This is a genomic window from Enhydrobacter aerosaccus (genome assembly GCF_900167455.1).
Taxonomy (GTDB): Bacteria; Pseudomonadota; Alphaproteobacteria; order Reyranellales; family Reyranellaceae; genus Reyranella; species Reyranella aerosaccus.
This window is the reverse complement of sequence record NZ_FUWJ01000001.1, coordinates 1,530,012-1,584,308: the sequence shown is the minus strand read 5'-3', so window position 1 is coordinate 1,584,308 and position 54,297 is coordinate 1,530,012. Positions and strand designations below refer to the sequence as shown.

62 protein-coding genes and 1 tRNA gene (2 of these 63 running past the window's edge) are annotated in these 54,297 nt (G+C 63.3%); 41 read left to right on the top strand and 22 right to left on the bottom strand.

Annotated features, from left to right (window positions below; genetic code table 11):
- Both hemB and B5D62_RS07545 read right to left on the bottom strand, forming a co-directional pair.
- Positions 1-477, bottom strand: the start of a protein-coding gene (hemB, locus tag B5D62_RS07550) for a porphobilinogen synthase (RefSeq protein WP_085933144.1). The gene continues 534 nt to the left of window position 1, outside the view; only the first 477 of its 1,011 coding nucleotides appear in the window; the start codon lies at positions 475-477; the stop codon falls past the left edge of the window.
- An 18-nt stretch (positions 478-495) separates the two neighbouring features.
- Complete coding sequence (locus B5D62_RS07545; protein ID WP_085933143.1) at positions 496-933, bottom strand: hypothetical protein; 438 nt, start codon at positions 931-933, stop codon at positions 496-498.
- 66 nt (positions 934-999) lie between these two features.
- On the opposite strand from B5D62_RS07545, the gene B5D62_RS07540 reads away from it, so the two are divergent.
- From B5D62_RS07540 to B5D62_RS07505, 8 genes are read left to right on the top strand one after another with little or no spacing between them, the layout of a single operon-like run.
- Positions 1,000-2,139 (top strand): isobutyryl-CoA dehydrogenase, encoded by a 1,140-nt coding sequence (locus tag B5D62_RS07540; protein WP_085933142.1) that lies wholly within the window; start codon positions 1,000-1,002, stop codon positions 2,137-2,139.
- Between the two features lie 7 nt (positions 2,140-2,146).
- Positions 2,147-3,214 (top strand): enoyl-CoA hydratase/isomerase family protein, encoded by a 1,068-nt coding sequence (locus B5D62_RS07535; RefSeq protein WP_085933141.1) that lies wholly within the window; start codon positions 2,147-2,149, stop codon positions 3,212-3,214.
- Between the two features lie 19 nt (positions 3,215-3,233).
- Positions 3,234-4,115, top strand: a complete 882-nt coding sequence (gene mmsB / locus B5D62_RS07530; protein WP_085933140.1) for a 3-hydroxyisobutyrate dehydrogenase — start codon at positions 3,234-3,236, stop codon at positions 4,113-4,115.
- Between the two features lie 8 nt (positions 4,116-4,123).
- The gene (locus tag B5D62_RS07525; protein WP_085933139.1) at positions 4,124-4,810 is read left to right on the top strand and encodes a glutathione S-transferase N-terminal domain-containing protein; all 687 of its coding nucleotides are present in this window, start codon (positions 4,124-4,126) and stop codon (positions 4,808-4,810) included.
- 2 nt (positions 4,811-4,812) lie between these two features.
- Positions 4,813-5,304 carry a MaoC family dehydratase gene (locus tag B5D62_RS07520; RefSeq protein ID WP_139373750.1) on the top strand — a complete coding sequence of 164 codons (492 nt, stop codon included), beginning with the start codon at positions 4,813-4,815 and terminating at the stop codon, positions 5,302-5,304.
- A gap of 10 nt (positions 5,305-5,314) precedes the next feature.
- Entirely contained in the window at positions 5,315-5,599 is a 285-nt protein-coding gene (locus B5D62_RS07515; protein ID WP_085933137.1) for a putative quinol monooxygenase, read from the top strand.
- 17 nt (positions 5,600-5,616) lie between these two features.
- Entirely contained in the window at positions 5,617-6,684 is a 1,068-nt protein-coding gene (corA, locus tag B5D62_RS07510) for a magnesium/cobalt transporter CorA (protein WP_085933136.1), read from the top strand.
- A 2-nt stretch (positions 6,685-6,686) separates the two neighbouring features.
- Positions 6,687-7,682 carry a glutathione S-transferase family protein gene (locus B5D62_RS07505; RefSeq protein WP_085933135.1) on the top strand — a complete coding sequence of 332 codons (996 nt, stop codon included), beginning with the start codon at positions 6,687-6,689 and terminating at the stop codon, positions 7,680-7,682.
- Between the two features lie 31 nt (positions 7,683-7,713).
- Here B5D62_RS07505 and B5D62_RS07500 read toward each other — a convergent pair whose 3' ends face one another.
- Both B5D62_RS07500 and B5D62_RS07495 read right to left on the bottom strand, forming a co-directional pair.
- Positions 7,714-8,457: a sulfite exporter TauE/SafE family protein gene (locus B5D62_RS07500; RefSeq protein WP_085933134.1), complete on the bottom strand. Its 744-nt coding sequence runs from the start codon at positions 8,455-8,457 to the stop codon at positions 7,714-7,716.
- A 3-nt stretch (positions 8,458-8,460) separates the two neighbouring features.
- The gene (locus B5D62_RS07495; RefSeq protein WP_085933133.1) at positions 8,461-9,693 is read right to left on the bottom strand and encodes an acyl-CoA dehydrogenase; all 1,233 of its coding nucleotides are present in this window, start codon (positions 9,691-9,693) and stop codon (positions 8,461-8,463) included.
- Between the two features lie 90 nt (positions 9,694-9,783).
- Between B5D62_RS07495 and B5D62_RS07490 the strand changes: the two genes are divergently transcribed.
- Both B5D62_RS07490 and B5D62_RS07485 read left to right on the top strand, forming a co-directional pair.
- The gene (locus B5D62_RS07490; protein WP_085933132.1) at positions 9,784-10,221 is read left to right on the top strand and encodes a GNAT family N-acetyltransferase; all 438 of its coding nucleotides are present in this window, start codon (positions 9,784-9,786) and stop codon (positions 10,219-10,221) included.
- A gap of 34 nt (positions 10,222-10,255) precedes the next feature.
- Positions 10,256-11,089, top strand: coding sequence for an amidohydrolase family protein (locus B5D62_RS07485; RefSeq protein WP_085933131.1), 834 nt, complete (start codon positions 10,256-10,258; stop codon positions 11,087-11,089).
- Here the strand turns inward: B5D62_RS07485 and B5D62_RS07480 are convergent.
- The 5 genes from B5D62_RS07480 to B5D62_RS07455 are packed head-to-tail and all read right to left on the bottom strand — an operon-like array spanning position 11,086 to position 15,408.
- Positions 11,086-12,057 (bottom strand): hypothetical protein, encoded by a 972-nt coding sequence (locus tag B5D62_RS07480; RefSeq protein ID WP_085933130.1) that lies wholly within the window; start codon positions 12,055-12,057, stop codon positions 11,086-11,088. The two genes, B5D62_RS07485 and B5D62_RS07480, sit on opposite strands and share 4 nt — an antisense overlap.
- Positions 12,057-13,091: a hypothetical protein gene (locus B5D62_RS07475; protein WP_085933129.1), complete on the bottom strand. Its 1,035-nt coding sequence runs from the start codon at positions 13,089-13,091 to the stop codon at positions 12,057-12,059. The genes B5D62_RS07480 and B5D62_RS07475 overlap by 1 nt, the downstream gene beginning before the upstream one ends.
- Positions 13,088-13,606 (bottom strand): UGSC family (seleno)protein, encoded by a 519-nt coding sequence (locus B5D62_RS34335; RefSeq protein ID WP_419188771.1) that lies wholly within the window; start codon positions 13,604-13,606, stop codon positions 13,088-13,090. Before B5D62_RS34335 ends, B5D62_RS07475 begins: the two co-directional genes overlap by 4 nt.
- A 13-nt stretch (positions 13,607-13,619) precedes the next feature.
- Entirely contained in the window at positions 13,620-14,492 is an 873-nt protein-coding gene (locus B5D62_RS07460; RefSeq protein ID WP_085933126.1) for an NAD(P)/FAD-dependent oxidoreductase, read from the bottom strand.
- Positions 14,493-14,508: 16 nt separating this feature from the next.
- Positions 14,509-15,408: an enoyl-CoA hydratase/isomerase family protein gene (locus B5D62_RS07455; protein ID WP_231714775.1), complete on the bottom strand. Its 900-nt coding sequence runs from the start codon at positions 15,406-15,408 to the stop codon at positions 14,509-14,511.
- Between B5D62_RS07455 and B5D62_RS07450 the strand changes: the two genes are divergently transcribed.
- The 17 genes from B5D62_RS07450 (at position 15,374) to B5D62_RS07370 (ending at position 31,575) form a co-directional block, all read left to right on the top strand.
- Positions 15,374-16,288, top strand: coding sequence for an ABC transporter permease subunit (locus B5D62_RS07450; RefSeq protein ID WP_085933124.1), 915 nt, complete (start codon positions 15,374-15,376; stop codon positions 16,286-16,288). The two genes, B5D62_RS07455 and B5D62_RS07450, sit on opposite strands and share 35 nt — an antisense overlap.
- Before the next feature lie 2 nt (positions 16,289-16,290).
- On the top strand, positions 16,291-17,709 hold the full coding sequence (livM, locus tag B5D62_RS07445) for a high-affinity branched-chain amino acid ABC transporter permease LivM (protein WP_085933123.1): 1,419 nt from the start codon (positions 16,291-16,293) through the stop codon (positions 17,707-17,709).
- Between the two features lie 11 nt (positions 17,710-17,720).
- Complete coding sequence (locus B5D62_RS07440; protein ID WP_231714736.1) at positions 17,721-18,521, top strand: ABC transporter ATP-binding protein; 801 nt, start codon at positions 17,721-17,723, stop codon at positions 18,519-18,521.
- Positions 18,514-19,245, top strand: a complete 732-nt coding sequence (locus B5D62_RS07435) for an ABC transporter ATP-binding protein (RefSeq protein ID WP_085933121.1) — start codon at positions 18,514-18,516, stop codon at positions 19,243-19,245. The genes B5D62_RS07440 and B5D62_RS07435 overlap by 8 nt, the downstream gene beginning before the upstream one ends.
- Positions 19,242-19,604 carry a DUF6867 family protein gene (locus B5D62_RS07430; RefSeq protein ID WP_085933120.1) on the top strand — a complete coding sequence of 121 codons (363 nt, stop codon included), beginning with the start codon at positions 19,242-19,244 and terminating at the stop codon, positions 19,602-19,604. The genes B5D62_RS07435 and B5D62_RS07430 overlap by 4 nt, the downstream gene beginning before the upstream one ends.
- A gap of 51 nt (positions 19,605-19,655) precedes the next feature.
- The gene (locus B5D62_RS07425) at positions 19,656-20,768 is read left to right on the top strand and encodes a branched-chain amino acid ABC transporter substrate-binding protein (RefSeq protein ID WP_085933119.1); all 1,113 of its coding nucleotides are present in this window, start codon (positions 19,656-19,658) and stop codon (positions 20,766-20,768) included.
- Between the two features lie 159 nt (positions 20,769-20,927).
- On the top strand, positions 20,928-21,371 hold the full coding sequence (gene rpiB / locus B5D62_RS07420) for a ribose 5-phosphate isomerase B (protein WP_085933118.1): 444 nt from the start codon (positions 20,928-20,930) through the stop codon (positions 21,369-21,371).
- 1 nt (position 21,372) lies between these two features.
- Positions 21,373-22,680, top strand: a complete 1,308-nt coding sequence (glyA, locus tag B5D62_RS07415; RefSeq protein ID WP_085933117.1) for a serine hydroxymethyltransferase — start codon at positions 21,373-21,375, stop codon at positions 22,678-22,680.
- A 33-nt stretch (positions 22,681-22,713) separates the two neighbouring features.
- Positions 22,714-23,178, top strand: a complete 465-nt coding sequence (gene nrdR, locus B5D62_RS07410; RefSeq protein WP_085933116.1) for a transcriptional regulator NrdR — start codon at positions 22,714-22,716, stop codon at positions 23,176-23,178.
- Between the two features lie 4 nt (positions 23,179-23,182).
- Complete coding sequence (gene ribD / locus B5D62_RS07405) at positions 23,183-24,265, top strand: bifunctional diaminohydroxyphosphoribosylaminopyrimidine deaminase/5-amino-6-(5-phosphoribosylamino)uracil reductase RibD (protein ID WP_231714735.1); 1,083 nt, start codon at positions 23,183-23,185, stop codon at positions 24,263-24,265.
- Positions 24,266-24,274: 9 nt separating this feature from the next.
- Positions 24,275-24,877: a riboflavin synthase gene (locus B5D62_RS07400; protein WP_085933115.1), complete on the top strand. Its 603-nt coding sequence runs from the start codon at positions 24,275-24,277 to the stop codon at positions 24,875-24,877.
- On the top strand, positions 24,874-26,025 hold the full coding sequence (ribB, locus tag B5D62_RS07395; protein WP_085933114.1) for a 3,4-dihydroxy-2-butanone-4-phosphate synthase: 1,152 nt from the start codon (positions 24,874-24,876) through the stop codon (positions 26,023-26,025). Before B5D62_RS07400 ends, ribB begins: the two co-directional genes overlap by 4 nt.
- Positions 26,026-26,027: 2 nt before the next feature.
- Positions 26,028-26,504 carry a 6,7-dimethyl-8-ribityllumazine synthase gene (locus B5D62_RS07390; RefSeq protein WP_085933113.1) on the top strand — a complete coding sequence of 159 codons (477 nt, stop codon included), beginning with the start codon at positions 26,028-26,030 and terminating at the stop codon, positions 26,502-26,504.
- On the top strand, positions 26,501-26,968 hold the full coding sequence (gene nusB / locus B5D62_RS07385) for a transcription antitermination factor NusB (RefSeq protein ID WP_218190969.1): 468 nt from the start codon (positions 26,501-26,503) through the stop codon (positions 26,966-26,968). Before B5D62_RS07390 ends, nusB begins: the two co-directional genes overlap by 4 nt.
- Positions 26,969-26,973: 5 nt before the next feature.
- The gene (gene thiL / locus B5D62_RS07380; protein ID WP_085933111.1) at positions 26,974-27,939 is read left to right on the top strand and encodes a thiamine-phosphate kinase; all 966 of its coding nucleotides are present in this window, start codon (positions 26,974-26,976) and stop codon (positions 27,937-27,939) included.
- A gap of 135 nt (positions 27,940-28,074) precedes the next feature.
- Positions 28,075-29,313, top strand: a complete 1,239-nt coding sequence (locus tag B5D62_RS07375; RefSeq protein WP_218190968.1) for an MFS transporter — start codon at positions 28,075-28,077, stop codon at positions 29,311-29,313.
- Between the two features lie 156 nt (positions 29,314-29,469).
- The gene (locus B5D62_RS07370; protein ID WP_085933109.1) at positions 29,470-31,575 is read left to right on the top strand and encodes a sodium-translocating pyrophosphatase; all 2,106 of its coding nucleotides are present in this window, start codon (positions 29,470-29,472) and stop codon (positions 31,573-31,575) included.
- A 68-nt stretch (positions 31,576-31,643) separates the two neighbouring features.
- On the opposite strand, the gene B5D62_RS07365 is transcribed toward B5D62_RS07370, so the two are convergent.
- Positions 31,644-32,129: an outer membrane protein assembly factor BamE gene (locus B5D62_RS07365; protein WP_085933108.1), complete on the bottom strand. Its 486-nt coding sequence runs from the start codon at positions 32,127-32,129 to the stop codon at positions 31,644-31,646.
- Between the two features lie 95 nt (positions 32,130-32,224).
- On the opposite strand from B5D62_RS07365, the gene B5D62_RS07360 reads away from it, so the two are divergent.
- The 8 genes from B5D62_RS07360 to B5D62_RS07325 all read left to right on the top strand — a co-directional run bounded on the left by B5D62_RS07360 (position 32,225) and on the right by B5D62_RS07325 (position 37,222).
- Positions 32,225-32,719, top strand: a complete 495-nt coding sequence (locus B5D62_RS07360; protein WP_139373749.1) for a ubiquinol-cytochrome C chaperone family protein — start codon at positions 32,225-32,227, stop codon at positions 32,717-32,719.
- A 10-nt stretch (positions 32,720-32,729) separates the two neighbouring features.
- The gene (locus tag B5D62_RS07355) at positions 32,730-33,314 is read left to right on the top strand and encodes a YceD family protein (RefSeq protein ID WP_170920815.1); all 585 of its coding nucleotides are present in this window, start codon (positions 32,730-32,732) and stop codon (positions 33,312-33,314) included.
- Between the two features lie 129 nt (positions 33,315-33,443).
- Positions 33,444-33,638 (top strand): 50S ribosomal protein L32, encoded by a 195-nt coding sequence (gene rpmF, locus B5D62_RS07350; RefSeq protein WP_085933105.1) that lies wholly within the window; start codon positions 33,444-33,446, stop codon positions 33,636-33,638.
- Between the two features lie 52 nt (positions 33,639-33,690).
- Complete coding sequence (gene plsX / locus B5D62_RS07345; RefSeq protein WP_085933104.1) at positions 33,691-34,767, top strand: phosphate acyltransferase PlsX; 1,077 nt, start codon at positions 33,691-33,693, stop codon at positions 34,765-34,767.
- Positions 34,764-35,735, top strand: a complete 972-nt coding sequence (locus tag B5D62_RS07340) for a beta-ketoacyl-ACP synthase III (RefSeq protein ID WP_218190967.1) — start codon at positions 34,764-34,766, stop codon at positions 35,733-35,735. Before plsX ends, B5D62_RS07340 begins: the two co-directional genes overlap by 4 nt.
- Before the next feature lie 130 nt (positions 35,736-35,865).
- Entirely contained in the window at positions 35,866-36,189 is a 324-nt protein-coding gene (locus B5D62_RS07335) for an integration host factor subunit alpha (RefSeq protein ID WP_085933103.1), read from the top strand.
- Between the two features lie 15 nt (positions 36,190-36,204).
- A complete protein-coding gene (locus tag B5D62_RS07330; RefSeq protein ID WP_085933102.1) occupies positions 36,205-36,732 on the top strand; it encodes a MerR family transcriptional regulator in 528 nt (175 codons plus the stop codon).
- Positions 36,733-36,913: 181 nt separating this feature from the next.
- Positions 36,914-37,222, top strand: coding sequence for a hypothetical protein (locus tag B5D62_RS07325; protein WP_231714734.1), 309 nt, complete (start codon positions 36,914-36,916; stop codon positions 37,220-37,222).
- Between the two features lie 301 nt (positions 37,223-37,523).
- On the opposite strand, the gene B5D62_RS07320 is transcribed toward B5D62_RS07325, so the two are convergent.
- From B5D62_RS07320 to B5D62_RS07285, 8 genes are all read right to left on the bottom strand, one after another.
- A tRNA-Pro gene (locus B5D62_RS07320) sits at positions 37,524-37,600 on the bottom strand.
- A gap of 96 nt (positions 37,601-37,696) precedes the next feature.
- Positions 37,697-38,305: a glutathione S-transferase family protein gene (locus B5D62_RS07315; RefSeq protein WP_085933101.1), complete on the bottom strand. Its 609-nt coding sequence runs from the start codon at positions 38,303-38,305 to the stop codon at positions 37,697-37,699.
- Between the two features lie 60 nt (positions 38,306-38,365).
- Positions 38,366-39,700 (bottom strand): Rieske 2Fe-2S domain-containing protein, encoded by a 1,335-nt coding sequence (locus B5D62_RS07310; RefSeq protein ID WP_085933100.1) that lies wholly within the window; start codon positions 39,698-39,700, stop codon positions 38,366-38,368.
- The gene (locus B5D62_RS07305) at positions 39,700-41,034 is read right to left on the bottom strand and encodes a Rieske 2Fe-2S domain-containing protein (RefSeq protein ID WP_085933099.1); all 1,335 of its coding nucleotides are present in this window, start codon (positions 41,032-41,034) and stop codon (positions 39,700-39,702) included. The genes B5D62_RS07310 and B5D62_RS07305 overlap by 1 nt, the downstream gene beginning before the upstream one ends.
- Before the next feature lie 19 nt (positions 41,035-41,053).
- Complete coding sequence (locus tag B5D62_RS07300; protein ID WP_085933098.1) at positions 41,054-42,343, bottom strand: O-acetylhomoserine aminocarboxypropyltransferase; 1,290 nt, start codon at positions 42,341-42,343, stop codon at positions 41,054-41,056.
- On the bottom strand, positions 42,340-43,404 hold the full coding sequence (locus B5D62_RS07295) for a lactonase family protein (protein ID WP_085933097.1): 1,065 nt from the start codon (positions 43,402-43,404) through the stop codon (positions 42,340-42,342). Before B5D62_RS07295 ends, B5D62_RS07300 begins: the two co-directional genes overlap by 4 nt.
- A gap of 82 nt (positions 43,405-43,486) precedes the next feature.
- Entirely contained in the window at positions 43,487-44,863 is a 1,377-nt protein-coding gene (locus tag B5D62_RS07290) for a sensor histidine kinase (protein ID WP_085933096.1), read from the bottom strand.
- A complete protein-coding gene (locus tag B5D62_RS07285; RefSeq protein WP_085933095.1) occupies positions 44,844-45,515 on the bottom strand; it encodes a winged helix-turn-helix domain-containing protein in 672 nt (223 codons plus the stop codon). Before B5D62_RS07285 ends, B5D62_RS07290 begins: the two co-directional genes overlap by 20 nt.
- A gap of 149 nt (positions 45,516-45,664) precedes the next feature.
- Here B5D62_RS07285 and B5D62_RS07280 point away from each other — a divergent pair, with 149 nt between their 5' ends.
- Positions 45,665-47,152 carry a DegQ family serine endoprotease gene (locus B5D62_RS07280; RefSeq protein ID WP_085933094.1) on the top strand — a complete coding sequence of 496 codons (1,488 nt, stop codon included), beginning with the start codon at positions 45,665-45,667 and terminating at the stop codon, positions 47,150-47,152.
- Positions 47,153-47,211: 59 nt separating this feature from the next.
- On the opposite strand, the gene B5D62_RS07275 is transcribed toward B5D62_RS07280, so the two are convergent.
- The 3 genes from B5D62_RS07275 to B5D62_RS07265 all read right to left on the bottom strand — a co-directional run bounded on the left by B5D62_RS07275 (position 47,212) and on the right by B5D62_RS07265 (position 50,214).
- On the bottom strand, positions 47,212-48,336 hold the full coding sequence (locus B5D62_RS07275) for an LLM class flavin-dependent oxidoreductase (RefSeq protein ID WP_085933093.1): 1,125 nt from the start codon (positions 48,334-48,336) through the stop codon (positions 47,212-47,214).
- Positions 48,337-48,662: 326 nt separating this feature from the next.
- A complete protein-coding gene (locus B5D62_RS07270; RefSeq protein WP_085933092.1) occupies positions 48,663-49,670 on the bottom strand; it encodes an LLM class flavin-dependent oxidoreductase in 1,008 nt (335 codons plus the stop codon).
- Between the two features lie 64 nt (positions 49,671-49,734).
- Positions 49,735-50,214: a CoA-binding protein gene (locus B5D62_RS07265; RefSeq protein WP_231714774.1), complete on the bottom strand. Its 480-nt coding sequence runs from the start codon at positions 50,212-50,214 to the stop codon at positions 49,735-49,737.
- 22 nt (positions 50,215-50,236) lie between these two features.
- Here B5D62_RS07265 and B5D62_RS07260 point away from each other — a divergent pair, with 22 nt between their 5' ends.
- From B5D62_RS07260 to B5D62_RS07240, 5 genes are all read left to right on the top strand, one after another.
- Positions 50,237-51,397, top strand: coding sequence for an NADH:flavin oxidoreductase/NADH oxidase (locus tag B5D62_RS07260; protein WP_085933090.1), 1,161 nt, complete (start codon positions 50,237-50,239; stop codon positions 51,395-51,397).
- 275 nt (positions 51,398-51,672) lie between these two features.
- A complete protein-coding gene (locus tag B5D62_RS07255; RefSeq protein ID WP_085933089.1) occupies positions 51,673-52,434 on the top strand; it encodes a class II aldolase/adducin family protein in 762 nt (253 codons plus the stop codon).
- Positions 52,435-52,568: 134 nt separating this feature from the next.
- Positions 52,569-52,823: a type II toxin-antitoxin system Phd/YefM family antitoxin gene (locus tag B5D62_RS07250; RefSeq protein ID WP_085933088.1), complete on the top strand. Its 255-nt coding sequence runs from the start codon at positions 52,569-52,571 to the stop codon at positions 52,821-52,823.
- On the top strand, positions 52,824-53,249 hold the full coding sequence (locus B5D62_RS07245; RefSeq protein WP_085933087.1) for a type II toxin-antitoxin system VapC family toxin: 426 nt from the start codon (positions 52,824-52,826) through the stop codon (positions 53,247-53,249).
- Between the two features lie 202 nt (positions 53,250-53,451).
- Entirely contained in the window at positions 53,452-53,934 is a 483-nt protein-coding gene (locus tag B5D62_RS07240) for a PaaI family thioesterase (protein WP_218190965.1), read from the top strand.
- Here the strand turns inward: B5D62_RS07240 and B5D62_RS07235 are convergent, their stop codons facing one another.
- Positions 53,935-54,297, bottom strand: partial view of a multidrug effflux MFS transporter gene (locus tag B5D62_RS07235; RefSeq protein WP_085933562.1) — the final stretch only. The gene runs 852 nt beyond the window's last position; the window shows 363 of its 1,215 coding nt (coding positions 853-1,215); its start codon lies beyond the right edge, outside the window; its stop codon occupies positions 53,935-53,937.

Sequence of the window (54,297 nt, the reverse complement as noted above, 5' to 3'; positions counted from 1 at the left end):
CGCCACCAGGGCGTCCAGCGTCTCGTCGTTCTGGACATAGCCGTCCCGGACGATGCCGTCGTGACCGTCGCTGTTGAAGGGATCCAACGCCACGTCGCAGACGACGCCGATGTCAGGGACTGCCTTCTTCACGGCCATGATGGCGCGGCAGACCAAGTTGTCAGGATTGTAAGCCTCGCGGCCGTCGGGCGTCTTGGCCTTGGGATCAGTCTCCGGGAAGATGGCCACCGCCGGAATGCCGAGATCCCGGGCTTCCTTGGCGGCTTCGGCGAAGAGATCGATGGTAAGGCGGTCGACACCCGGCATCGACTTGACCGGCGTCCGTTCGTTCTTGCCTTCCTGTACGAACACCGGCCAGATCAGGTCATCGACCGACAGCTTGGTTTCCGCCACCAGGCGACGGGACCATGCCTCGCGGCGATTGCGGCGCAGGCGAGTATTGGGGAAGCGGCCAAGGCTCGTGTATCGGGTCGACATGGGCGGTCTTATAGCCCTTCAGACGGTGGGCAGGCGACGTCGATAATAGGCATTGGGTCGCACCGCCGATGCCATGTACCCGCAAAAGCCGGCTCCCATCAGGGCTTCTCCCAGGAGGTCGACCAGCAGCGGCCAGTGGAGGAGCGGATCGTCTGCCACGACAACGCCCAGCCGATAGGAAACCCAGGCCATCAACCCTATGCTTGCGACAAGCGGGGTTTGACGCAGACGAAGCGCCGTCATGGTGACGAACAGCAAGGACCAGACGCCAATCAGCCCCACGGCGATCATGTATCGCAGGCCGATAGCGCGGAGAGCGGCGGTCCACAGCAGAGTGCCGATGGCGGCGACGACCAAAAGGGACACAGCAGCGGCCACAACCAGGAGCAGGCTTCCTCCTAGCCGCGCTTCCGGCAGGGTGGCTGCTTCCTGGTCGCTCAGACTGCGCCATTTCATGAAACAAGTCTAAGAGAGGTGTCGCTTCGTTGACAGAGGGGGGACCCCCGATATGATCCGCCGCGCATGGACTTTAAGCTCTCCGAGGATCAGGAAGCCTTTCGCGACACTGCCCGGCAGTTCGCAACAGCCCGGATGTTGCCCGAGGCCGCGCGCTGGGACGCCGAGAAGATCTTCCCGGTCGACGTGCTGCGCGAGGCGGCTGCGCTTGGCTTCGGCGGCATCTACGTCAAGGACGACGTCGGCGGCAGCGGGCTCACGCGCTTCGATGCCGCCCTGATCATGGAGGAGCTGGCGGCTGCCTGCCCGAGTACGGCGGCCTATATCTCCATCCACAACATGGCGGCCTGGATGATCGACGCCTTCGGCGACGACGATCAGCGCCGCCGCTTCCTTCCCAAGCTGTGCTCGATGGAGCATTTCGCCAGCTACTGTCTGACGGAGCCGGGCGCCGGCTCGGATGCGGCGGCTCTGGCCACGCGGGCTGAACTCCATGGCGACCATTATGTCGTGAACGGCAGCAAGGCCTTCATCTCAGGCGGTGGTCGTAGCGATGTCTATGTCGTCATGCTGCGAACCGGTGGCCCGGGGGCCGGCGGAGTATCGACGCTCGTGGTCGAGAATGGCACGCCGGGTCTTTCCTTCGGCAAGCAGGAACAGAAACTCGGCTGGAACAGCCAGCCGACGGCGGCGGTGATCTTCGAGAACTGTAAGGTGCCGGTAGCCAATCGACTGGGACCTGAGGGGCATGGCTTCAAGATCGCGATGATGGGCCTCGACGGCGGCCGCATCAACATCGGCGCCTGCTCGTTGGGCGGCGCGCGGGCCTGTCTCGAGACGGCATCGCGCTACGTCGTGGAGCGCAAGCAGTTCGGTAAACCTCTTGCGGATTTCCAGGCGACGCAATTCAAGCTCGCGGACATGGCGACTGAGCTCGATGCGGCACGGCTCATGATCTGGCGGGCGGCATCGCTTCTCGATGCCAAATCGCCCGAAGCGACTCAGGCAGCGGCCATGGGGAAGCGCTTCGCCACTGACGTCGGCTTCCGCGTCGTCAACGAGGCGCTGCAACTGCATGGCGGCTACGGCTACTTGAAGGACTTTCCGGTCGAGCGCTATCTGCGGGACCTGCGCGTGCATCAGATCCTCGAAGGCACCAACGAGATCATGCGCGTGATCATTTCACGGCGTTTGTTGATGGGGTAGCGAGTCGATGTCCGAGGCGGAGATTCTGTTCGAAGTGAAGGACGGTTTGGGCATCATGACGCTCAACCGGCCGAAGGCATTGAATTCGCTGTCGCACGGCATGATCCTGGAAATGGAAAGGGTCATGCCGGAATGGGAGAAGGACCCCGCGGTCAAGGCGGTAATCGTGCGTGGTGCCGGCGACCGCGCGTTCTGCGCTGGCGGAGACGTGGCCGGCCTCTATCGCGAGATGCGCGACAATCCATCGGGCACGACGCGCCGCGATTTCTTCCGCGACGAGTACATCGTCAATCGTCGCATCTACCGCTTCGCCAAGCCGTGGATCTCGTTCATCGATGGCATCGATATGGGGGGCGGGGTCGGCCTCTCGGTCCATGGATCGCATTCGGTCGCGACGGAGAAGTTCCTGTTCGCGATGCCCGAGACGACCATCGGTCTTTTCCCGGATGTCGGCGGCGGATATTTCCTGTCCCGCCTGCCCGGAGCGCTCGGCACCTTCCTGGCGCTGACCAGCCACAGACTGAAGGCGGCCGATGCGCTGTGGGCGAAAATCGTGCAGGTCTACGTCCCAAGCGCCAGGCTGAACGATCTGCAAGCGGCGTTGGCAGCAGCGGATCTCGCGGGCCCGGATGCCAACCGGAAGGTTGACAAAATTCTCGGCGGATTTGCCGAGGATCCAGGCCAACCGACCCTGCCAGCCATGATGCAGGATATCGACCGCTGCTTCTCGGCCGAGTCGCTGCCGGAGATCGTGGCGAAGCTGAAGAAGCACGGCGGCGAGTGGGCGGACAAGCAGCTTGCGGCCTTGATGAAGCTGTCGCCCATCTCGATGGCGATCACTCTGGAACAGCTGAAACGCTGCGCCAACCGATCGTTCGAGGATACGATGACGATCGAGTATCGCATGTCGCAGCGCTGCATGCAGAAGGGGCACGACTTCTTCGAAGGCGTCCGCGCGCTGCTGATCGAAAAGGATCAGAAGCCCAAGTGGAACCCGGCGACCATCGAGGGAGTAACGCGGGAACTGGTCGAGGAACATTTCAAGCCTGTGTCGAACGATCTGTTTTTCGGCTGAGGCGAAGAGGGAGGAAAGAATGGCCAAAGTCGCCTTTATCGGTCTCGGCAACATGGGTGGTCCGATGGCCGCCAATCTGTGCAAGGCCCAGCACCATGTGACGGCGTTCGACTTGTCCGAGGCGGCAGTGGCGACTGCGGTCGAGAAGGGGGCCCACAAGGCCGCGACCGCGGCCGAGGCGGTCAAGGATGCAGAGATAATCGTGACCATGTTGCCAGCGGGCAAGCATGTGCGTGACGTCTATGAGAAGGACGTTTTGCCCAATGCCAAGAAAGGGGCACTCCTGATCGATTGCTCGACGATCGATGTGGAGAGCGCGCGCCATGTCGCCGTCGAGGCCAAGAAGGCCGGCTTTGAAATGATCGACGCCCCAGTATCTGGCGGCGTGGGCGGCGCAACGGCCGGCACGCTCACCTTCATGGTCGGTGGCCCCGAAGCTAGCTTCGGCAAGGCCAAGCCGATCCTGGAGAAGATGGGCAAGAACATCGTCCATGCCGGCGAAAGCGGCAACGGACAGGCTGCCAAGATCTGCAACAACATGATCCTCGGCATTTCGATGATCGCCGTGAGCGAAGGATTCATGCTGGGCAAGCGTCTGGGCCTGGACGCCCAGAAGCTGTTCAATGTCGTGTCGACAGCGTCGGGTTCGTGCTGGTCACTGGTGAACTACTGTCCGGTGCCGGGCCCGGTTCCGACCTCGCCGGCGAATCGCGATTACCAGCCAGGCTTTACGGCGGCGATGATGCTGAAGGACTTGCTGCTCGCCCAGCAGGCCTCCGCCGCGTCGGGAGCGGCGACACCGCTCGGTGCCGAAGCGGCCCAGCTTTTCAGTCTGTTCGTCAACGGCGGCAATGCAGGCAAGGACTTCTCGGGGATCATCCGGATGCTGGACGGCAAGTAGGCCTTGCCATGATCACGCTGTACGATCTCGTCTTTCAGGACGACCGTCGGCCGAGTCCATTCTGCTGGCGCGCCAAGTACGCGCTCTCGCACAAGGGCCTGAAGTGGGTCGAAGAGCCCATGGGCTTCACGGAAAAGCAGAAAATCGCTTTTGCCGGCTCACAGACCGTTCCCGTGATCAAGGATGGCGCCAAGAGCGTCAAGGACAGCTGGGCCATCGCCCTTCACCTCGACCAGGCGCATCCGGACAAGCCTTTGTTCGAGAGCGAAGCGGCGCGGATCCTTGCTCGCTTCGTCGGCAACTGGGTGGATACCGCGGTCCATGTGGCTGTGTTTCCGCTCATCGTCGGCGATCTCTATGATCGGGTGCGGCCGGTGGATCAGGCTTACTTCCGCGAATCCCGTGGCCCCCGTCTGGGGACGACCGACTTCTCGGCCTTCCAGGCCAAGGCGCGGGAAAAGGGGCTTGCGGCCTTTCAAGCGACGCTCGAACCGGCCAGGCGGCTTCTGAAGGAGCAATTGTTCCTGGCCGGAGGGCGGCCCGGATATCCGGACTATGCCTTGGCTGGTGCCTTTTTATGGGCCCGCATTACCAGTCCGGTTGTCCTGCTGGAGACGGATGATCCGGTCCATGCCTGGCGCGAACGCATGCTCGATCTTTTTGACGGCATGGGACGCAGGGCAAAGGCGGCCTGACGGTGGCGGACGCGTCCGACCGACCTTTCGACCCGGCAGATCATCGCTTCGGGCCGACGCATTGGTTCGAGGATCTGCAACTCGGCCAGAAGTTCTATATCAATTCGCGCACACAGACCGAGGCCATGTTTGCCGCCTTCCAGTCGGCGAGCGGCGACAACCACCCGATCCATTATAACCGGGAATATTGCAAAGCCCGGGGACACCGCGATCTGCTGGCGCACGGACTCCAGGTCGCGATCCAGGGCGCGGCCGGGGGCGGCATCTTCCCGCATTTCATTGGCGACTCGCTGATCGGGTTTCTCGAGCAATCCTCGCGTTTCCTGAAGCCGGTCTATTGTGGCGATACGCTCTATCCGATGCTCGAGGTGAGCAAGCTGCAGGCGGGCCGCACGACGGGCGTGGTAACCATGAAGCTCACGATCCATAATCAAGCAGGGATGCTGGTGTGTGACGGCCAACACAAGTACCTTGTCAGAAAGAGGCCGCAGTAGGGGGACGACCATGATCGGGGTGATCGCGAAACTGACCATCAAGCCGGGAACCAACACGGATTTCGAGGCGACGATGAAGGCGCTGCAGGCCAAGGTGCAGGCGGACGAACCAGGCAACAAGCTCTACGCGCTGCATAAGACGGCGGATGCCAATGTCTACATCATGCTCGAGCGCTATACGGATCAAGCCGCGCTCGAGGCGCATCGTGCCGCTCCCCATTTCAAGGAACTCGGCCGCAAGCTTGGCGACTATCTCGCCGGACGACCTGACGTGCAGGTGATGCAAGAGGTCTGACCGCAGGGACGTCCTCCATGGACGGATTCGTTCATCGTCATACGCCGCCCGGCACTGCTCCCGGGGTTCTTTCCGGCCGGGCGCCCGTTGTCGACGAGGCGCTGGATTTTACGCTCGTCGAATACACGGCGGAGGAATGCAAGATCCTCGTCGGCGTGGAGATGGACGAATGTCGATTCCATCTCGGCAAAGCCGGACGCATCTGGATCGACGTTGCCGGCCGAGCCAATTCCGAGATGCTGCAGACTCTCGGCACGGCCTTCAATCTCCACCCCCTCGCGCTGGAAGATGTGTTCCACGCGCACCAGCGCAGCAAGCTGGATATCTATGGCGGGCAGGGCTTCGTGGTCCTGAACGATCCGGCCTACGAGGAAGGGGAAATCAGGTCGCGCCAGGTGAGTGTGTTCTTCGGCCAGAACTACGTCATCTCCTTCCATGACCACAAGCTCGACATTTTCAAGCCGGTACGCGATCGCCTCCAGGCAACCGGCTCGCGCCTGCGGACCTTCGGGACCGACTATCTCGTCTATGCCCTGATCGACCTCGTCGTGGATAGAAAGTTCCCGCTGATTGAGAGTCTCGCCGCTCATCTGGAGGATCTCGAAGACGAAGCGCTGGGGCATCCGACGCCGACGACGCTTACCAGCATCCATCGGGCGCGGCGTGCTCTCGGCATCTTCCATCGCATCGAGTGGGCCGAGCGCGAGACGATCCTTGCCGTGATGCGTCCCGAGACACCCTTCATCAGTGCCGATACCCGGACGTATCTGCGGGATTGCTTCGACCATTCGATCGCGGTGCTCGACCTGCTCGACAGCTATCGCGACATGACCAACGGGCTGGCCGAAGTCTATCTGATGCAGGCATCGAACCGCATGTCCGAGGTCATGAAGACGATGGCGCTCATCACGGTCTTCTTCATGCCGCTGTCCTTCCTGGCCGGCATTTACGGCATGAATTTCGATCGTTCGGTAGGGAACATGCCGGAACTCGGCTGGCCGTACGGTTATGCGATGTTCTGGGGCGTGGCTATCACCATCGTGACTGGCTTGTTCGTCTGGCTGAAACGTAAGCGCTGGCTGTGATCATGACTGGAACCTATCGGCTGTTCGGCTCGGAGCTTTCTCCTTACTCGGTGAAGGTACGCTCGTACTTTTGCTACAAGGGCATCACCCACGAATGGATTCCGCGCTCGGCCCTCAACCAGGCCGAGTTTCAGAAGTTCGCCAAGCTGCCGCTGATTCCCCTCGTAATCACGCCGCAGGGAGAAGGCGTTCAGGATTCGACTCCCATCATCGAGAAGTTCGAGGCGGCAGTGGGCGGCCCGTCGATCGTGCCGGAGGATCCAGCGCTCGCGTTCCTGTCGGCGTTGCTGGAGGAATACGGCGACGAGTGGGGGAACAAATGGATGTTCCACTACCGCTGGGCCTATCCGGCCGATTGCTGGGCCACTGCCGAGCGGATCGCCCAACAGATGATGGGGCACCAAGGCCCACTCGCGGTCGCCCAGGCCCGCGCCGCCATCGCGGAGCGGATGAGCGGTCGGCTTGGCTTCGTTGGCTCGAACGCGACGACGCAGCCCTTGATCGAGACTTCCTTCAAGCGCGCCCTCGCGATCCTGGATCGTCATTTGGCGTCTCGGCGTTACCTGCTGGGCGGTCGCCCGGCCCTCGCCGACTTTGGCCTCTGGGGTCAGTTCTACGAAGCGGCAACCGATCCGACACCGGGCGCGCTGATGCGCGCTACGGCACCCCATGTCATGGCCTGGGTGCAGCGCATGGTGTCGCCCAAGGAAGAGGGATCGTTCGAAAGCTGGCAAAGCCTCGAAGCAGGGTTGATGCCTCTGCTGCATGACGAGATCGGTGCTCTCTTCTTGCCTTGGTCGGCCGCCAATGCGGAGGCAATCGCGAAAGGGAGCAAGAGCTTCGAGATGACACTTGCCGGCGCAGCCTGGGCGCAGGAGCCGCAGAAATACCATGCTCGCTCGCTGGCGGAGATCCGCCGCAAGTATGCGCAAGCCAGAATGGCAGAGCTCGATCGTGTTCTCGATGTCGCGGATTGCCGACGCTGGCTCGCGGCGTGATCGCGGTCGGCGCTGCTGCGACGTCGCCGCGTCAAAGTCCTGAAATGATCAAGGTCACACCCGAAAGACCCAGCAGGATCAGCACGATGTGCCGGAACTGCCGTGCATTGATCCGGCTGTAGAGCGACACGCCCGTCCGTGCCCCGAGAAGTGTCGAGGGGAATGCGAGAAGCAGCCAGACGAGGAACGTGCGATCGATGTAGCCGGCAATGAGGGCGGAGCTGAAAGACATCGTCAGGATCGCCATGTTGAACGGCTGGTTCACGCCGCGCTGCTGATGCATGTCCCAGCCGCGCAGTTGCGCCCAGATGGTCGGGGCGGGCCCGCTGATGCTGGCCATGCCACCCATGATTCCCCCGGTCAGGCCGATGGCGGCATCGGCAATGCGACCGCCGCCCGTGACGATGGGCGGGCGGCGAACGAAAGCCATCCAGCAGCAATAGAGGACCAGCAACAGGCCGACTCCGAGCTTGAGGGGCTGGGCGTTGATATGGGTCAGCAACGTCGTGCCGATAGGCACGCCCGCCAGTCCGGCCACCAGAAACGGCCACAGCCTGGGCCAGCGCACGCCATGCCAGATGGCGGGCAGCGACGTGATATGGCTGGTCACGGCACAAAATGCCGCCAGCGGCGCGGCAAGCATCGGCGGCATGGCATGCAGCCAAAAACCCAGCGACACCAACGCATAGCCCGCGCCGCTGAGCCCATTGACGAAGCCTGCGACCACCGCACCGGACACCACCAAGGCGATGTCCGCCAGGGGCGGCAGATCCACCGATCAGCCTACCGCGGAGAAGGCCTGGATGCCGGTGATGGCCCGACCGAGGATGAGGGCGTGCACGTCGTGCGTGCCCTCGTAAGTGTTCACCGCCTCGAGATTCATGGCGTGGCGGATCACGTGGTACTCATCGGAGACGCCATTGCCGCCATGCATGTCGCGGGCAACGCGCGCAATGTCGAGTGCCTTGCCGCAGTTGTTGCGCTTGATCAGGGAGATCATCTCTGGCTGGGCGTGGCCCTGGTCCTTGAGACGACCGACGCGCAGACAGGCCTGCAGGCCCAGCGCGATCTCGGTCTCCATGTCAGCGAGCTTCTTCTGGATCAGCTGGTTGGCGGCGAGCGGGCGGCCGAACTGCTTGCGATCGAGAGTGTAGGTGCGCGCCTGCTTGAAGCAGAACTCCGCGGCGCCCATCGCGCCCCAGGCGATGCCGTAGCGAGCGTTGTTGAGGCAGCCGAACGGCCCACCCAGGCCGGCAACGTTGGGCAGCAGGTTTTCCGCTGGGACGAAAACCTCATCCAGCATGATGGCGCCGGTGATCGAGGCGCGCAGGCTGAACTTACCCTCGATCTTCGGTGTCTCGATACCCTTCCAGGGGCGTTCGAGGATGAAGCCCCGGATCGCACCGCCATCCAGCTTGGCCCAGACCACCAGCACGTCGGCGATCGGCGAGTTGGTGATCCACATCTTGGAGCCGGAGAGCTTGTATCCACCCGGCACGGAGACCGCGCGGGTCTTCATGCCACCGGGATCGGAGCCATGGTCCGGCTCGGTGAGGCCGAAGCAGCCGACCCACTCGCCCGATGCGAGCTTGGGCAGGTACTTCATGCGCTGCTCATCGGTGCCGTAGGCATAGATCGGATGCATCACCAGCGATGACTGCACGCTCATTGCCGAGCGGTACCCCGAGTCCACGCGCTCGACTTCGCGCGCGATCAGGCCGTAGGTCGTGTAATTGGTGCCAGCGCAGCCGTATTTTTCCGGGAGCGTGGACCCCAGCAGGCCCAGCGCTCCCATCTCGTTCATGATCTCGCGGTGGAATTTCTCGTGCCGGTTGGCCTCGATGACGCGCGGCATCAGCTTTTCCTGGCAGTAGTCGCGCGCGGCGTCGCGAATCGCGATCTCCTCCTCGGTCAGCTGGTCGTCGAGGAAGAATGGATCTTCCCAATCGAACGGTTTGGCATCGGCGCTGACGCCTTTCGCGGCGCTTTTCACGGGGGTGGCGGCGGACATGGTGGCTCCTGATTTTCCGGCGCGGTCTTATCAGGCCCGGTTAGCGCCGCCAACCTTTGCAATCGGCAGGCCGGGCAGTACAAATCCGCAATGATCGTTCGCGACCTGCAACCGGCCGATCTGCCGGCGGTCGTCGGGCTGCTGGACCAGCTCGGCTATGCCCTTGAAGGGGCGGAAGTCGAGGCGCGCCTGCAGCAGGTCCGCCAGGCCCCGGGGCACAGGGTCAGGGTCGCGGAGCGGGAAGGCAAGGTGGTCGGCCTCCTTCATGTGTTCGAGCGCCCGGCCCTGGAGAAGCCGCGGGAGGCGATCGTCCAATCGCTTGTGGTCGATGCCACGGTGAGGGGCAGCGGCATCGGGGCCGCCCTCATGCGCGATGCCGAAGGCTGGGCCCGTGACCGTAGCCTGGTTTCAGTCGCCCTCTATACCCAGATCGGCCGGGAGGCCGCCCATGCGTTCTATGAGACGATTGGCTATGCGAAGGCGAACACGTCCCACCTGATGCGGCGATATCTGACCGAGCGGCACTGAAACGCCGACCAATCATAATAAGGAGAAGCCCCCAATGCTGATTGCCGACGCGCAGGTCCATATCTGGGCGACGCATACGCCAGAGCGGCCGTGGCCGGCGCGCGCCGAGCCGCATCGTGCGCCACTGGGTAAAGAGGAACTGCTGGCCGAGATGGATAGGGCCGGGGTCGATCGGGTGGTGATCGTTCCTCCCTCATGGGAAGGGGACCGCAACGATCTGGCGATCGACGCTGCGACAGCTCATCCGACGCGCTTTGCAGTCATGGGACGCTTCGATCCCGAGGCGCCTCGGGCGCGCGAGCAGATCGACGGCTGGAAGAAGCAGCCCGGAATGCTCGGCATGCGCTTTACCTTTCATACGGACGTTCTGCGCCAACCGCTGCTGGAGGGGCGCTTCGACTGGGTTTGGGGCGAGATGGAAAAGGCCGGTATTCCGGCAATGGTTCTGTTTCATCACGAGTACATGCATCTCGCCGACCAGATCGCCGAGCGCTACGAGGGGCTTCGGCTGGTGCTGGATCATCTCGGCTTGAAGAGCGGGAAGGGGATCACCCAATCCCAGAACTTCGCCACGCTCGATAATGTGTTGGCTCTAGCCCGGCGTCCGAATGTGGCAGCCAAGGTTTCAGCCATGCCCTGCTATGCGGATGACAAGACCTACCCGTTCCGCTCGGTTCATCCGCATATCCGTCAGGTATTCGAGGCCTTCGGTCCCCAACGCACATTCTGGGGGACGGATTGGTCTCGTCTGCCCTGCACCTATCGCCAGGGCGTAACGATGTTCACAGAAGAGATGCCGTGGCTCAGGGGCCAGGACCTCGAATGGGTCATGGGCCGTGGCCTTTGCGAATGGATCGGCTGGGCCTAAAGCTTGCGCATGACCATCTGCGAACCGCCACCCCAGATCGGGAGATAGGTCATCTTGTAGCCGGCGCCGCCGGTCACGATCGGATGGATGGCATCAGGCGCACGGGCCACACCCTGGCCTTCCTCGAACACATAGCGCTGGATGCGGCCGACGTCCCAGCCGTCGTGGCGAGCGATCTTCTCGGCCATCTCGAGAGGCAGGAGGAAGACCTGTTCGCCGCGCTCGTTCTTTCGGCTCATGCCGGACATGATGATGGCGGCCCGCATGCCGGCGACAATGGGTGAAAGGATGGCTTCCGGCGTGGCGCCTTCGCCATCGCCCGGGAGCACCTCCGCCGTTCCCGAAATGCCCATGACGGTAATGGCGCTGGCATCCGATCCAAGGCCGTGACGTGCGGTCAGGGTCGGGAGCGGGCCGTCGCTGCGCTCGGCAAAGCAGAAGGTATATTTGCCCGGCTGGCCCATGGTCGCCATGTCGCCGATGTCGGAGCGCGCGCCGCCGATATTCCGGATGCAGAGCTGCAGAGCGCGGCCGATGCAGGCGTTCGCCCGGTTGCCTGGGCCCAGGCAGTTGGTTCCGGAATTTACGCCCAACTGGCGCGCCAGCGGGCCGTGGACACAAAGCGCCACGCAAGCTGTGCCGGTCGTCGTGGCGATTCCCAGCAAGTTGAAATCCGGCTCGAGCGTGGCCTGGGCGGCGGCCAGCACGACAGGCAATTCAGCCGGCCGGCAGCCGGCAATGACACATTGATAGGCGACCGTCTCGGGGGTGATGTCGCCGAACATGGGCGGCATGCTGCCGTGAGACTCCGAGCGCTGGGCGATGCCCGCAACCATCGCTTCCAGGCGCTTCTGCGTCGGCGGCACCAACGGCAGGCCATCGGACAGTTCGGCCTCCGCCAGAATCTGCTGTGCGGCCTCCCAGGCCGTCGTCTCAGAGACGACCGGCCATCCGCACCACTCGCTCATCAGGCGATGCGCACGCAGGCAACGGTAGTGCCGCCGAAAGACGGGATGAAGGCCGAGTGTTTGCCCGGCCCACCGGCGACCGTCACATGGATATCCTGCGGCGTGGGCACGATGGTGAACCAGTCGCCCTCGGGCTTGTGGCCGGTACTGATATAGGTGTCCTGGTTCTCCTGCGAGATACGCGACGCATGCACCCGAGATCGCTTGTAGAGCTCCTCCTGGATGCTCTCGATCGTATAGCCATCGCGTGCCAGGGTCGCGGCATGCTCGGGGCCGATGATCACGAAGCAGGGGCCTTTGCCATAGATCGTGTTGGCGCCGGGCGTCGCCATCGAATTTGCAAAGGTCGTGAGCAGGCCATCACCAGTCGTGCTGCCGTGGTCGTTGAGGTTATGCGGAGCCTCTCCGGACATGACCGTGACGACATTGTCGGTCGGCGCAAAACCGCGACGCACGTGGTACGGCGTCCAGGGATTCTCCTCTTCGTTCTCGCCGAAGCAGAAGGTGAACTTGGCCGGATTGCCCTGGGTCGAGCGGTCCATCTCACCTGGCTTGGCACCGGCGACGTTGAGCAGCATCAATCCCAATGCCCGTCCAATCGTGGCGTTGGCCTGCCAGCCCTGGCCGAAGCAGTTCGAGCCGCAATTGATGTTCAGTTCCTTGCGGATCGGTCCGCTCACCATGACCATCGGCGCGCAGGGGTGCGTGGTCGCCAGCGTGCCGTGCAGATTGTATTCCGGGTCGAGCACGCCGCGCAGGGCGGCGGTGACGACCGGGAAGTACTCGGGCTTGCAGCCTGCCATGACCGCGTTGGCGGCCAAGGCCTGGATCGTTGGGACGACCTGCCGCGGCGGCACCGGAGGGTATGGGCGGTTGTCGCCCCGCACCATCTCGACGAACTTCGCCACCTTGTCCTCGGTCGGCACGTAGAGGGGGAGCCCGTCGCTCCATCCCTGCTGCGTCGCCAGATCGTTGAACGCCTCGACATCCATATCGTCGATGTCGATCACTTCCTGGTCGGCGATGTCCTTCATGTTCCCGTCGCCTCGGTCAGACCCTTGGTCGCGGCTTCGATGCGCTCGCGCAGTTCTTCGGCATTGAGGCCGCCGATCGGATGCTTCACCACGATCAGTCGCGGCTCGACCTTGCGCGCCTTGGCCTGGGCCAGGACGAGCGGCTTGAACGTTTCAGTGGCGATCACGTAGGCCGTGACGCCGCGCTTCTCGAGTTCGATGCTGTCGTGGAAACTCCACGATGAACAGCTTCCTCAATCCGCTATGGCGAGCAACGCGCCCCGGTAATTCGCCGCCACCTTCTCGAGAAGGTCCTTGGGCGCCGGCTGGCTGGCGCTGTTCTTGGCCAGAAAGTCGATGTTCGTAACGGCGCGGACGGCGCCCAGCTTGGTGCGGATGCCGTCCAGCAGTTCCCGGGCATTCGGCTTGGAATTGGAAACCAGCGCGATGGCGTCGGTCATCCAGTTGACCGGCTTCAGGGCGATCTTCTCGCCGCCAGCTGCAGAAAGGCCGAAGGTCGGGTTGTAGATGCGCATTGGAGGATCCTCCTTAGTTCTTCTTCAAGGCCGCGACGACCGCTTGGGCGGCACGCTGGCCATCGGCAATTGCGTCCGCAAGGTATCGACGTGACCCCGAGCGTACATCGCCTATGGCGAAAACCGCTGGAGCCGAGGTTCGACCTTCGGCATCGACAACGATATGCCCCGTGGCGTCGCGTGCAAGCGAATCCGGCAGGAATTCCGCAGCGGGAGACTGGCCGACATAAACGAAGACAGCGTTGGCCGGTATGGTCTTGCGCGCGCCCTTGCTGTCGACCGTCACGGCTTGCAGGCCATCACGACCTTCGAGCCCGGCGATACGCCCGGTGATGCGGGTGATGTTTCCTGAACTTTCCGGTCCGTTCTCGTCGACGACCGTGACCTGACCGGCCAGGCCTACCAGCTCCTTGGCCTCGATCTTGGCCCAGCCGTCGCCGCCCGCCACCACGACGGGCAGTCCGGCATAGAGCGGACCATCGCAATGGGCGCAATGGGACAGGCCACGACCTTCGTAATCGGCCTCGTTGGGCAGGCCGAGCTTTCCTTTGTTCAGCCCCGTGGCGACGATGATCGCTCGACCTGTATGCTTTTCTCCCTCTGCGGTCTCGACCGTCCAACAGCCGTCGCTCGCGAGTGCGTTCACTTCACCGAAGCCGATTTCGACACCGGCTACCGTTGCGTCGTCGGTCAGCCGCGCCGCCATGTCGGGGCCGTTCCAGATCTCGTCGAAATCGTGCAACTCGCCCAGATTCATCAGCTGGCCGCCGGGTGCCAGCTTGTCCAGACAAAGCGCTTTGAGGCCGGCGCGGGCAGCCTCGGTGGCGGCGGTGAGGCCGGCTGGCCCGGCGCCGATGACGATCAGATCGTAGGAGGGGGTGCTCATTACCGAACTATAGCACTCAACGTCCTTTGAACACGGGTTTACGCTTCTCGATGAAGGCACGCATCGCCTCCTTCGAATCTTCCGTCGCCTGGAGGCTTACGGTCATGTTCTGCTCGAACCGGTAGCCATCGCGCAGGGTCATTTCCTCGATCGTGTTGAGGGCATGCTTGGCGGTGATGCTGGCGATCGGGCTCTTGGCGGCGATCTGGCGCGCCAGGTCCATTGCCGTATCCAGGAGTTTGTCGTCGGGCACGCAGGCTTCGACGACGCCGAGCCGATAGAGCTCGGCCCCGGAAACACGGTAGCCGGTCAGCATCATGCGGCGCGCACGGGAATGACCGAAGAGCCGCATGGCGTGGCGACCACCGCCCATGAGACCGACGTCGATTTCCGGCAAGCCGACGGATGCGCTCTCGCCGGCCACAAGTATGTCGCAGGAGGCCGCAACGGCCAGCCCGGCGCCGAGGGCCGGACCGTTGATGGCCGCGATTACTGGCTTGCGGCATTCCAGGATCGCGTGGAAGCATTCCCGGGCGTAGCGCATACCCTGCCATGCGTCGCCGGGCCCGCGCTGTTGACCGGCCCGAGCCCTGATGTCGACGCCGGCACAGAAGCATTTCCCGCGCCCGGTAAGGACGGCGACCCGGACCTCGTCAATATCCGAAAGGCGGTCGAAGACATGGATCATTTCGTCCTGGAATGCCGCGTTCTGGGCATTCACCGGCGGGTTATCCATGGTCACGAGGGCAACATGGTCCGCGATTTGCACACGGATCATCTTGAGATTGTCCATTTTCTCCTCCCTGTGGGCGCTCTCCGCGTTACACTGGCGTCCAACTGATAATCGCGTCGTAGAACGCAGGGAGGGGGTAGGCAAGCGGATGGCGTATTTTTCCCAGCAGCTCATCAACGCCATCACACTCGGGGCCATCTATGGGCTGATCGCCATCGGCTATACGATGGTCTACGGCATCATCGGCATGATCAACTTCGCCCATGGCGAGGTGTTCATGATCGGGGCCTTCATCTCCCTGATCGGGTTCATCATCTGCAGCCTGTTGGGGATTGGCTCCGCGCCGGTCGCGATCGTCCTCGTGCTTCTGGTGGCGATGGCCTTCACCGCCGTCTATGGCTGGACCATCGAACGCCTGGCCTACCGGCCGTTGCGAGGCTCGTTCCGGCTGGCGCCGCTGATCTCCGCCATCGGCGTGTCCATTACGCTGCAGAACTATGTACAGCTCACGCAAGGAGCGCGGCCCAAGCCCGGCGGCCAGATCGTGTCGGGCGGCTACAATCTCTTCAGCGCCGACGGGTTCGATGTGCGTGTGACCTGGCTGCAGCTCATCATTGTCATCGTGACGGTGGTGTTGATGGCAGGGTTCACCTGGGTGATCGCCCGGACGTCGCTCGGCCGGCAGCAACGCGCCTGCGAGCAGGATATCAAGATGGCGGCGCTGCTGGGCGTGAACGTCGACCGCACCATTTCGCTTACCTTCGTCATGGGCGCGGCTCTCGCGGCCGTCGCCGGCATGCTGTTCCTGATGTATTATGGTGTAATCGATTTCTTCATCGGTTTCCTCGCGGGCATCAAGGCCTTCACCGCGGCCGTGCTGGGCGGCATCGGCTCGCTGCCGGGGGCCATGCTGGGCGGCCTTCTCATCGGCTTGATCGAGGTGTTCTGGGCCGGTTACTTCTCGAGCGAATACAAGGATGTTGCCGTCTTCGCCATTCTCGTCCTTGTCCTGATCTTCCGACCGACCGGATTGCTCGGCAAACCGGAGATCGAGAAGGTCTGATCATGGGTCCGCGTCTGCCCGCCCTCCTGAAAGACGCGGCTCTTACCGCGTTCGTCGCTGCCGCACTCGGCTTCTTCATCGTCGGCTTCCGCACGGTCGATATTGGTTCGACAAAGGGCCTCAGCTTTGATTACCAGTTCGCGGACCTTGCCGTTGCCGTGGTGGCGATCTTCGTCGGGCGGCTCGGCCTGTCTCTGGCCGCCGAAGGACAGCGCTGGCCCGCGCTCATTCTGGGCGCGGTGTTGGGCATTGTCGGCGCAGGTCCGGCAAAGTTGCCTTCCGCCTTCCTACACTGGTTTGTCGGGCTGGCCGGGCTTCTGATCATCGCTCGTACGCTGTGGCCCTCCGCCAACCGCGCTTTCCTGCAGGCCCGGCAGTCGTCGCGCGGCCAAAGCGCGACCCGTGCTGGAGCCAGATGGTTTGGATGGATCCTGCTCGCGGTCGCAGTCGTGATGCCGCTCATGCCCTTCGCCGACCAGAAGACGATGGATCTCGGCGTGCTGATCCTGACGTACGTAATGCTGGGATGGGGCCTCAACATCGTTGTCGGGCTCGCAGGGCTGCTCGATCTTGGCTACGTCGCCTTCTACGCCGTCGGCGCATACTCTTATGCGCTTTTGAGCACGCAATATGGCTTGGGGTTCTGGGCTGTGCTGCCGATCGCCGGTGCGTTGGCGGCGACCTTCGGCATGGTCCTGGGTTTCCCGGTCTTGCGGTTGCGTGGCGACTATCTTGCAATCGTGACCCTCGGGTTTGGCGAGATCATCCGGTTGGTGCTGATCAACTGGGTCGATCTTACCAATGGTCCGGCGGGGATCGGCAGTATTCCTGGGCCGACCCTGCTCGGGGCGGTCTTTGCCGAGAATGCCCCACCGGGCAAGATTACGTTCTCGCAGATGACCGGCATTCCATTCGATGGCACACAGCGGCTGGTCTTTCTTTACTACATCATCCTGGGCCTCGCGCTGGTCACCAACCTGTTTGCCCTGCGGATGCGACGCCTGCCTGTCGGTCGTGCCTGGGAGGCGCTGCGCGAGGATGAGATTGCCTGCCGCGCGCTCGGCATCAATCCCACCAACACCAAGCTGACCGCTTTCGCCATTGGCGCCATGTTTGCGGGGTTCGCAGGCTCTTTCTTTGCCGCCAAGCAGCGCTTCATCAGTCCAGAAAGCTTCGTCTTCATCGAGTCGGCGATCATCCTGGCGATCGTCGTGCTGGGCGGCATGGGGAGCCAGATCGGGGTGGTGCTTGCTGCCGTTCTTCTGATTGGCCTACCCGAATGGTTTCGCGATCTCGGGAGCTACCGAATGCTCGCGTTCGGTCTCGCCATGGTCTTGATCATGGTATTCCGGCCGCGCGGTCTGATCGCTCATCGCGAGCCGTCCGTGCGGCTGCGCGCGGCGCCGCCCGGAGGCCGTTGATGAGGGCCGACGTGCCTCTGATTGACGTGGAACATCTCACGATGCGCTTCGGCGGACTGCTGGCGGTCGACGACGTTTCGTTCAAGGCCCAGCCTCGGGAAATCACGGCCATCATTGGTCCCAATGGTGCCGGCAAGACAACGGTCTTCAATTGCATCACTGGCTTTTACAAGCCGAGTTCCGGACGACTGACGTTGCGTGGCGACCGTGAGTATCTGCTGGAGCGTATGCTCGGACACGAGATAGGGCAGCAGGCGAAGGTGGCACGAACCTTCCAGAACATCCGCTTGTTCCCAGGAATGACGGTGCTCGAGAATCTCATGGTCGCCCAGCACAACAAGCTCATGCGAGCCTCGGGCATGAGCATCTTCGGGTTGCTGGGCTTGAAGCGCTATCGCGACGCGGAGATCGAAGCGATCGAGTTGGCGCGCCTTTGGCTCCAGCGGATCGGCCTGGTGGATGATGCCGATAGGCCGGCGGGCGAATTGCCTTATGGCGCCCAGCGTCGACTTGAGATCGCGCGGGCAATGTGCACCGAGCCGCGGTTGCTCTGCCTGGATGAACCGGCCGCCGGGCTCAACCCGCGGGAATCGGCGGCGCTCAACGAGCTGCTCTTGTCGATCCGGAATCAGGATGGCGTCGGCGTGCTGCTGATCGAACACGATATGAGCGTGGTGATGAAGATCTCCGACCATGTCGTCGTGCTCGATTACGGCCGCAAGATCGCGGAAGGTCCACCCGATGAGGTGCAGCGCGACCCGGCTGTCATCCGCGCCTATCTCGGGACCGACGACGGCGGGACCGATGGCTGAGCAGCAACCTATCCTCGAGGTGCGCGACGTCGCGACGTTCTACGGCGCCATCCAGGCTCTGCATGGTGTCGATCTCGACGTGGCAAAAGGCGAGATCGTGACCCTGATCGGAGCGAACGGGGCAGGGAAGTCGACTCTGCTGATGACGATCTGCGGAAGCCCCCGAGCACGCTCCGGTTCCATCAAGCTGGATGGCGAGGAAATCGGGCATCTGCCGACTCATCAGATCGTGCGTCGTGGCGTGGCGCAGGTGCCGGAAGGGCGCCGCATCTTTCCGCGCATGAGCGTGTTCGAGAACCTTCAGATGGGTGCCACGATCTCCGACCCGGCCCATTTCCAGCAGGACATCGATCGGGTGTTCGCCATGTTTCCCAGGCTCGCGGAGCGGCGCGAACAGCGCGGTGGCACGCTCTCCGGCGGTGAACAGCAAATGCTGGCGATCGGGCGGGCTCTGATGAGTCGGCCTCGGCTGCTGTTGCTCGACGAGCCGTCTCTCGGCCTTGCACCGTTGATCGTCCAGCAGATCTTCGACGCCATCGGGCGAATCGCTCGCGAAGAGGGGGTCACCATCTTCCTGGTCGAGCAGAACGCGTATCATGCCCTGCGGCTCGCAACCCGCGGCTACGTACTGGTCAATGGACGGGTTCGCTTGAGCGGCACCGGACGGGAATTGTTGGCCAATGCCGACGTTCGCTCGGCCTATCTGGAAGGCGGCCACGCGTGAGTCCGGTGGACACCTTTTGCTTCGACTGGCTGGGCGACACGCTTTTCAACGTCATCCTGTTCAACGTCGTCCTGGTGGGCCCGGCTTCGTTCGCCGCCGGTCATGCGGTGGCGATAGCCTGGCGCAAGTGGAATCGGATCATTTTCTATACGGCCCTCCTGTCGGCCGGTCTGAGATTTCTCGACTATGCCCTGGCCGACGGCGAGTTGTGGTCTGTGGGAGGATTCGCGCTGGGGTGGCTGATCCAATTGATGATTGCCGCGTTTGCGTATCGTCTGACTCGCACGCGGCAGATGATTCGACAGTATCCGTGGCTCTACAGGCGCAAAGGCTTGCTGGGCTGGGAGGAGCGGCACTAAGCTGCTTTTTCGTTCCACGTCCGTGGAGAGGCTTTCACAAGGGAGACTGGCATGAAGAGGATTTACGGCGCGGCGGCCGCAGCAGCCATCGCCATGATGGCGGTGCCGGCTTTCGCGCAGATCAAGATCGGTTCGGCCGGGCCGATGACAGGCCAGTATGCTGCGTTCGGTGAACAGATGAAGCGGGGCGCCGAGATGGCGGTCCAGGAAATCAATGCGGCAGGCGGTGTGAACGGGCAGAAGCTCGAGTTGCTGATCGGCGACGACGCCTGCGATCCCAAGCAGGCCACGGCGGTGGCCAACAAGATGGTGTCGGACAAGGCTGTGTTCGTGGCCGGCCACTTCTGCTCCGGCTCATCGATCCCGGCTTCGGATATCTACAAGGAAGGCAAGATCCTGCAGATCACGCCGGCCTCGACCAATCCCAAACTGACCGATGATGCCCTTGCCAAGGGCAATACGACAGTCTTCCGCACATGCGGCCGTGACGACGTGCAGGGCACGACGGTCGGAAACTACCTGCTGAAGCACTATCCCAAGGCGCGGGTCGCGATCCTTCAGGACAAGTCACCGTACGGCAAGGGCGTTGCCGACGAGACCAAGAAGGCCCTGAACAAAGGCGGCATGCGTGAGGTGATGTACGAGGCCTACAATGACACGGACAAGGACTTCACGGCCCTCATCAACAAGATGAAGCGCGAGAAGATCGACATGATCGTCCTCGGCGGGTACCACACCGCCGCCGCGCTCATCATCAAGCAGGCCAAGGAGCAGGGACTGCCGACGAAGATGGTGGGCTTCGATGCGCTGGAGACCGCCGAATTCTATCAGTTGGGCGGTGCGGCGACGAACGGTGTGCTGATGTCATTCCCGCCGAAGGCGGAAGACGATCCCAAGAATGCTGACCTCGTGAAGAAGTTCCGCGACGCCAAGTACAACCCGGAAGGCTACACCCTGTTCAGCTACGCTGCCGTCAAGGCGTGGGCGCAGGCAGCCAACAAGGCGAAGTCGACCGATCCGGCAGCTGTCGCGGCGGCGCTGCGGAGCCAGACCTACGATTCAGCTGTCGGACCTCTTGCCTTCGACCAGAAGGGCGACATCAAGAATCCCGTCTATGACATCTATGTCTGGAAGGACGGCAAGGCCCAGCCCAGCAGCAAGTAGCGGGCCGAGACTGCAACAAAGGCCCGGTGCTAGCGCCGGGCCTTTTTACTTGCGAATCAACGTCTTGTAGGGGCATTCCCACGATTTTGGGGGACCCGTGACATGGCTGCGCCGGATATGGTATCCGGGACTCTACAGCTAGAGGGGATTGTTTAGAGGATGGCTGCGGCCACGATTGCCGTCGCGTCGGATCATGCCGGCTTCGACCTGAAGGAAGTTCTCAAGCGTGACCTGGAGGCAGCCGGTCACGACGTGCTTGATCTTGGCACAAATTCCAATTCTTCGGTGGATTACCCCGATTTCGGCCAAGCCATGGCCGAGGCCATCGCTTCAGGCAAGGCATCGCGAGGGGTATTGGTCTGTGGCAGCGGCATCGGCATCTCCATTGCCGCCAACCGCAACCCCAAGGTTCGCGCAGCTCTCGCGCATGATGTCGTGTCTGCCCGTCTCTCCCGAGAGCACAATGACGCGAATGTCGTGGCGTTCGGCCAACGGTTGATCGACGTCGAGACGGCACGCGAGGCGCTGAAGGTATTTCTCTCGACTCCATTCGAGGGCGGCCGACATGCCGCCCGCGTCGCCAAGCTTTCGAAGGAAATGTGACATGAGCCAAGCTGCCTCCAAGATAGAGAGCGCCTCGCAGCCGATGTTCACTCAGACCCTTGCCGAGGCCGATCCGGCCGTGTTTGCAACCGTGAAGGGTGAACTGGACCGGCAGCGTGGCCAGATCGAGTTGATTGCGTCGGAGAACATCGTATCCCGCGCGGTGCTCGAGGCGGCCGGCTCGGTGCTGACCAACAAGTACGCCGAAGGTTATCCGGGCCGCCGCTATTACGGGGGCTGCGAGGAGGTCGACAAGTCGGAGCAGTTGGCAATCGACCGCGCCTGCAAACTGTTCGACTGCGCCTTTGCCAACGTGCAGCCGCATTCGGGCGCCCAGGCAAATCAAGCCGTGTTCATGGCGCTGTTGAAGCCGGGCGACACCTTCCTCGGCATGTCGCTGGACCAAGGCGGACACCTTACGCATGGCTCACCGGCAAACCAATCGGGCAAGTGGTTCAAGGTCCTGTCCTACGGCGTGAAGCCCGATACGCACCTGATCGACTATGAGCAGATGGAAGAGATCGCGCGCCGCGACCGGCCGAAGCTGATCATCGCCGGGGCGTCCGCCTATTCGCGCCAGATCGACTGGGCTCGGTTCCGCCGGGTTGCCGACGAGATCGGCGCCTACTTCATGGTCGATATGGCGCATTATGCCGGCCTGGTCGCGGGCGGCGTCTACCCGAGCCCGCTGCCGCACGCCCATGTCGTCACGACGACCACCCATAAGACTCTGCGTGGTCCGCGCGGCGGCATGGTCCTCTCGACCGATCCCGAGATCGGCAAGAAGATCAATTCGGCGGTGTTTCCGGGCCTGCAGGGCGGGCCGCTGATGCACATCATCGCGGCCAAGGCGGTGGCTTTTGGCGAGGCACTGCGACCGGAGTTCAAGGCCTACGCCCAGCGCACGATCGACAATGCGCGGGCGCTGGCTTCTGCCTTGGCGGAGCGCGGCCTCAAGATCGTCTCCGGGGGAACCGACAGCCACGTGATGCTGGTCGATCTGCGGCCGAAGAAGGCAACCGGGGTGGCGGCGGAGAAAGTGCTCGATCGCGCCGGTATCACCGTCAACAAGAACAGCATCCCGGGCGATCCGGAGAAGTACACGATCACATCCGGCGTGCGTCTGGGGTCGCCTGCCGGCACGACGCGGGGCTTCGGTGTCGCCGAGTTCCGCCAGATCGGTCACTTGATTGCCGACGTGCTCGACGGCATCGCCAAGAACGGCCCGGAAGGAGACGCCCAGGTCGAGGCGCAGGTTCGCGGCAAGGTCCGCGAGCTTTGCGCCCGCTTCCCGATCTACCGCGACTGACATAGCGCCAACGACACAAAACAGGGGGACTGAATGCGCTGTCCATTCTGCGGTCACGAGGACACCCAGGTTAAGGACTCGCGACCGACCGACGACAATGCAGCCATCCGCCGGCGGCGCTACTGCCCGTCATGCGGGTCGCGCTTCACGACATTCGAGCGCGTGCAGTTGCGCGAGCTGACGGTCGTCAAGAAAAACGGTCAGCGCGTTGCCTTCGATCGCGACAAGCTTGCCCGATCGATCTCGGTGGCCTGCCGCAAGCGACCCGTCGACCCGGAACGTGTGGAGCGTGTGGTCAACGGCATCGTGCGACGCCTCGAAAGCTCGGGCGAGAGCGAGATTCCCTCGACGCAGATCGGCGAACTGGTGATGGACGCGCTGCGGGCGCTCGATCCGGTGGCTTACGTGCGTTTTGCCTCGGTCTACCGCAATTTCCGCGAGGCCAAGGACTTCGAGGAGTTCATCTCCGATCTCGCCGACACGAACTTCAAGGACTGATGCCATGATGCGCGCGGCGCTCGCGCTGGCGCGCCGGTCCTTGGGGCGCACGTGGCCCAATCCAGCCGTGGGATGCGTCATCATTCGCGGCGGTATCGTCGTCGGGCGCGGGCGGACGCGCGATGGCGGCCGTCCTCACGCGGAAACAGAAGCGCTCGCCCAGGCAGGAGAAGCGGCCCGGGGGGCGACGGCCTACGTCACCCTGGAACCGTGCTCGCATCACGGCAGGACGCCACCCTGCGCAGACGCGCTCGTGCAGGCAGGGGTCGCTCGCGTCGTGTCTGCCCTCGAGGATCCTGACCCGCGTGTCAGCGGCCGTGGCCACGCCCGCCTGGCGCAGGCAGGTATCGCTGTCGAGGTGGGTGAGGGTTCGCGGGAAGCGGCGGAGATCAATGCCGGATTCCTGATGCGGGTCCAGGCCGGCCGGCCGCTGTTCAATCTCAAGATCGCTTCGACCCTCGATGGTCGTATTGCGACCCGATCGGGCGAGAGCAAATGGATCACCGGCGACGCGGCGCGCGCCCTTGGTCAACGGCTGCGCGCGACGCACGATGCCATCCTGGTCGGGGCGGGGACGGCTGCAATCGACGACCCCGAATTGACCTGCCGCTTGCCCGGACTCGGCGTCTATTCGCCCATACGCATCGTCCTCGACTCCAAGGCGCGTCTGTCGCCCCTGTCGAAGCTGGCGCGGAGCGCCCGAAAAACCCCGGTGTGGGTGATTTGCACGCCCGCCGCGCCTTTGCCGGCCCGCGAGGGGTTGCGAGACTGCGGCGTCGAGGTGATTGAACTGCCGGCAGGACCCGAGGGATACGTCGATATCGCCGTCGCCGCGCATGAATTGGGCCGTCGCGGCCTGACGCGCGTGTTGGTGGAGGGGGGCGGTGAGGTTGCGGCCGGCTTCCTCAAAGCCGATCTGATCGACGGGATTTGGGCCTTCAGGGCGGGACTTCTGCTCGGGGCCGACAGCCGCTCTGCGGTTGCCGATCTGGGCATCGCAAGGTTGGGTTCCGCGGCCCGGTTCTCGCTTGTGTCGGCCGGGACGGTGGGACCGGACACAGTGGAAACCTGGCGAAGAGGGGCTTAAGTAGCAGCGATGTTCACAGGCATTGTCAGCGACATCGGCGAGATCGCGGCCGTCGCCCCCGGCGGCGCGACGGGCGACCGCCGTTTCGTCATCCGCACCCGGCACGACCTTGCGCCAGTTCCCATCGGCGCCTCGATCGCCTGTTCGGGCTGCTGTCTGACGGTGATCGAGAAGGGAGCGGATCGGTTTACGGTCGAAGCATCCGGCGAGACGCTCGACAAGACGCACCTTGGCGACTGGCAGGTCGGGACGCGGATCAACCTCGAACTGTCATTGAAGCTCGGCGACGAGCTTGGCGGTCATCTTGTCTATGGCCACGTCGATGGCGTCGGTAAGATCGTGGCGATGACGCCGGAAGGCGGCAGCGTCCGCTTCATCTTCGAGGCGCCGCACGATCTGGCGCGGTTCGTTGCGCCGAAGGGCTCGATCGCGGTGGACGGCATCTCGCTTACCGTCAATCAGGTTTCGGGTGACCGTTTTGGCGTCAATATAATTTCACATACGCAGGCGGTGACGACGCTGGGACAGGCGAAGGTCGGTCAGCGGGTCAACCTTGAGGTGGATATGCTCGCGCGTTACGTTGCGCGCCTATTGGAGCACGAAAAAGCATGACCGCGCTCGAGAAGGATGCCTGGCGCATCACCTTCAGTGAAGTGAAGGCCGCCGCCGAGGATATTATCGAGGAGGCCCGGAAGGGCCGGATGTTCATCCTTGTCGACGACGAGGACCGGGAGAACGAGGGCGACCTGGTTGTGCCGGCTCAGTTTGCGACGGCCGAAGCCATTAATTTCATGGCCAAGCATGCCCGCGGCCTGATCTGTCTGGCATTGACCCGGGAGCGCGTGGAGCAACTCGGCCTGTCGCTGATGGCGCAGAACAATGGTACGCGCCACCAGACTGCGTTCACGGTCTCGATCGAGGCGCGAGAAGGGGTAACGACCGGCATCTCCGCTGCCGATCGGGCTCGCACTGTCGCGGTGGCGATCGATCCCTCCTGTGGGCCGCAGGATATTGTCACGCCGGGACATGTCTTTCCGCTGGTTGCTCGCGAGGGAGGTACGCTCGAGCGTACCGGCCATACCGAGGCCGCCGTCGATCTGGCGCGGCTGGCCGGTCTCACCCCGGCAGGCGTGATCTGCGAGATCATGAACGACGACGGCACGATGGCCCGTCGCAACGATCTGATCACCTTCGCGCAGCGCCACGGCCTCAAGATCGGCACTATCTCCGACCTGATCGCCTACCGGCGGCGCTACGATTCGATCGTGAAGCGCATCAGCGATACGGTGCTGGACAGCACCTATGGCGGTGACTTCCGCTGCGTCGTCTACCTCAACAAGGTGACGATGGCGCAGCACATCGCCTTGGTGAAGGGCGATCCGGCGACAGGTGGGCCGGTCATGGTCCGCATGCATGCGGTCAATATCTTCACCGATACGCTGGGGCAGCGCAGTGGCGGCCGCGGCGGGGAGATCGAGGCATCGATGCGCGCCATTGCCAAGGAAGGGCGCGGCGTCATCGTGCTGATCCGCGAACCTCTGACCGTCGTGCTCTCCGAGCAACGTCGGCGCGCGGGTGAGCCGATCGAACCGGCCGGCGGTGAGTTGCGCGACTACGGGGTCGGCGCCCAGATTCTGATCGATCTTGGCGTGAAGGAGATGGTGCTGCTCACCAACGCCAAGAAGAGCATCGTTGGCCTCGAAGGATTTGGCCTGAAGGTGATCGGGCAGAAGCCCATTCCCGGACGGACTGCGAGCTGAACATGTCGACACGAACGGAAACGCCGACGGCGCGTACCGCCATCGACGGCGTCAAGGGCGCTCGCGTCCTGATCGTCGAGTCCCATTATTATGCCGAGATCGCCGACGAGTTGATCGCGGGTGCGGAACGCGAGATCGCCAGGAATGGCGCGATCGCGGAACGTGTCACCGTGCCCGGCGCTTTCGAGATTCCAGGGGCAATTGCACTGGCTGCCGGCCGCTACGATGGGTTCGTGGCCTTGGGCTGCGTCATCCGCGGAGAAACCAGCCATTATGATTATGTCTGCGGCGAGAGTGCGCGCGGGCTGATGGATCTGGCGATCCAGAAGAAGCTCGCCATCGGCTACGGCATCGTGACCGTGGAGACGATGGATCAGGCCAAGGCTCGCGCATTCACCGATCGCGGCGACAAGGGCGGAGATGCGGCCCATGCGTGCCTTGCCATGGTGGCACTCGGCCGCCGATGGCGGAATATATGAGCGAGCCCAGGCTTCCGAGTCGGCGTCAGGCCGCCCGTCTGGCCGCGGTCCAAGCCCTGTATCAATGGCAGGAGGGACAGGATGCGCCCGGCGACATCATCGAGCAGTTCCTGAAGGTTCGTACCGGCGAAGCGGGCGAGGAGGGCATGCGCCGCGATGCCGACCGTCCGCTGTTCAAGGATGTCGTCGAAGGCGCGGCAAGCCACAAAGAGGAATTGCAGGAGACGGTTTCCGCTGCCCTGGCCAAGGACTGGAGCTGGGGGCGCGTCGATCGGCTGGTGCGGGCAATCCTGCTGGCTGGCGCTTACGAGCTGGTGCACCGGCACGACGTGCCGCCGAAGGTGGCGATCAACGAATATGTCGAGATCGCGCATGCCTTCTATGACCAGGGTGAGCCCACCTTCGTCAATTCGGTGCTCGATCGCGTCGCGCATCAGGTGCGCGGCGACGAGTTGACCAAGTAGCCCCGATGAGGGGCGGTCGACTCGGCGAGTTCGAGCTTATCGCCCGCTATTTCGCGCCCCTGGCCAAGGATTTCCAGGGTGCACGTGGCCTCAAGAGTGACAACGCCTTCCTGCCGTCGGACGCGCGCCATGATCTCGTGGTCAAGACGGATACCATCGTGGCCGGCGTTCACTTCCTCGCCAACGAGCGCCCCGAATGGGTGGCGGCAAAAGCGTTGAGAGTCTGTCTTTCGGATCTGGCCGCGGGAGGCTCTTCGCCGTTCGTCTATCAGCTGTCGCTATCCCTTCAGAAAGGGTGGCGCGAGAAATGGGTCGCGGGTTTCGCGCAAGGCCTCGCCGCAGATCAGCGCCGTTATGGCATCGCGATCTGCGGCGGTGACACCGTCGTCTCTCCGGGACCGACAACCATTACGATTACAGCCTTCGGACGCGTCCCGAAGGGCAGGGGGTTGGCTCGCGACGGAGCTCGCCCTGGGGACGAGCTGTGGGTCAGCGGGACCATCGGCGATGGCGCGCTTGGTCTCCTGGCCGCTCGCGGACGACTGAAGAGTCTGCAACTGGAACGGCGCTATCGCCTTCCGCAACCGCGCACAGATCTCGGTCCGCGTCTCGTGGGCATAGCCAACGCGACAGCGGACGTCTCGGACGGCCTGCTGGCGGACGCGGGCCATATCGCCGACGCGTCTGGCCTCGCGGTCACGATCGAGCGCGAACGCGTTCCGCTCTCTGCTGCCGCACGCCGGGTGGTCAGGGGCGAGCCTTCCCTGTGGGCCAATGTTCTGGGAGGGGGCGACGACTACGAGCTCGTCATGGCAATTCCCCCTCGGCGCCGCAACGCGTTGCTCGCAGCCGCGCGGGCTGCGGACGTCCCGGTAACTAAAATCGGCACTTTCGAGCGCGGCAGGGGAGTTCGACTGACGGTGGAAGGGCGCGTCGTGCGAGCGCCTCGCGCCGGCTACGTCCATTTCTGACCGGGGCATTCGCAGGGCCAGTCGACAGACGCGGCCCGTCTCGTGGCAGCTCTCATGGCAGCCTTGCAGCATTGCTTCGCTGGATCAGGTCTATTTGCTTGGGGCGGCAGACGGCGCCGACTAGAGTGCGGCCCAATGGACGGTCTGACCAAGATTGAGGAAGCGGCACGGGCTGATGTCGGCAGCAGGATGCCTCGGCGTTCGCTGCGTAACATCGCGCTGCTGGCGATGTGTCAGGCGCTGACACAGAGTAGCAATACACTGATGTTCGCCTCCGCGGCGTTGGCCGTGCTGACGATCGTTCCCCCGGAAATGCGCATGTGGGCCAATCTGCCGGTCACCATGCAGCATCTCGGCGTGATGCTGTCGGTATTCCCGGCATCGATGCTGATGATGCGCCGCGGGCGGCGCCTTGGCTTCAGGACTGGATCTGTTGCCGGGATGATCGGAGCTTCCTGCTCGGCCATCGGTTTGGGTATCGGCAGCTTCCCGGTGATGTGCCTGGGAGGCCTGCTGTTGGGCTTTGCCATCGCCAATATGCAACTCTACCGGTTCGCCGCGGTCGAGTTGGCGCCGCCTCATTTCCGCGCCCAAGCGATCTCCTATGTGACGGCCGGTGGCATTGTCGCCGGGTTCATCGGTCCGACGTTGGCGCGATGGACTCCGGAACTCTGGATGCCGACCTTTCAGGCCAGCTTCGTCGCGGTGGTCGGCTTACATATCGTCGTGTTCATCATTCTCACCTTCATCGAATTTCCCGTGGTGAAGAATGATGACCATGCCAGCGCGCCGCAGCGGCCGCTGCTCGAGATCGTTACCCAGCCGACCTACATGGTTGCAGCCTCCGGGGCCATGATTGCATTCGGTGTGATGTCCTTCGTCATGGCGGCCTCCCCGCTGGCGATCGTGCAATGCGGGCTCGACAAGACCGAAGCGCCGGTGACCATTTTCGTCCATGTCATGGGCATGTTCATCCCGGCCTTTTTTACCGGGCATCTCATCGCGCGTTTCGGCGTGTTCAATGTGATGATTGCCGGCGTAGCCCTGCTGATCGCGGGTGTCGTGATCGCCCTGATGGGAACGACCGCCTGGAATTTTCGGGGAGCGCTCAGCCTGAACGGCGTTGGCTGGAATTTCCTGTTCGTCGGCGCGACCACCCTGCTGACCACGACTTACCGGCCGTCTGAACGCGGTAAGGCCCAGGCGTTCAACGATTTCATCGTGTTCGGCACCACCACGATCTCCAGTCTGATGGCCTCTGTGGTCCTCGAATTGAAGGGCTGGGCGGTGCTGAACTACGTCGCCTTCGGGCTGGTTTGCATCGCGCTGCTTGTCATTGGCCTTTTCCGCCTCCGCAATCCGTCTCACGCCTAAGCCAAGCCCTTGAGCTGACGGGGTTTCTTTGCTCTGCGCAGGTTGCGCGGCATGGGGCGTTCTGTCATTTTTTTGCCGGCATCGCGGCGGGGGAGACGTCAGTGCTTCGGCTGCGAAGAGCTTAGGAACGCCAAAAAACAATTAGGGTATACACTTATGTCTTCCGTTCTTTGGGCCGTCATAGGATGCGGTGTGATCGCCGTCCTGTATGGCGTTGTCACAGCGTCCAGGGTCATGGCGGCCGATGCCGGCACGCCGCGTATGCAGGAGATCGCGCAAGCGGTCCAGGAGGGCGCAGCGGCATATCTGCGCCGCCAGTACACGACGATCGCCATTGTCGGTGTGGTCGTGCTGATCCTGCTGTTCCTGCTGTTGGGCGGTCTTGCTGCCGGCGGCTTCCTGATCGGTGCGGTGCTTTCCGGAGCCACCGGCTTCATCGGCATGAACGTGTCGGTGCGCGCCAATGTCAGGACCGCCGTCGCGGCTCAGAAGAGTCTCGGCCAGGGGCTTGATCTCGCGTTCAAGTCCGGTGCCGTGACCGGCATGCTCGTGGCTGGTCTCGCGCTGCTGGGCGTCGTCGGCTACTACGGGCTCCTGCGCCACTTCGGTGTCGCGGCCGGAAGCCGCGAGATGGTCGACGCCCTGGTGGCGCTCGGCTTCGGCGCGTCGCTGATTTCGATCTTTGCCCGTCTCGGTGGCGGCATCTTCACCAAGGGAGCCGACGTAGGCGGCGACATGGTCGGCAAGGTCGAGGCCGGCATTCCCGAAGATGACCCCCGCAATCCGGCAACCATCGCCGACAACGTCGGTGACAATGTCGGCGACTGCGCCGGCATGGCGGCGGACCTGTTCGAGACCTATGCCGTGACCACGGTCGCGACCATGGTGCTGGCGTCGATCTTCTTCTCGGCGGACGCGGCGCTGGTGTCCAAGCTGATGGCCTATCCGCTGGCGATCGGCGGGGCCTGCATCATCACCTCCATCATCGGCACCTTCTTCGTGAAGCTTGGCGAAGACGGCAAGATCATGTGGGCGATGTACAAGGGCGTGATCTGGGCGGCCGTTCTGTCGATCCCCGCGATCTGGTTCGTCACCAGCTATGTCGTCGGCATGGATACGGTGCTCAAGGTCGGCGACCGGTCGTTCACCGGCATGGCGCTGTTCTGGTGCTCCCTGGTCGGCCTCGCCATCACCGGCCTGATCGTGTGGATCACCGAGTACTATACGGGCACCGACTATCGACCGGTTAAGGCCGTGGCCCAGGCCTCGGTCACCGGCCATGGCACCAACGTGATCGCTGGTCTCGCGATGTCGATGGAAGCGACGGCGATGCCTGCGCTCCTGATCTGCGCTGGTATCGTGATCTGCTACGTGCTGGCCGGTCTTTTCGGGATCGCCATCGCGACGACCGCGATGCTCGCCCTTGCGGGCATGGTGGTGGCGCTGGACGCCTACGGTCCTGTCACCGACAACGCCGGCGGCATCGCCGAGATGGCGGGCCTGCCGAAGGAAGTGCGCAAGAACACCGACGCGCTGGACGCCGTGGGCAACACCACCAAGGCGGTCACCAAGGGCTATGCGATCGCCTCCGCGGGCCTCGGCGCGCTGGTGCTGTTCGCCGCCTACACCTCGGACCTGGACTACTTCATGGGCCTGGGCAAGCTCGGGGTTAAGACCGTCGAGTTCTCGCTCAAGAACCCGTATGTCGTGGTCGGCCTGCTGGTCGGCGGCCTGCTGCCTTACCTGTTCGGCGGCATGTCGATGCTGGCCGTCGGCCGCGCCGCCCAGGCGGTGGTCGAGGAGGTGCGCAGGCAGTTCCGCGAGAAGCCGGGCATCATGAAGGGGACCGATCGTCCGGACTATGGCCGCGCCGTCGACATGCTGACGCGGGCCGCCATCAAGGAGATGATGATCCCGTCGCTCCTGCCGGTGCTGTCGCCGATCGTGCTGTTCTTCGTGATCAGCGCCATCTCGGGCCGCGCCGATGCCTTCGCGGCCGTCGGCGCCATGCTGCTCGGCGTGATCGTCACCGGCATCTTCGTCGCCATCTCCATGACGGCGGGCGGTGGTGCCTGGGACAATGCCAAGAAGTACATCGAGGAAGGCCACTTCGGCGGCAAGGGCTCCGAGGCGCACAAGGCGGCGGTGACCGGCGATACGGTCGGCGATCCGTACAAGGACACGTCCGGCCCGGCCGTCAATCCGATGATCAAGATCACGAATATCGTGGCCTTGCTCCTGCTCGCGGTGCTTGCCCACTGAGGCAGGCAATCCGCCAAAAGAAAAGCCCCGGTCCATGACCGGGGCTTTTTTCGTGGAGGAAGCCGCAGTTAGATGCCGCCACCGCTGGTGGGCGCGCCAGGATTGCCGGCCTGTCTCGGAGTGGTGAAGCGCCCGACATTGCCTAGGATCTGCTCGAGCACGGTGAGCTCCTTACCGGCCGTAGGCGTGATGCGCGAGACCATCGTGATGTCCTGGCCATCGGCCTGATCGTATTTCTTGATGTTCTGCAGACGACCGCTGTCGTTGAACGTGAGCTGCATCACCTGCTGGTCGACGATCCACGGCTTCAGCGGGCCCCAGCTGTCCTGCTTCTCGCTGATGTAGTACCAGACGTTCGGGTTGAAGGTGGCGACCGCCGAGGGCGAGCCGATGAGGCGAACGATATCGTCGCGGCTTTGTGTCCCGACCTCGATCTTTTCTACCGAGCCTGGCGTGGGCGCGAAGCCGCGCAGTTGTTCGTTGTTCGTGCATCCGGCAAGGAGAAGGGGAGCGGAAACTACGCCGACGAGGAGGATCGGGACGGTGCGACGCATGGACCTGTTCTTGGGTTCCGTAGAAAGAGGGTTCACAACATGTCGTGGCACGGTCGCCGGGTCAACCAAGGCGGACCGCCGCGAGGGAGAAGAGGGTGTTTCGCCGCAAGAAGCCTGAAGTCGAATTCGCCGCTGCCGTCTATCGCGTCACCGCGGAGCGTGCGCGTGCGCCGGAACTGTTCGAGACCTGCGGCATCCCGGATACGCTCGATGGCCGCTTCGATTCTCTGGCGCTGCATGCGGCCCTGACGATCGATCGCCTGAGGCGTGAGCCGGACGGCGAGCTCCTGGGGCAGGCGTTTTTCGACGTGATGTTCCGCCATCTCGACCTGACTTTGCGCGAGATCGGCGTACAGGATCTGGGCGTCGGCCGTCGCATCAAGATCATGGCCGAAGGCTTCCATGGCCGGGCGCTGGCATATCGGGAGGCGCTGGGCGGCGGCACCGAATCCCTGTCGCAGGTCTTGCGCCGCAATGCCTATGGCGGTAGGCCGCCTGCAGAGGATGCGGCCGTAGCCCGTTTGGAGGCGTATGTGCGCCGCGAAGTCGAGCGGCTTGCCGCGACGGCCCGAAACGATCTCGCGAAGTAGTGTAAGGAAAATGGTACAAGAGCCTGTTCCACAACATAAATCAGAGCTGGAAAGAATCGTCGACGTCGATCGCATGGGACCATCCGGCGCGGCTCTGGACATCGTCGCCAGCGAGACCGAGCGGGCCGCCCTGGTGCGTCGGTTTGGATTCCTCAGCCTGCCGGCATTCAGCGCCAGAGTGACTGTCGATCGCCGCGCTGGAGACCTGGTGGTGGTCGAAGGACGGCTGCGGGGGAAGATCGTCCAGGCCTGCATTCTGAGCCTCGAGCCGGTAACTCAGGATCTGGACGAGACTTTCCGCATCGTCTTCAAGCAAGGCTTGGCCGAAGAGCGCGACCCGGAGAGCGGGGAAGCGCTGGTCAACGCGCAGGCTGACGCCCCGGAGCCTCTGGCGGGAAATTTGCTCGATATCGGCGAAATTGTCGCCGAGCAGCTCTCCCTGGCAGCGGACCCTTATCCGCGCAAAGCGGGGCTGAAGCTGGAGGACGTGTTGCCCAAACCGCGGTCGAATCAGCGCCCGGGCCGCGGGGAACAGCGCCGCCATCCCTTTGCCGGCTTGGCGGCGTTGCGGGACAAACCGCGCAAGGGCCGGTAAATTGTTGCGATGATGTAACGATTTGGCTAGAGAAGTCGGCCCGCCGCGCCTATAGAGCGCGGCCTCAGCGTTTTTGGGGCTGGCGCCAGTTGTCTCGTCGACAGGTGTCGGTCCGATCTGGAGATTGTTATGGCAGTTCCCAAGAAGAAGGTTTCCAAGTCACGCCGCAACATGCGCCGCGCCCACCACGCGCTGCCATCGATGGCCTATGTCGAGTGCAAGAATTGCGGCGAGCTCAAGCGGCCGCACTCGGTGTGCTCGCATTGCGGTTATTACCGCGAGGACATGCCGGTCCTGGCCGACGGCGCGTCGGCCGAGAAGTAAGCCGCAGCGCACCGCCGGCGATGCGCTGGCAGTCGACAGGCGGAGCGCCCCGATGAGCGCGGGCAAGGTTGTGCTGGCGCTCGACGGCATGGGGGGCGACCACGCTCCCGACGTCGTTGTCGAGGGCGCCAATATTGCGCGCGAGCGCTATCCCGGCACGACCTATCTGCTGTTCGGTGATCCTGCGAGGCTGAAGCCTCTGGTCGACCGGCGCAAAGGACTCGCGCAGGTGCTGGAGATCGTGCCGGCCGAGGATGTCGTCACGGCCGACGACAAGCCCTCGCTGGCGGTCCGCCGTCGCCGCAAGTCGAGCATGTGGCTGGCAGTGCAGGCCGCAACGGAAGGCCGGGCCGATAGCGTGGTATCGGCAGGCAATACCGGCGCGCTGTTGGCGATTTCGATGTTCTCAATGCGCATGGTGACCGGCGCGCACCGACCGGCTTTGGCCTCCTTCCTGCCGACTCGGCGTGGGGAGGTCGTGATGCTGGACCTCGGCGCCAATGTCGAATGCGATGCGGGGAACCTGGCCGAATTCGCCGTCATGGGAAGCGTGTTCGCCCAGACGCTGCTTGGCCTCGATACACCTCGCGTCGGCGTATTGAATGTCGGCTCGGAAGAACTCAAGGGGCACGAGGAAGTGCGGCAAGCCGCGGCGTGGCTGCGGCATGAGGGATCGCCGATCAACTTCCACGGATTCGTCGAAGGCAATGATATCGGCACCGGTGTCGTCGATGTCGTCGTAACCGACGGATTTACGGGCAATGTCGCCTTGAAGGCGATCGAGGGAACGGCAAAGCTTTACTCAAGCTTCGTGCGCGATACTTTCCGGACTTCGACGTTCGCCAAGATCGGCTATCTGTTTGCCGCCGGCGCCTTGAAGAAATTCCAGAAGCGCGTCGATCCGCGGCGCTACAATGGCGGGGTCTTCCTTGGCCTCGATGGCATCTGCGTAAAGAGCCATGGCGGCACGGACGCGCTAGGCTTCGCCTATGCGATTGGCGTGGCCAACGACCTCGTGCGCTACGAATACAAGAACAAGCTTATCGATGGGCTTGCGAAACTGCATCAGGTGACGTCGACGACCGAGCCGACACCGTCCGCGTTGCAGGCAAGCGGAGGGGCCGAGTGATTCGTTCTGTCGTTCAAGGATGCGGTGCGTATCTGCCTGAAAGAGTCGTCACGAACGGCGATCTGGCCAAGAAGATGGATACCTCGGATGAGTGGATCCAGCAGCGCACGGGCATTCGCCAGCGACACATCGCGGCCGAGGGCGAATTCACCTCGCATCTCGCGATCAAGGCCGCCGAGCGTGCCTTGCATCATGCGGGCATGACGGCTGCCGATATCGATCTCATCGTTCTGGCCACGGCCACACCGGACGAGACTTTTCCGGCGACAGCAACACGTGTCCAGGCAGCGCTCGGCATGACGCGGGGCGCGGCGTTCGACGTGCAGGCCGTGTGTGCCGGATTTGTCTTCGGCATCTCGGTGGCCGACAGCATGCTCAAGAACGGTCTTGCCTCCACTGCGATGGTGATCGGCGCGGAGACCTTCTCGCGCATTCTCGACTGGGATGACCGCGGCACCTGCGTGCTGTTCGGTGACGGCGCTGGAGCGATCATTCTCAAGGCAGAAGAGGCGAAGGGTACATCCGCCGATCGTGGCGTACTGGCCAATGCGCTGCATTCGGACGGTCGTCAGCACGACATCTTATATGTCGACGGAGGCCCGTCCTCGACGCGGACGACGGGACTGTTGCGGATGGAAGGCAAGGAAGTCTTCAAGCACGCGGTCGTCAACATGGCCTCCGTGGTTACCGAGGTGTTGGGCAAGGCGGGTCTGGACGCCAAGGACATCGACTGGCTTGTCCCGCATCAGGCGAACAAGCGGATCATCGACGGTACAGGCCGCAAGCTCGGCCTTGCGCCGGAGCGGGTCGTGGTGACGGTCGACAAGCACGCCAACACCTCCGCTGCCTCCATTCCACTCGCTCTGGCAACCGCGGTTGGTGATGGACGTATCAAGAAGGGCGACCTGGTTCTCCTCGAGGGAATCGGCGGCGGCCTGGCCTGGGGCGCATCGCTGATCCGCTGGTAGGGCCGCCGTCGTGGCCCCCGCAACGGAACGGGAACAGACGGCGATTCAATTACACCCTCTATCTTGCTGATATTGACCGGTTTCCTACCTTAGAGTATGGATTAACTGGGGGAAGGAAGGGTGCAACCGGATGGAAGGCCGGACCATTACGCGCGCGGACCTGAGCGAGTCGGTGTTCCAGGAAGTGGGCCTGTCTCGCAACGAGTCCAGCGACCTCGTCGAGACGATCCTCGCGGAAGTCGTCGAAGCCTTGGCGCGCGGCGAATCCGTGAAGATCTCCTCGTTCGGGAGCTTCACCGTTCGCGATAAAGGTCAAAGGGTCGGTCGAAATCCGAAAACGGGTCAGGAAGTTCCTATCCTGCCTCGGCGTGTCCTTGTCTTCCGAGCGTCGAACGTCCTGAAATCATTGATCAACGGGGCAGCCGACGAGAGCAACAAGGGGTCGTTGGGGTAATGTGGGGGATCAATCATGGCCGTATCGGTTCAGGCCGCCGAAAGGCGGATTGAGAAGTCGGCGCAGGCGTTTCGCACCATCAGCGAAGTTGCGACCGAACTGGATGTACCACAGCACGTACTGCGCTTCTGGGAGAGCAAGTTCTCCCAGGTCCGCCCGCTCAAGCGAGGCGGCGGCCGGCGATATTATCGACCGGAGGATATCGACCTGCTGCGTCGGATCCGGACGCTGCTCTATGAAGACGGCTACACCATCAAGGGTGTTCAACGTCTTCTGAAGGAGGGGCGCGGACGGCTGCCGCAGCCACGGCTGGATATGGCGGCCGAGAGTGCGCTCGAGAACCTGCGTATCGTCTCGGCGCGAGCCGAAGCGATGGCAGGTGCTGCCACGCGCCCGTTGCCCCGCACGGGGCCCCAGCCGTCGACTACTACGCCGCGTGCGGCGCTGCTCGACCTGCACAAGCGGCGGGAGATCGAGACCGTGCTCGAGGATCTGGAACAGGCTCTGGCGCAATTGCGCTCGACGCTGAAGGCGCAGAACTAGACGACGTCAAGAATCGTTGCCCTCAACGTATTGCTTGATCGGCCGGATTCCTCCACAAGATCGGGTGGTTATCACAAGAAATCGCGATAACCATCTGATTTATCTTGGTTTTTAATTTGTTTCGCGTATCTTGCCGTTGAGGGGCAATTCAATTGCGGCAACGTCAAAGGGGGACGCAGCCGTGTTGGTAGATCGCGACAGCGCGCATTCCTATGCGCGCGAATTCGGCATTTATTCGGTTGGTAACAATGAGTTGGAGGGAGATCTTCCGACTCTAGGTGAGCTGCTGTACCTGCGCCGTGGATTGATGCAGCCAGGGGGCAAGCTCCCGCTGTTCGATCTCGATGGTCAGGAAGTGAAGGCTGCGGTCGTGCGCCGATGCCTGGAATGTGGCTGGGCCGAACCCTGGTTTCAGAATCCACTGAAGCCTGATTGGCTCGTTTGCAAACTGACACCAGCAGGACGCCGGATCGCATCATCGGTGCCGTAAAGTGCGTGACGTCCGCCGCCTTGGTGGACAGGGCGTGGCCTTCAGCGCGATGACTTTTCGCGGAATCAAGCCGTCGCCCTGACGCATGCGCTGCCATGCTACGAGCGTCAGGGCGACGGCCGAAGCAAAAGTCATCGCGCTTTAGCGTCTGTTTCGGACAGGCGCGCCGTCCGTTGCGGCCTACGTTCCAGGCCTGATCCCGGCTGACCGTGAGGGCGCTCACCCTCAAGCATCACGCTGCAAGCAGCAAGTCGACCAGCCGCCGATCGCAGAACTCAGGATCGCAAAGAGAGAGATGAAATGGTCGGGGCGGCCGGATTTGAACCGACGACCCCCAGTCCCCCAGACTGATGCGCTACCAGACTGCGCTACGCCCCGACCGATGAGCGATGCAAACAGCATCGCTGCAAGGGGCGTTTACCGCGAATGCCAGTATCGCCGCAAGGCCGCTGGCGATCACAGAGTCGACTACTGTTATTTGGTGTTGCGCGCAGCCTTGTAGGCGGCGCGTCCGAGGCAGCGATCCAGCCATGCTCCGACATTCGGGAAGGGACTGAAGTCGTACTTGATCGGCTTCGACCAGGAACAGATCGAGGCGAGATTGAGGTCGGCAACGGTGAAGGTCGAGCCCAGCAAGTAGTCGCGTCCCTGCAAGGCGCCGTTCAGCACATTGAACGGCTTGGGCAACACCTTCTGGGCCTCGGCAACGGCCTCGGGCTTGCGCTTGTCAGGGGCCGTCATGAACATGTCGATCAGGATGGTGAGAAGGGGCTTTTCGACTTCCGTCACCCCCCAGAAGCTCCATTGATTGCAGAGCGCCTGGTCCTCGAGCGAAGCGGGGAAGAAGCCATCCTTGTTATACTTGGCCGCCAGGTAAAGATTGATGGCCATCGATTCGAAGAGCTTGAAATCGCCGTCGACAAGCGCCGGCACTTTTCCGTTGGGATTGACCTTCAGATAGTCGGGCCCCTTCAGGTCCTTCATCTCCATGGCAACATGCTCGAATGGAATGCCGAGCTCGTGCACGATCCACAAGGTGCGGGCCGCGCGCGATGCTGCCGGGCCATAGATCTTGATGGTCACGAAATTCTCCCAACCTCATCCGAGCGGACGATAGTGCAGGCTGTCGCCTTGGTCTAACGCCTAATCGCCAAGGCCGTGCTCATGGCCGACGTAGCCATGCGGATGGCCGAAGCGCTCGGTCATGACCGCGGCAAGGTCGCGATCCGGCGCCGCCACCCAACCACCCGATCGCACGGCATATCGCTTGCCCGAGACCGCTTTCGGCGCCTCGCCTCGTTGCAGAGCTCTGGCGGCGCTCATTATCATCTTGCGAAATTCGACGATGCCGAGGTCCGTGGGCCCGAGATGCTCGCGGGTGCGGTCCTGGATCGGTCCCTGGCTGTCCTGGATCGCCGCATCCTGCTCGGATACGCCGAGGATGCCGGTGAAGCTGGTGGTCTTCTGCACGGTGCGATCGATCAGGTAGTCGTTCCTGATGTTGCGCACAGGCATGTAATTGTCGTCGACCTGCGAGTGCACGCCGAAACCGTTGTCGAATTGCGCGCGCTCGGCGTCAGTGAACGGGCGATCCGGGCGCCAACTATAGGTGTAGATCCAGCAATCGGTGTCGCTCACCGGCAGCCATGTCTGGCCGTAATAGACTTCGCCCGGAAACGCCACGGGCGCGTAAGCGTGATTGGGCATCAGGAATTGGGCGATGCGCCAATAGAGATCCGGGCCGTCAGTGCGGCGTGCGCCCCCGATCACGAGCCCGGCGTCATGCCCGAGGATGGCGAACTTCGGACGAGGATCGTTGCGCACCCATCGCACGCGATCGTCAGGTCTCGATTGGTCGCCGAGGGCGGCGGAGCGGCTGTAGATGGCCAGTGCTTCTCTCTCGTCCTTCGTGAGGACGGCATGCAGGAACGAGAAGTGCGCGGTATCGATGGCGCCTTCGAGGCTCTGCACCCAGTTGCAGTCCTGCCACTTCTTCGAAACGTAGCGGTGGCTGGCGGGAACAAGGCCCATTTCGAGCTGGGGCAGTTCCGGCACGTGCTCGCTCGGCCCCATATAGATCCAAATGATGTCCGCCCATTCGCGCGCAGGGTAGGAGAGCAGCTTGACCGTATCCTTGTGCGCGGAACCAGGCGGGGCTGCCGGCAGGTCGACGCAATTGCCATCCACGTCGAACTTCCAGCCGTGATAGGCGCAGCGCAGCCCGCACTCCTCGTTGCGGCCATGAAAGAGATTGGCGCCGCGATGAGGGCAATGCGGCTGAACGACACCGACGCGGCCGTTAGTATCGCGAAATGTAAGAAGGTCCTCGCCCAGAATCTTGACCTTTCTGGGCGGACCGTCACGTTCGGGAAGTTCCTCGCTGAGAAGGGCCGGCATCCAGAAGCGACGCAGCAACTCGCCCATCGGCGTATCCTTGCTGCTGCGCGTCAGGAAGTCGTTGTCGGCCCGGTTCAGCATCAATCCCCCAGCCCGTACAGCTTGCCGACATAACCGTGCGGATGACCGAAACGTTCCGTCATGACGGCGGCCAGGTCGCGTTCGGGGCCGGCGATCCACCCCCCGGACCGAACGGCATATTTGTCGGCCGCACCAGTCGCCTTCGGTTCCTCACCCTGCTGCAAAGCCTGTGCTGCTCCCATGACCAGCTTCCGGAATGCGATGATGCCGAGATCGGTCGGCCCGAGCCTTTCGCGGGTGCGGTCCTGGATTGGCCCCTGGCTATCCTGGATCGCGGCATCCTGTTCCGATACGCCTACGATGCCCGTATAGCTTTCGGTCTTCTGCGCGTGCCTGTCGAGCAGATAGTCGTTCCGCAGGTTGCGCAGCGGCATGTATTCCTTGTCGACCTCGGCATGGACATTGAAGCCGCCTGCGAACTTGGTGCGTTCGACGTTGCTGAAAGGCCGTTCGGGTTGCCAGCAATAGGTGAAGATCCAGCACGTCGTGTCATCGACCGGAACCCAGCACTGGCCCCAGTAGGTCTCGCCCGGGAAGGCAGCCGGCGTATAGGCATGGTTGGGCATCAGGAATTGCGCGATGCGCCAGTAGAGGTCCGGCCCATCCGTCTTGCGCGCGCCGCCGATCACCAGCCCGGCATCGTGATTGAGGATCGTGAATTTTGGCCGGGGATCGTTCTGCACCCAGCGGATGCGGTCGTTCGGAGTCGATTGGTCGGCAATGGCTGCCTTACTCATGGCTGCGCGTGCTTCCGCGGCATCGGTGGTCAACACGCGGTGCAGGAACGAGAAGTGCGACGTGTCGATCGCGCCTTCGAGACTCTGGACCCAGTTGCAGTCCTGCCATTTCTTGGTGACGTAGCGCGACGCGGCGGGGACCAGTCCCAGCTCGATCTGTGGCAGCTCGGGCATGTGCTCCCGCGGGCCCATGTAGACCCAGATGATGTCGGCCCATTCGCGCACCGGGTACGACAGTAGCTTGATCGTGTCCTTGAACTTCGAGTCCGGCGGCGAGGTCGGCAGGTCGACACAGTTGCCGTCGACGTCGAATTTCCAGCCGTGATAGGCGCAGCGTATGCCGCACTCCTCGTTGCGGCCGTAGTAGAGATTGGCGGCGCGGTGCGGGCAGTGTGGTTCGACGATTCCCACGCGGCCATTGGTATCCCGGAACGCGAGCAGGTTCTCGCCCATGATCTTTATCTTCTTGGGCGGCCCGTCCCGTTCCGGCAGCTCCTCGCAAAGCAAGGCCGGCATCCAGAAACGGCGCAGCAACTCGCCCATCGGCGTGCCTTTGCCGCTCTGTGTCAGGAATTCATTGTCGGCCTGGCTTAGCATTCTTCGTCTCCGTACTCGATCACGCGGTTGCTTTGGCGAGCGCCTGTTCCAGATCGGCGATGATATCGTCCGCCGTCTCGATGCCGATCGAAAGGCGGATGACATCAGGTCCGGCACCGGCGGCAAGGCGCTGCTCGTCGGACAGCTGCCGATGCGTCGTCGACGCCGGATGGATGATCAGGCTCTTGGCATCGCCAATATTGGCCAGATGCGAGAAGAGCTCGACGTTGTCGACAACCTTCACGCCGACGTCGTACCCGCCCTTGACGCCAAAGGTAAAGACCGAGCCGGCTCCCTTGGGCAGGTATTTCTTCGCGAGAGAATGATACTTGTTCGAAGGAAGACCGGCGTAGTTCACCCAGGCGACGGCATCGTGCCGTTCGAGATACTGGGCGACCCGGAGAGCGTTGGCGCAGTGACGCTCCATGCGGAGGCCAAGCGTCTCGATGCCGAGCATTGTGAGCCAGGCATTGAATGGCGCCTGGCTTGGGCCGAGATCGCGCAGCCCGACGGCATGGCTGTGAAAGGTGTAAGCCATGTCGCCGAACGTCTCGAAGAAGTTCAGCCCGTGGTAGGCCGGCTCCGGCCCAGCAAGGCTCGGAAACTTGCCGCCTCTGGCCCAATCGAACTTGCCGGAGTCGACCACGGCGCCTCCCATCGAAGTGCCGGTGCCGCTCAGGAACTTAGTCGTCGAGTGTAGGACGAGCGTCGCACCATAGCCGATGGGCTTGCAGAGCCATGGCGTTGCCAAGGTGTTGTCGACGATCAACGGCACGCCGGCATCCTCGGCGATCCGGGCGATCGCTTCGATATCGCTGATGACGCCGCCTGGATTGGCCAGGCTTTCGATGAAGAACGCCTTGGTCTTGTCCGTGACCGCACGCTTGAAGTTCTCAGGCTGGTCGGCATCGACCATGTTCGCGGTCCAGCCGAACTTGGGATAGGTGTTCCGCATCTGCTGGATCGATCCACCGTAGAGACGGGTGGAGGCGACGATGTCGTCGCCGGGGCGCATGAGAGGAAAGAGCGCCAGTACCTGGGCCGCATGGCCCGACGACGCCACGGTGCAGCCGCGACCGCCTTCGAGCGTGGCGAGGCGCGTTTCCAGCGCGGCATTGGTGGGGTTCGTCAGACGCGAATAGATGAAGCCGACCGTCTGGAGATTGAACAGCGCCGCGGCATGATCAGCGTCTTCGAACACATAGGCGGTCGTCTGGTAGATAGGTTGTGCCCGCGCACCCGTAGCGGGATCCGGAGCGGCACCTGCATGCACCGACAGGGTTTCGAAGCCGTAATTCTTGCCGCTCATGAGGGGCCTCCTTTGTTGAATACGATGCACGCCGGACTGCCGACCTTCACCTTGACCGAGGTCAATGACAGCTTGCCATCGACGCCGATGCGATAGGCGAAGATCGTGTGCGAGCCTTGGTTCGCGACATAGAGGAAACGTCCGTCAGGGTCGAGAGTGAAGAAGCGTGGCACGGTGCCGTGTGTCGGCACCCATTGCTTGGGGGCAAGCGCTCCCGTCGCCACGTCGACGGCAAAGACGCCGATGCTGTTGTGGCCGCGATTCGACACATAGACATTCCGGCCGGCTCGATCGACTGCGATTTCGGCGCCCGTGCTGTAGCCTGTGAAGTCAGGCGGCGTCGAGGGCACGAGCTGCAAGGGAACGAGCTTGGCGCCGTCCTTGCGGTAGGTCGTGATCGTGGAATCCAGCTCGTTCACGACATAGGCCAGCGGCCGGCGGGGATGGAAGGCGATGTGTCGTGGTCCGGCACCCGGACGTGCTGCGACGCGTGCAGCTTCGACCAGCACGCCCTTCTTGCGGTTCACGCGATAGCTGATGATGCTGTCGCCGCCCTTGCACGGCAGGAAGAAGTGACGGCCCTCGCGGTCGAGCGGGTTGTGGTGAGGGCGGATATTCTTCTGTTCGATGCGATGCGGGCCGAGCGCGCCGGTGACGGCCGTCAGGGTGGGATAGGGGCCGAGCGCCCCGTTCTTCAGGATCGGCAACACGGCGATCGAGTCCGAGCCGTAGTTGCTCACAACGAGGGCGCGACCGGTCCGATCGAAGGCGAGGTGGATGGGGTTGAAACCGCCGGTCGGCTGCCGGTTCAGGAGGTGCAGGCGGCCGGTGCGGACATCGATGGTGAAAGCAGTGGCCTCGCTGCGATCGCCATGCACGGAATAGAGATGGCGGCCGGCGCTATCGACGGCGAGGAAGGATGGATTCTCGAGTCCTTCCAGACATTGGACATGGCTGAAGGCGCCCGAGCGTCGATCGACGCGATAGACATTGATGCCATTACCCTGTCCATTGCGCTGGGGCGTCGTGTAGCACCCGACATAAGCATAGAGCGTTTCCATGGCGGCGAGTGTCGCGCCATTGCCTGGACACGACAATCATCCAGGCTGTGTCACTCAGCGGCCCCTCCGCCCGGCGGAACGATTACCGGCTGATGGTCACGCGCAGACCGGGCTTGGCATCCGCCAGCTCGATGGTGAGACCATGGAGCGTTGCAATGGCCTTCACCAGCGCCAGCCCCAGTCCGCTGCCGGCGGTCGTTCGGCTTCGATCGAGACGATAGAAGCGATCGAACACGCGGGCGCGTTCGGCCTCTGGGATGCCCGGACCATTGTCGGCGACCTCGATGGCAAACCCGCCCGGCCGCTGCGACAGGGCGAGACGGACGATGCTGCCCTGGGTCGTATGGTTGAGGGCGTTGTCGATGAGATTCGACACCATCTGCGCCAGAAGCTGCCGGTCGCCGCTGAACCGCACGCCCGGATCGATCTTGAGCTCGAGCGTATGGTGCGAATCCTCGGCCACTGGAAGATAAGCGTCGCCGATGCTCTGCAGAAGATCCGACAGATCGAACTCCGTAAAGGCGCTGCGCTGGGCGCCGGCTTCGATCTGGGCGATGCGCAGCAAGGCGGAAAAGATCTCCAGCAGAGTGTCCGCTTCAGCGATGGCCGCTTCGGTCGCTGAGGCATACTCCTCGGTCGTTGTCGCGTGTTCGCGGGCATCTTCGAGGCGCTGCCGCAGTCGGCCCAGCGGCGTGCGGAGATCATGTGCGATGTCGCCCGTGACCTGCCGCAGCCCTTCCATGAGCTGCTGGATGCGATCGAGCATGGCATTCAGGCTGGCCACCAGCTGATCTATCTCGTCATTCGTGCCACGCGCCGGGATCCGGGCGCTGAGATCGCCCTCCATGATGGCTCGGGTGGTACGACCGATCGTGTCGATGCGCCGCAGGAAGTTGCTGCTGAGCAGCAAGCCGCCGCCGACCGCAAGGAAGAGGGTGAGGCCGCCTGCCCACACAAAGGCCCGCACGATTGCGCTCTGCATGTCGACCAGGCGGCTGGCATCCTGGGCCACCAGAAGGAAGGAACCATCGGGCAGGGTGACACCGAAGCCGGTAAGGCGGCTGCGTGCGGCTTCGGCCGGGCTGGCATCAGGATCGCGCTGGAAGTCGACGACGCCCTCGACCGGCGGCATGCCGGGGAGGTTGCCGACCACCACCTGGCGATTGGGCGCCTGCAGCAGGTAGTAGATCGGGCCGCGCGTACGGAAGTTCATGCGGCGCGTGATCTGCTCGGCCAGGCCGATCAAGCCGGCACGCCGGTGGATCTCGGCAAGCTGGAACGCTTCGGTGCGCAGCACAGCCTGCATGTCGTTCTGCATGGCTGCCGTCGCGGTCACGAAGACGGTGGCGAACAGTACGCAGGCAGAGACGACGAACAAGGCCGCATAGATCAGCGCCAGCCGAAAGCTCGCCGAGCGCAGGATGCGGCCGACGCCGCGGCTAGTTAGTGCGAATAACATAGCCGGCCCCCCTCACCGTATGGAGCAGGGGCTTGTCGAAACCCTTGTCGATCTTGGCACGCAGACGGCTGATATGCGTCTCGACGATGTTGGTCTTGGGGTCGAAATGGAAATCCCAGACTTTCTCCAGGAGCATGGTGCGCGTGACGATCTCACCGGCATGGCGCACCAGATATTCCAGGATCTTGAATTCCTGCGCGAGGAGATCGAGCCGCTTGCCGCCGCGGGTGGCGGTGCGGGCCAGCAGATCGACCTCGAGGTCGCCAACCTGGAGCTTGGTCTGGGCCACGATCGGCGGCCGGCGAGCCAGCGCACCCACTCGTGCCAGAAGCTCCGCGAAGGCGAAGGGTTTGACGAGATAGTCGTCGGCCCCGGCCTCGAGACCGGCGACACGATCGTCGACGCCGCCCATCGTCGTCAGGAACAGGGCGGGCGTGCGCGTGCCGGAACTGCGCGCGGCCTTGACCAGAGACAGGCCATCCATCTTGGGCAGGTTGCGATCGACGATCATGACGTCGTAGGGCTCGCCAGTCGCCATGTAGAGGCCGTCGCGGCCATTGTCGACTTGGTCCACCACGTGGCCGTGCTCACGCAGGCCCTTGGCGATGTAATCGGCGGTTTGCTTGTCGTCTTCGACGAGGAGGATCTTCATGGTGCCTCTAGCGTTATGACACCATTTTGGGCGTCTGCACCTTCCCTGATTGTTCCCGAACTATACAAACATTCAATGTTGCGGACATGGGGGCGCCACGGCGTGGGTCCCATATTCCTCCCGTGAGCCCAAACGAGGAGGTTTCTCCAATGACGAAGACCAAGACCCGCATCTTTGCCGCGCTGGCGTTGACCACGGCATTGACGGCCCCCGCCCTGATCGTTCCTGCCCTGACCGCGCCGCCGGCGTTGGCCGGCGAAGCCACCCACGACTTCGCCGATCTCGCCGCCAAGGTGACGCCGGCCGTGGTCAACGTGCAGGTCACGATGAAGGCGGACAACGACGACAGCATGCACATGCAGATGTCGGATCGCTCTGCCCAGCAGCAGATGGAAGAGTTCATGCGCCAGTTCGCCGAGCGTTTCGGTCAGGGCCGGCAGCAGCAGGTTCGCCCGCATCCGAAGGAGCAGGCGCTCGGCACCGGCTTCATCGTCGATCCGTCGGGCGTGATCGTCACCAACTTCCATGTCGCCGGCAAGGCCGACTCGATCACCGTCACTCTGGCCGATGGCCGCAAGTTCCCGGCCAAGCTGCTGGGCGGCGACGAGAAGACCGATCTTGCCGTGCTGAAGGTCAGCTCCGACAAGCCGCTGCCCTATGTCGAGTTCGGCGATGCCAGCAAGGTCCGGGTCGGCGAGTCGGTGATGGCTGTCGGCAATCCGTTCGGCCTCGGCGGCACCGTGACGACCGGCATCGTGTCGGCCCGCGGCCGCGACATCCAGTCCGGTCCGTATGACGACTACATCCAGACCGACGCGGCCATCAACCGCGGCAACTCCGGCGGCCCGCTGTTCAACCTGGACGGCAAGGTCATCGGCATCAACACCGCGATCTTCTCGCCGTCCGGCGGCAGCGTCGGCCTCGGCTTCGCCATCCCGTCCAGCATCGCTCAACCGGTCGTGGCTCAGCTCCGCGAACATGGGCGGGTCGAGCGCGGGTTGCTCGGCGTCGAAATTCAGCCGGTAACGTCTGAAATCGCCGACAGCCTGTCGCTCGGCTCGACCAACGGCGCGCTGGTCGCCCAGGTCGAACCGAAGAGCGCGGCCCTCAAGGCCGGCATCCAGTCGGGTGACGTGATCAAGAGCGTCGACGGCAAGGAGATCAAGACCGTTCGCGACCTGACGCGGACGATCGCCGAGGCCCAGCCGGGCTCGACCGTCAAGGTCGGTCTGGTGCGGGACGGCAAGGACATGACGATCCAGGCCAAGCTCGGCGACTCGACGAAGAACCAGGAGGCGAAAGCTGACGACAACGGCGATCAGAAGGGATCGGAGGCCAAGCCTGGCTCCTTCGGCTTCTCGCTGGCGCCGATCACGCCGGAAGCCCGGCAGGAGCTCGGTCTCAAGGACGGCGTCTCCGGCGCCCTGATCGCGGGCGTCGAGCCCGGCAGCCCGGCCGAGAGCCAGGGCCTGCGGCCCGGCGACATCCTGCAGCAGGTGGGTCACGACTCGGTCGAAAATCCGAAGGCGGCCGCCAGCAAGCTGAAGGAGGCCAAGGAGAGCAAGAAGCCCGTCCTCCTGAAGATCTATCGTGAGGGGATGACACGGTACGTCGCTGTTTCTCCCCGGGCGGCGTAACCAAACCTCTCGACGGAGCCGGCGATGGGCCCCCATCGCCGGCTTTGTTGCGTCTGCGCTCAGCGGAACAGGAAGCCGACCTCGGACAGATCGTCGGCTCCGATCCAGTCGAGGCCGCGGGCATAGGCGCCGACCGCTGCCTTCTGCCGGCCCCTCACGCGGTCGGGCTCGTACTGCGGCACGAGCGCCGGCATCACTTCGCGCGCGAACAGGCGCACGGAGCGCGCCGACTCCTCGAACGAGAGATCGCCGCAGGCGAAGCGGCAGATGCTGTAGTTGATGCCCGAAATCATGTGGTCGCGGATCAGGCGGTCGCGCACGGTCGAGGGCGAACCGGCGACGATGTAGCCCTGCTCGGCGGCTTCGTCGAAATCAGGTGTGGAGATGGCGCGCGGCAGTTCGACACCGTGGGCGCGCCAGAGATGCACCATCGAATCGTACCAGACATGAAAGGCGCGTCGCGCGGCGGCAACCGCGTCGCGGTCGCTGTCGAGCACAACGACATTCCGCGTGTTGCCGACGAAGGGCATGTCCTCCGGCTCGTTGCCGAGGGCCTGCCAGGCGGCGCGATAACGGGCGGTGAACTTCCCGGCATCCACGGTCGGCAATGCCAGGGCGACGTTGCACCCGAGTCGGGCCAGTCGATCGGCCCCGTCGATCGAACGCGTCACATGCCAGAGCGGTGGGTGGGGCCGCTGCACCGGCTGAATGACGAGAGGGACGTCCTTGAAGGAGAAGAACTTGCCGTTGTAGGTGAGCCGGGCCGTGCCGAGGCCCTGTTGAAGGATCTCGAGGATCTCTTCGAACCGCTCCTGGCTGCTGGCCGGATCGACGCCGAAGAAGCTCGCCTCGTACGGCGAGGCTCCCCGGCCGACGCCCAGTTCGAGTCTGCCGCGGCTCATCACGTCCAGCATGCAGATCTCCTCGATCAGCCGCAGCGGATGATAGAGGCCGAGAGGATAGGCGAGGGGCCCGAAGCGTAGTGTGGAGGTGCGCTGGGCGACGGCGGCCAGAAACAGCCCGGGAGACGGTGCCGCGCCGAGCGGTGTGCCGTGATGCTCGGCAACGTGATAGGCGTGGAAGCCCGCCCATTCGTAAAGCTCGACCAGCTTCAGGCGGTCTTCGTACTGCTGACCCAGATCGGGGCCCGACCGGTCCAAGTGATCAAAAACAGCGAACTTCATTTTCTTATTGTCTCGGAGGGGGTTAGCGCATTTTATCCACAGGCGCGGGCCGTGTCCGTCTTCAAGCGCGCATGTCTCGGCTCCCGAATTTATCGGCAAACCGTTTGACGGTTTGATGTAGCGCAAAGCCCGACCGTGCCCGTTGCGGCATGTTGCTGGTGTTCAATCGCGATGCGCCTACGGTTCCTCCCCGAATTTGCGTAGTCGCTCCGGGACTGGACGCCGTCCGCTCTTGCAACCTCCCCAGAGCCGGACGGAGGCCTCAAGTCGCCGGCAATGGTTTCCTCCATTGCCGGCTTTTTTTGAGGCGTCGCATCCCCAATCCATCAGGCCAGCGCCGGCATCACCTCCCGCGCCATGAGTTCGACCGAGCGTGCTGACTCCTCGAATGACAGGTCTCCGAAGGCGAGCCGGCACAGGCAGTAATTGATGCCTGCGATTGCATTGTCCTTCCGCAGCCGGTCGCGAACTGTCGAGGCGGAACCGGCGACGATGTATCCGCCGTCCAATGCCGACTCGAACTCAGCGGGGATCATCTGCCGCGGCAGTCCCACGCCATGGGCGCGCCAGAGATGAATCAGGGCATCGTACCAAAGGGCGAAGGCGCGCTTGGCCGTGCTTTGAGCTTCCCGGTCGGTGTCTGCGACGACGACATGGCGGCTAAGACCGATCAACGGCATATCCGTCTCGTGCCGCCCGAGCGCCTGCCAGGCAGCGCGGTATCGGGCGGCGAACTGCCCGACCGCTTCGGCCTTCATCCCGACCACCGTGTTGCAGGCCTGCTTCGCCAGTCGATCGGCGCTCTCCAGCGAATTGGCCCCGTACCAGAGCGGCGGATGCGGTCTCTGCACCGGCTGCATCTCCATCGGCACATCGTCGAAGACGAAGTACTTGCCCTTGTATGTCAGTCGCGGCTGCGACAGCCCCGCGACGATCACGTCGAGTGCCTCGGCGAAGCGTTCCGGACCGGTCGCCGGGTCGATGCCGAAATAGCCCACCTCGTAGGGTGAGATGCCGCGACCAACGCCCAGTTCGAGCCGGCCTCCGCTCATCTGGTCGAGCATGCAGATCTCGTCGATCAGGCGCAGCGGATGATAGAGGTTCAGGGTGTAGACGAGCGGACCGAAGCGCAGCGTCCTGGTGCGCTGCGCGACGGCGGCCAGAAAGACGCTGGGCGATGGCGCCATGCCCAACGGCGTCGCGTGATGTTCGGCGAGGTGGTAGGCATGGAAGCCGCTCTTTTCGTAGAGCTCGATCAAGCGCAGGCGTTCTTCGAATTGTCGGCCGATATCGGGACCGGCGCGATCCATGTGATCGAAGACGCCGAATTTCATGTCGACCGCGCCGATCTTGGCCGCTCGTGAAGATGAGCGCGCTGGCAGGGTGCGGTGCAGGCGATCATATGGCTCGTTTCTTCGACGAGATCACGCCGCTGGCAATGCCGTGCCATTCGATGGTGCCGGCCAGCCGGCTGTGCTCGATCTTGGGACAGCGGTTCATCACGACTTTGAGGCCGGCCGCCTCGGCACGCTGGGCAGCATCGTCGTTGCGAACGCCGAGCTGCATCCACACGACCTTGGCGCCATGCTTGATGGCCTCGTCGGTGATCGGTCCGGCCGCTTCGGAGTTGCGGAAGATATCGACCATGTCGGCCTTCACCGGTAGATCGGCGAGCGAGGTATAGACCTTCTGGCCGAGGATCTCCTGGCCGGCCGCGGCCGGATTGACCGGGATGACCTTGTAGCCCCGGTCGAGCAGATATTTCATGGCGAAATAGGACGGACGATTCCAGTTGGCCGAGGCGCCGACCATGGCGATGGTCTTGGTCTCGCGCAGGATGCGGCGCAGGTAGGAATCGTCGTAACGGTCGTGAACGATCGCGGGCATGGGAGGATTATACATGGCGCAGCCGATGCTGTTCGAACCGATTTCGATCCGCGACGTGACGCTGAAGAATCGGGTCGTCGTGGCGCCGATGCACCAGTACGCGGCCGAGAAGGGCTTTGCGACCGACTGGCACCTGATGAATGCCGGCCGCTATGCCGCGGGCGGAGCGGGACTGGTCATCATGGAATCCACCAAGGTGGAACGTCGCGGCTGCGGCACTGTCGGCGATCTGGGCCTGTGGGACGACGCCTTCGTTCCTGGACTGAAGCGCTGCGTCGATTTCATCCGCGAGCACGGGGCTGTAGCCGGCATTCAACTCGGCCATTCCGGCCGCAAGGCCCGGCGTTACCGTCCATGGGAGGGCGGGGCGCCGCTCAAGCCGTCGGCGGAGGTCGATGACTGGGAGGCGTGGGAACTCGTTTCGTCGAGCGCGATCAATGCGCCCCCGACCGATCCGACGCCGAGAGCACTGACGCGAGCGGAAATTCCGGAAGTCGTCGAACGCTGGGGGCAGGCAGCGCGACGTGCCCACGAAGCCGGCTTCGAGGTCCTCGATATCCATGGCGCGCACGGCTATCTGATCCACCAGTTCCTGTCGCCGTTCTCGAATGTGCGCAACGACGAGTATGGCGGCAGCGAGCTGAACCGCATGCGCTTCGCGATCGAGGTGGTGGAGAGTGTGCGAGCGCATTGGCCGGCGTCGAAACCCTTGTTCCTGCGATTGTCGGTGGAGGACGATTCGGGGTGGGGGCCGGACCAGAGCGTGGCCCTTGCAAAGATCGTGAAGTCCAAGGGCGTCGATGTCATCGATTGCAGCTCGGGCGGCATGCGCGGTGCGCCGGTGGTGAGTACCGGCCCCGTGACTTACGGCTATCAGGTACCCTATGCCGAGCGACTGAAGAAGGATGCCGGCATCATGACGATGGCGGTCGGCCTGATCGTCCACGCGGACCAGGCCGAGCAGATCCTGCAGCAGGGGCGGGCCGATCTCATCGCGTTGGCGCGAGAGCTTCTCTACAATCCCAACTGGCCGATGGACGCGGCGCGGAAGCTTGGCGTCGACAAGAGTTTTGCCCTCGTGCCGCCGCCGCAAGCCTACTGGCTGGCCAAGCGCGCCCAGTCGGTGAAGGACGTGACACCCTCGACCTACATGAAGGGCCTGAACGCCGGATAGGGGCGTTGGCCCGCATCGGCGCCACGAGGGCTCCGTTTCCATTAAATAAATGGAAATTAAAGGGGAATGATCCCGAACCGGAAACATCTTGGCAGTCGACATCGCGATCCAGCTTACGGCCGGCGATCCGAATTCGACGATTCTGGTCGCGAACGCCGCTTCGTCCGAGTTTCCGCACTTTGCGTTGGCGCCCATGCGGAGAAGCCTAGGGTGACGGCACGGTCCTTGCCCTAGAATGACTATCAAAAGCAGCCGGTGGGACAGGAGATTTGACGATGGATAGTCTGGTTCAGGACCGCGTGGACATGAGCGAAGCAGAGTGGACGGCCCGCTGCGAGTTGGCGGCTCTCTATCGGGTCGTCGATCATCTCGGCTGGACCGATCTGCTCGACACGCACATGTCCGTACGCGTGCCGGGCGAGCCAAACTGTTTCCTCATCAACCACTACGAGGAGATGTTCGACGAGATCACGGCGTCGAGCCTGATCAAGATGGATGTCGACGGCACGATCTACGGCAAGCAGGGCCGCTTCAACGCTGCGGGCTTCACCATCCACAGCGGCGTCTACAAGGCACGGCCGGATGTGAATTGCGTCATGCATACCCACACGCGGGCCGGCGGCGGTGTGTCGCTCATGAAGCAGGGGTTGCGGCCCATCAGCCAGGACGCGCTGCATGTCCTCGACGACATCGTCTACCACCACTATGGCGTGCCGGCGACGGTCGAGGAATGCGAGGAGCTGGGCAAGACCTGCCAGAAGGGCGGCCACGTCATCCTGCACAACCATGGCCTGCTGACGGCGCATGCGACGCTGCCGGGCGCCCTGCGCGGCATGTACATGCTGGAACGGGCCTGCGAGCTGGAGCTGATCTCGCGGCAACTCGGCGAGGAGCCGGTCCAGATCGATGACTACATCATCCAGCGCGCCGCCCAGCGCATGAAGCAGGTCCGCTCGGCGCCGGAATATGGCGTCAGCTACTTCGAAGCGCTGAAGCGCCAGCTGGCGAAGAAGGGAGCCGGAGACTGGGCGCGCTGAGGCTTCGCCGGCGGCGTCCCTTTTCACGGACAATCCATGGCGACGGTCTTGGTCGTGTCCTCTATGGCGATTCCACTTGTTCTGGCTTGCATTATGTAGAAACGTTCCTACATAACCTTTCCGGAGGGTGTCCTTTGAGCGTTACCACGCTAACCAGTCGGGAATTCAACCAGGACTCGGGTCGAGCCAAGAAGGCGGCGGAGAAGGGGCCGGTTTTCATCACCGATCGCGGCCGGCCCTCCCATGTGCTGCTGTCCATCGACGAATACAAACGGCTCGCCGGTACCAGGTCGAAGATTGCGGATGCCTTGGCAATGCCGGGGATTGCCGACATCGATCTCCCGCTTGCGGAGCGGCATGATCGTCCGCGAGGGGCTGAATTCGACTGAATGTACCTTCTGGATACCAACGTCCTTGCGGAGCTGAGAAAGGTCCGCGCGGGAAAGGCGGATGCCGGTGTCGCTCAGTGGGCCGATACCGTCGACACGATCGACCTTTACATCTCTGTCGTCACGATCGAGGAGATCGAAATCGGGGTCTTGCGCGTCGAGCGACGGGACGTCCGGCAGGGTTCGATGCTGCGGACCTGGCTTGGTCAGCATGTCCTCCCGGCCTTCGCCGATCGCGTTCTTCCCATCGACGCGGCCGTAGCCTTGCGGAGCGCCCAGCTGCACGTCCCCGATCCCCGTTCAATTCGTGATTGCTACATTGCCGCAACGGCGCTGGTGCATGGCTTGACGGTCGTCACGCGCAACATCATCGATTTCAATAGAACTGGTGTCGAGGTCCTCAATCCGTGGCAGGGCGCCTTGTGACCCGGGTCCTTGGGAGCGTGCAAACGCACCAAGAGATGCTCTCAGGGCGGAAGCATGCTTTCGAACCGGCGATACCAGAGATGCCCGCAAGATCTGGGAAATCATCAGACGATGGCTGCGGCCCGTCTGATCGGGTCCGAATCCAGCCAGACCAGAGGAGTGTCGCTCCTTAACTTGCCTTGCGTACAGCGAGGAGGCTGCGATGTCGGGAGCGATGGCCAGCAAGACTTATGGGACCCTGCCCGCCGAGAAGAGGCGGGAAATGACCGGCCTGGAATTCGTCCAGGGCCTGGTCGAGGGTAGGGTGCCGCTGAATACGATTGCCAAGATCTTGAATTACGACGTTACCGAAGCCGCAGCGGGTCGGGTCGTGATCACCGGCCGCCCTGACGACACCCATCTCAATCCGGCCGGCACAGTGCATGGTGGCCTGTCGGCCACGCTGCTCGATAGCTGCATGGGGTTGGCGATCTGGTCGACCCTCGACAAAGGCAGCAGCCAGACGACGCTCGAGTTCAAGATTTCGCTGGTCCGGCCGATCACGGTCGAGACCGGCCGTATCAAGGCTGAAGGCATCGTCTTGAACCGAGGACGTCGCATCGGCACCGCTCAAGGTCGCGTGACCGATCTCCAGGGCCGATTGCTGGCGCACGGCACGACGACGTGCCTGATCTTCGACTCCTGATCAGCTCTCCGCGATGGCGCGCCGCTTGGAGCGCACGGCGATCCAGAACGATGCTTGGGCAATCACACCCGCTGCAACCAGGACGAGGGCTGCCGAGAGCGCCGGATTGGATCCCAGTCCGGTGATGGCCGAGCAGGCAGCGCCAACGCCCATCTGGCTGAAGCCATACAACCCCGACGCCGACCCGACGACCTTGGGATTGACGCTGATGGCCTGGGTCATGGCCGCTGGTGAGGCGATGCCGGCACCGGCAGCGAACAGGAACATCGGCGCGACCACGAGCGGGACCGACAGATGGCCTGACAGCACCGCGACGAGGAAGCCGACGGCTGCCACGACACTCAGGAAGTTGGCGCCGATCGC

Excerpts from the sequence above, each read along its gene's own strand:
- B5D62_RS07545 (WP_085933143.1), bottom strand. The coding sequence starts at position 933 with ATGAAATGGCGCAGTCTGAGCGACCAGGAAGCAGCCACCCTGCCGGAA.
- B5D62_RS07540 (WP_085933142.1), top strand. The coding sequence starts at position 1,000 with ATGGACTTTAAGCTCTCCGAGGATCAGGAAGCCTTTCGCGACACTGCC.
- B5D62_RS07535 (WP_085933141.1), top strand. The coding sequence starts at position 2,147 with ATGTCCGAGGCGGAGATTCTGTTCGAAGTGAAGGACGGTTTGGGCATC.
- mmsB (WP_085933140.1), top strand. The coding sequence starts at position 3,234 with ATGGCCAAAGTCGCCTTTATCGGTCTCGGCAACATGGGTGGTCCGATG.
- B5D62_RS07525 (WP_085933139.1), top strand. The coding sequence starts at position 4,124 with ATGATCACGCTGTACGATCTCGTCTTTCAGGACGACCGTCGGCCGAGT.
- B5D62_RS07515 (WP_085933137.1), top strand. The coding sequence starts at position 5,315 with ATGATCGGGGTGATCGCGAAACTGACCATCAAGCCGGGAACCAACACG.
- corA (WP_085933136.1), top strand. The coding sequence starts at position 5,617 with ATGGACGGATTCGTTCATCGTCATACGCCGCCCGGCACTGCTCCCGGG.
- B5D62_RS07505 (WP_085933135.1), top strand. The coding sequence starts at position 6,687 with ATGACTGGAACCTATCGGCTGTTCGGCTCGGAGCTTTCTCCTTACTCG.
- B5D62_RS07495 (WP_085933133.1), bottom strand. The coding sequence starts at position 9,693 with ATGTCCGCCGCCACCCCCGTGAAAAGCGCCGCGAAAGGCGTCAGCGCC.
- B5D62_RS07490 (WP_085933132.1), top strand. The coding sequence starts at position 9,784 with ATGATCGTTCGCGACCTGCAACCGGCCGATCTGCCGGCGGTCGTCGGG.
- B5D62_RS07485 (WP_085933131.1), top strand. The coding sequence starts at position 10,256 with ATGCTGATTGCCGACGCGCAGGTCCATATCTGGGCGACGCATACGCCA.
- B5D62_RS07480 (WP_085933130.1), bottom strand. The coding sequence starts at position 12,057 with ATGAGCGAGTGGTGCGGATGGCCGGTCGTCTCTGAGACGACGGCCTGG.
- B5D62_RS07475 (WP_085933129.1), bottom strand. The coding sequence starts at position 13,091 with ATGAAGGACATCGCCGACCAGGAAGTGATCGACATCGACGATATGGAT.
- B5D62_RS07460 (WP_085933126.1), bottom strand. The coding sequence starts at position 14,492 with ATGAGCACCCCCTCCTACGATCTGATCGTCATCGGCGCCGGGCCAGCC.
- B5D62_RS07450 (WP_085933124.1), top strand. The coding sequence starts at position 15,374 with ATGGCGTATTTTTCCCAGCAGCTCATCAACGCCATCACACTCGGGGCC.
- B5D62_RS07455 (WP_231714775.1), bottom strand. The coding sequence starts at position 15,408 with ATGGCGTTGATGAGCTGCTGGGAAAAATACGCCATCCGCTTGCCTACC.
- livM (WP_085933123.1), top strand. The coding sequence starts at position 16,291 with ATGGGTCCGCGTCTGCCCGCCCTCCTGAAAGACGCGGCTCTTACCGCG.
- B5D62_RS07435 (WP_085933121.1), top strand. The coding sequence starts at position 18,514 with ATGGCTGAGCAGCAACCTATCCTCGAGGTGCGCGACGTCGCGACGTTC.
- B5D62_RS07425 (WP_085933119.1), top strand. The coding sequence starts at position 19,656 with ATGAAGAGGATTTACGGCGCGGCGGCCGCAGCAGCCATCGCCATGATG.
- rpiB (WP_085933118.1), top strand. The coding sequence starts at position 20,928 with ATGGCTGCGGCCACGATTGCCGTCGCGTCGGATCATGCCGGCTTCGAC.
- glyA (WP_085933117.1), top strand. The coding sequence starts at position 21,373 with ATGAGCCAAGCTGCCTCCAAGATAGAGAGCGCCTCGCAGCCGATGTTC.
- nrdR (WP_085933116.1), top strand. The coding sequence starts at position 22,714 with ATGCGCTGTCCATTCTGCGGTCACGAGGACACCCAGGTTAAGGACTCG.
- ribD (WP_231714735.1), top strand. The coding sequence starts at position 23,183 with ATGATGCGCGCGGCGCTCGCGCTGGCGCGCCGGTCCTTGGGGCGCACG.
- B5D62_RS07400 (WP_085933115.1), top strand. The coding sequence starts at position 24,275 with ATGTTCACAGGCATTGTCAGCGACATCGGCGAGATCGCGGCCGTCGCC.
- ribB (WP_085933114.1), top strand. The coding sequence starts at position 24,874 with ATGACCGCGCTCGAGAAGGATGCCTGGCGCATCACCTTCAGTGAAGTG.
- B5D62_RS07390 (WP_085933113.1), top strand. The coding sequence starts at position 26,028 with ATGTCGACACGAACGGAAACGCCGACGGCGCGTACCGCCATCGACGGC.
- nusB (WP_218190969.1), top strand. The coding sequence starts at position 26,501 with ATGAGCGAGCCCAGGCTTCCGAGTCGGCGTCAGGCCGCCCGTCTGGCC.
- thiL (WP_085933111.1), top strand. The coding sequence starts at position 26,974 with ATGAGGGGCGGTCGACTCGGCGAGTTCGAGCTTATCGCCCGCTATTTC.
- B5D62_RS07375 (WP_218190968.1), top strand. The coding sequence starts at position 28,075 with ATGGACGGTCTGACCAAGATTGAGGAAGCGGCACGGGCTGATGTCGGC.
- B5D62_RS07370 (WP_085933109.1), top strand. The coding sequence starts at position 29,470 with ATGTCTTCCGTTCTTTGGGCCGTCATAGGATGCGGTGTGATCGCCGTC.
- B5D62_RS07365 (WP_085933108.1), bottom strand. The coding sequence starts at position 32,129 with ATGCGTCGCACCGTCCCGATCCTCCTCGTCGGCGTAGTTTCCGCTCCC.
- B5D62_RS07355 (WP_170920815.1), top strand. The coding sequence starts at position 32,730 with ATGGTACAAGAGCCTGTTCCACAACATAAATCAGAGCTGGAAAGAATC.
- rpmF (WP_085933105.1), top strand. The coding sequence starts at position 33,444 with ATGGCAGTTCCCAAGAAGAAGGTTTCCAAGTCACGCCGCAACATGCGC.
- plsX (WP_085933104.1), top strand. The coding sequence starts at position 33,691 with ATGAGCGCGGGCAAGGTTGTGCTGGCGCTCGACGGCATGGGGGGCGAC.
- B5D62_RS07335 (WP_085933103.1), top strand. The coding sequence starts at position 35,866 with ATGGAAGGCCGGACCATTACGCGCGCGGACCTGAGCGAGTCGGTGTTC.
- B5D62_RS07330 (WP_085933102.1), top strand. The coding sequence starts at position 36,205 with ATGGCCGTATCGGTTCAGGCCGCCGAAAGGCGGATTGAGAAGTCGGCG.
- B5D62_RS07310 (WP_085933100.1), bottom strand. The coding sequence starts at position 39,700 with ATGCTGAACCGGGCCGACAACGACTTCCTGACGCGCAGCAGCAAGGAT.
- B5D62_RS07305 (WP_085933099.1), bottom strand. The coding sequence starts at position 41,034 with ATGCTAAGCCAGGCCGACAATGAATTCCTGACACAGAGCGGCAAAGGC.
- B5D62_RS07300 (WP_085933098.1), bottom strand. The coding sequence starts at position 42,343 with ATGAGCGGCAAGAATTACGGCTTCGAAACCCTGTCGGTGCATGCAGGT.
- B5D62_RS07295 (WP_085933097.1), bottom strand. The coding sequence starts at position 43,404 with ATGGAAACGCTCTATGCTTATGTCGGGTGCTACACGACGCCCCAGCGC.
- B5D62_RS07290 (WP_085933096.1), bottom strand. The coding sequence starts at position 44,863 with ATGTTATTCGCACTAACTAGCCGCGGCGTCGGCCGCATCCTGCGCTCG.
- B5D62_RS07285 (WP_085933095.1), bottom strand. The coding sequence starts at position 45,515 with ATGAAGATCCTCCTCGTCGAAGACGACAAGCAAACCGCCGATTACATC.
- B5D62_RS07280 (WP_085933094.1), top strand. The coding sequence starts at position 45,665 with ATGACGAAGACCAAGACCCGCATCTTTGCCGCGCTGGCGTTGACCACG.
- B5D62_RS07275 (WP_085933093.1), bottom strand. The coding sequence starts at position 48,336 with ATGAAGTTCGCTGTTTTTGATCACTTGGACCGGTCGGGCCCCGATCTG.
- B5D62_RS07270 (WP_085933092.1), bottom strand. The coding sequence starts at position 49,670 with ATGAAATTCGGCGTCTTCGATCACATGGATCGCGCCGGTCCCGATATC.
- B5D62_RS07260 (WP_085933090.1), top strand. The coding sequence starts at position 50,237 with ATGGCGCAGCCGATGCTGTTCGAACCGATTTCGATCCGCGACGTGACG.
- B5D62_RS07255 (WP_085933089.1), top strand. The coding sequence starts at position 51,673 with ATGGATAGTCTGGTTCAGGACCGCGTGGACATGAGCGAAGCAGAGTGG.
- B5D62_RS07245 (WP_085933087.1), top strand. The coding sequence starts at position 52,824 with ATGTACCTTCTGGATACCAACGTCCTTGCGGAGCTGAGAAAGGTCCGC.
- B5D62_RS07240 (WP_218190965.1), top strand. The coding sequence starts at position 53,452 with ATGTCGGGAGCGATGGCCAGCAAGACTTATGGGACCCTGCCCGCCGAG.